Genomic DNA, 56,203 nt, shown 5'->3' on the forward strand with positions numbered 1-56,203 from the left:
GCCTCCGCCTGCTCCGCGTGCCCCAGGAAGCGGACAGTGTGCCCCTGGCGCATCAACTCGCGACCGATGAGGAGGGCCGGCGGAACGTTGCCACCGGCGTCGAGCGTGACGAAGAGGAAAGTCGACATGGTGTCCCCCGGGAACTCGTCGGACCAGGCTGGGGGAAGAGACTACTGCTCCCTCCGCCGTGGAACAATGACCCGAAGCCCCTTCTCCCCTGCCCACCTCCGAAAGCAGCCCCGTCATGCCCCCGATCCGCCGCTCCACCCTCGCGCGGGCACGGACCGGGTCACTGCTGCCGGGGTTGGCCGTGGTCGCCGCAGGGGTGGCCGTCGCCGTCTGGGCCGGATCGGTACAGTCCGTCCTCGGCGCCCTGGTGATCGCCCTGGTGCTCGGTGTCCTGCTCGCCAACTCCTCCCTGTATGCCCCTTCTCTCCGGCCCGGCGTGACGGCGGGCACCAAGAAACTGCTGCGGGCCGGCGTCGTCCTGCTGGGTCTCCAGCTCGCATTGCCCGACATCGTGGCGCTTGGCCTCCCGGTCCTCGGCCTGATCGTCGCATGCGTGGCACTGAGCTATGTCCTCACGCTCCAGCTAGGCGTTCGCCTCGGGCTCACCCGCGCCGGTGCCACGCTGATGGCCGCCGGCTTCTCGATCTGCGGGGCCTCCGCCATCGCGGGTCTCCAGGGCGTCGTGAAGGCCGACGACGACGAGACCGCCGGCGCCGTCGCGATGGTCACCCTCTACGGCTCGCTCATGATCGTCGTCCTCCCCGTGCTGGGCGGCCTGCTCGGGCTGAGCGAGGACCGGTTCGGGATGTGGGCCGGCCTGGCCGTCCACGAGGTGGCGCAGGTCGTGGCCGTCTCGGGTACCGCAGGAGTCACGGCGCTCGCCGTCGCGACGGTGGTCAAGCTCGGCCGGGTGCTGATGCTGGCACCCGTCGCCGCGGTGGCATCTCTCGGGGAACGACGGCGCAGCGTGGCCCTGGGCGCGGCTGCCGGACCGGAAACCGCACCCCGGAGCTCGTCCCGCCCGCCCGTGGTGCCGCTCTTCGTGGTGGGCTTCCTGGTCATGGTGGCGGTGCGGTCAGTGGGCGTCCTGCCGGATCAGGTGCTGGAGGCAGGCCGCACGGTCACCACGATCCTGCTGGCGGCCGGCATGTTCGGGCTCGGTGCGGGCATCGACGTCCGCCGCTTGCTGCGGACCGGAGGACGTTTCGCCGCCGTCGGTGCCATCTCGACGGTCCTGCTCGCGGGAGGCTCACTCCTCGGGGTGCTCCTGCTAACCTGACCGCCGCGTCAGCGCGCCGTTCCGCCCGCCGGCCCTGCTCACCGGCCCTCCTGACCGGAGACTCAGCGCAGGCCGGTACCCCGCTCGAGCGCCAGCCCGATCAGCTCGTCGATCAGCTCGGTGTACCCGAGACCGGACTTCGCCCACATCTGCGGGTACATGCTGATGGGCGTGAAGCCGGGCATCGTGTTGATCTCGTTGATCACCAGGCGCCCGTCCGCCGTGTAGAAGAAGTCGACGCGGGAGAGCCCCTCCCCGCCGATCGCGTCGAACGCGTCGGCCGCCAGGAGCCGGACGCGGTCGATGACGTCCGCCGGGAGGTCCGCCGGGCAGGTCAGCTCGGCGGCGGCGCCGTCCACGTACTTCGCCTCGAAGTCGTACCAGGCGTGGTCGCCCGGCTGCATGGCAATCTCACCGGGCAGCGAGGTGCGCGGGGCGTCGAGCCCGCGCCCCTGCAGGACCGCCACCTCGATCTCGCGCCCGTGGATCCCGGCTTCGACGATCACCTTCGGGTCGAACACGCGGGCGGCCTCGATCGCCGCCCGGATGCCGTCGACGTCGTCCACCCGCGTGATCCCCATGGACGAGCCGGCGCGGGCCGGCTTCACGAACAGCGGGAACCCGAGCGCCGCGACGCGACGCACGGCGGCCTCGGCGTCGGTGCGCCACTGGCGGTCGGTGACGACGTCGTACGGGCCGACGTCGAGCCCGGCGGCCTCGAACACGACCTTCATGTAGTGCTTGTCCATGCCGACGGCGGAGGCCAGTACACCCGCGCCCACGTAGCGCATGTCGGCCATCTCCAGCATGCCCTGCAGGGTGCCGTCCTCGCCGAACGGGCCGTGCAGGAGCGGCAGGACGACGTCGACACCGCCGAGGCTCTCGGGCACGGACCCGGGAGCGGCGATGAGCAGTTCCTGGCCCGTTCCGCCGTCGACCGCCGAGCCCATGACCACGGCGTGCTCGGTCGCCATGACCTCGGGCAGGACATCGGAGCGCAGGGACCACGAGGCCGGATCCGCGGACACCAGGGACCACTGCCCGGAGCGCGTGATACCCACGGGCACGACGTCGTAGCGGGTGCGGTCGATCGCCTCGAGGACGCCGGCGGCGGTCACGCAGCTGACGGCGTGCTCACTCGAGCGGCCCCCGAAGAGGACGAGGACGCGGGGCTTGCCGGAGCTCGCCGGGGTCTCGGCGGGCGCGGTGCTCACGGTGGTCACGGGGTGTGATCGCCTTCCGGCTTGAGGTTGCGGGCCAGCAGGCGCGGCCCGAGGTCGTTGACGGACAGCCGTCCCTGGAGGACGGCCACCACGCTCTCGGTGATGGGCATGTCGACGCCGCGCTGGTTGGCGGCGTCCAGGACGGCCTGCGCGGACTTGATGCCCTCGGCGGTCTGGTTCATCCTCGCCGTCACCTCGTCGAGGCTCAGCCCCTGTCCCAGCAGGTGCCCGGCGGTGTGGTTCCGCGACAGCGCCGACGAACAGGTGGCGATGAGGTCTCCCATCCCGGCCAGGCCTGCCATCGTCTCCCGGCGTCCCCCGAGGGACACGGCCAGGCGGGTCGTCTCGGCGAGCCCGCGGGTGATGACGGAGGCCTTGGTGTTGTCGCCCATGCGCCGGCCTTCGCAGATGCCGACGGCGAGGGCGATCACGTTCTTCACGATGCCGCCGATCTCCACGCCGATCACATCCGTGGACGTGTAGGGGCGGAAGTAGGAGGCCGTGCAGGCCGCGGCGATCCAGGCGGCCGTGTCGTGGTCGACACAGGCGACGACGGACGCCGTCGGCTCCTCCCGGGCGATCTCCATGGCGAGGTTCGGACCGGACAGCACCGCGATCCGCCGCTCGGGCAGCGCGAGTTCCTCCGCGATCACCTCGCTCATGCGGGCGTCGGTGCCGACCTCGAGGCCCTTCATGAGGGAGACGACGACGGCATCGGGAGCGATGAGGGGACGCCACGCGGGCAGCTGCGCGCGCAGGGACTGGGCCGGCACGGCGAGGACCACGAGGCTGCTGCCGGCCAGGACGGCCCCGACGTCGGCGGACGCCGTGATGTTCGCCGGGAGCCGGGTCTCCCCGAGGTAACGCGAGTTGCGGTGCTCGGTGGTGATCTCGGCGGCCACCTCGGGCCGGCGGGACCAGAGCATCACCGGGGTGTCCGGGGAGGCATCGGCGAGGACCTTCGCGAACGTGGTCCCCCAGCTGCCGGACCCGAGGACGGCGATCTTCGCGGGCCGCCTCGCGTGCGCGTCGGCCGTCATCGTTCCCCTCCCGGCACCGGTCCGGCGTCGTCGTCTCCGTCGACGCGGCCCTCGCCGTCCGCACGGCCCTCGAAGTCGCGGCCGGTCATCTTCTGGTGCTTCAGCGCCGGATCCCAGCGCTCGGCGGGTGGTTCTTCGCCCCTCAGCTCGGCGAGCAGGGCCGTGATGGCCACGAGGATGCGGTCGGTGGCCGCGTCGAGCGTGGTCCTCGTCAGCGGGGCGTCCCGAAACTCGGAGAGGTCCACGGGATCACCGACGAGCACCCGGACACGCTTGCGGGGGAACAGGTGGAAGCGCTTCGCGTAGCGGGGGAAGACCTCCTGGGCGCCCCAGTGGGCGATGGGCACCACTGGCGCGCCGGTCTGGAGGGCCAGGCGGGCGGCTCCGGTGCGGCCCTTCATGGGCCACATGTCCGGGTCCCTCGTGAGTGTGCCCTCGGGATAGATGATGATCCCGCCACCGTCGGCGAGCGCCGCCCGGGCGGCCTCCAGCGAGCGGTTCGCCCCCGCGGAGGTGCGCTCGACCGGCACCTGCTTGATGGTGCGCAGGATGAACCCGACCACGGGCACCTCGAACAGGCTCGCCTTCGCGAGGAAGCGCGGCATGACGTCCTGGTTGTAGAGGAAGTGCGAGATGACCACCGGGTCGATCTCGGTGACGTGGTTCGGGCACACGATCATGCCCGTGCCGCGCGGCAGTTTCTCCTGCCCCCGCCATTCCTTGGCCATCAGCCCGTTCATGACCGGCCTCACCCAGAGGGAAAGGAACGTGTACATGGCGCGTGAGCCCCGTGACTCCCCCATACCGCCGGGCCTCCTACGCGAGTGCCACGGCGACAGCCGGGGCGTCCTCCGTGACATCGAAGTCCGCGCCGAGGCCCTCGAGCTTGTCCTGGAAGCGCTCGTAGCCGCGGTTGATGAGCTCGATCCCGGTGACGCGGGAGACGCCGTCGGCGGCGAGGGCCGCGATGAGGTGGCTGAACCCTCCCCGCAGGTCGGGGATGTCGATATCGGTGCCGTGCAGCTGCGTGGGTCCGGAGATCACCGCAGAGTGCAGGAAGTTGCGCTGCCCGAACCGGCACGGGATGCTGCCGAGGCACTCGCGGTGCACCTGGATGCTGGCGCCCATGCGGAGCAGCGCCTCGGTGAACCCGAACCGGTTCTCGTACACCGTCTCGTGGACGATCGAGACGCCGGTGGCCTGCGTGAGGGCGACGACGAGCGGCTGCTGCCAGTCCGTCATGAAGCCGGGGTGCACGTCCGTCTCGAGCACGAGCGGCTTCAGGGGGCCGCCCGGGTGGTAGAAGCGGATGCCGTCGTCGTCGACGTCGAAGGCGCCGCCGACCTTGCGGTACGTGTTGAGGAACGCCGTGAGGTCGAGCTGGCGCGCGCCCTCGACGTAGATGTCACCCTTGGTGACGAGAGCGGCGGACGCCCATGACGCCGTCTCGTTGCGGTCGGAGATGGCCTTGTGGTTGTAGCCGGTCAGTTCCTTGACGCCCTCGATGCGGATGACGCGATCCGTCTGCACCGTGATGATCGCGCCCATCTTCTGCAGGACGGCGATGAGGTCCATGATCTCGGGCTCGACGGCGGCTCCGGAGAGTTCGGTGATGCCGTCGGCGCGGACCGCCGTGAGGAGCACCTGCTCGGTCGCCCCGACGCTGGGGTACGGCAGCGTGAGCTTGGCGCCGTGGAGGCCCCTGGGCGCGGAGATGGAGATGCCGCCCGGGCGCTTGTCGACGACGGCGCCGAAGTTGCGCAGGACCTCCATGTGGTAGTCGATCGGCCGGTCACCGATCTTGCAGCCACCGAGATCCGGGATGAAGGCTTCGCCGATGCTGTGCATCAGGGGCCCGCAGAAGAGGATGGGGATGCGCGAGTCGCCGGCGTGCGCGTCGATGTCCTTGGACATCGCCATCTTGGCGTCGCTCGGGTCCATCGTGAGGTCGCCGGTGATGGGGTCCTTCGTCACCGTGACGCCGTGCAGCTGCAGCAGGCTGGTGACGACGTCGACGTCCTTGATCTCCGGGACGTTGCGGAGGACGGACGGTGAGTTGCCCAGCAGCGATGCGACCATCGCCTTCGGCACCAGATTCTTCGCCCCGCGGACGAGGACCTTGCCCGTCAGCGGAATGCCGCCTCGAATGGTCAGAACGCTACCCATGAATACCTGTTTCCCTCATACGTTGAACCCCCGCGGACCCGAAAATGCCCCCTCCCAGCATAGGAGCACCGTCCGGCAGACAAAAAACAAGGGTACTGGGTGCACTCCCAGCTCCCCTACAGGAACCTCGGGGGATGCGTCGGCATTCCTTCCCGGTCCCGGACAGGGCCTGTGAGCTGCGTGACAGCCGCGGGCATCTCGCGACGGCCGGGGCCGCCCGGCGAGCGGTCAGGTGCGCACGGGAAGGGTGGTCGGCTTGTGGGACGGACGGCGGGCCTCGAACGCCGTGATGTGCTCCTCCTGCCGGAGCGTGAGGCCGATGTCGTCGAGGCCCTCCAGCAGGCGCCACCGCGTGTAGTCGTCGAGCTGGAAGGGTGCGGTCACGGACCCGCACTGCACCATGCGCGCCTCGAGATCCACCGTGACGGTCGCACCCGGCTCGTTCTCCAGGACCTTCCAGATGAGCTCGATGTCGTCCTGGGCGACCTGCGCGGCGACGAGCCCCTGCTTGCCCGAGTTGCCGCGGAAGATGTCCGCGAAGCGCGATGACAGGACGGCTTTGAACCCATAGTCCTTCAGCGCCCACACGGCGTGCTCCCGCGAGGACCCGGTGCCGAAATCCGGCCCGGCGACCAGGACGGACCCCCGGGCGTAGGGCTCACGGTTGAGGATGAAGTCCTCGTCCTTGCGCCAGCCGGCGAAGAGCGCATCCTCGAAGCCCGTCCGGGTGATGCGCTTGAGGTAGACGGCCGGGATGATCTGGTCGGTGTCGATGTTGCTCTGGCGCAGCGGCACGCCGATGCCGGTGTGCGTGGTGATCTTCTCCATGGCGGGCTCCTAGGCTGCGGTGACGGTGGACGGGGCGGCGTGGGCGCCCGTGCCGTGGGCTTCGGTGCCGCCGGGACGCGGGGGCAGGTCCGACGGCGAACTGAGCGTGCCGCGCACCGCCGTCGCGGCGGCGACGACCGGCGAGACCAGATGCGTCCTTCCGCCCTTGCCCTGGCGACCCTCGAAGTTCCGGTTCGACGTCGACGCGCAGCGCTCGCCCGGGGCCAGCTGGTCGGGGTTCATGCCGAGGCACATGGAGCAGCCGGCGAACCGCCATTCCGCCCCGAAGTCCTTGAAGACACGGTCCAGGCCTTCGGCCTCGGCCTGCAGCCGCACGCGGGCCGACCCCGGGACGACCATCATCCGCACGGCCGGGTCCTTCTCGCGCCCCCTGATGATGTCGGCGGCGATGCGGAGGTCCTCGATGCGGCTGTTCGTGCAGGAGCCGAGGAACACCGTGTCCACCCGGATGTCCTTCATGGGGGTGCCGGGCTGCAGTGCCATGTAGTCCAGCGCGCGGCTGCACGCGGCCTTGTCGTTCTCGTCGTCGAAATCCTCCGGCGACGGCACGGCCTGCGAGAGGGAGACGCCCTGCCCCGGGTTGGTCCCCCAGGTGACGAAGGGCTCCAGCTCGTTCGCGTCGAGGAAAACCTCCGCGTCGAAGACCGCGTCGTCATCGGTGCGCAGCTCGCGCCACTCGGCGACCGCGGCATCCCAGTCCGCACCCTCCGGCGCATGCGGACGGCCTTTCAGGTAGGCGAACGTCGTCTCGTCGGGGGCGACCATCCCGGCGCGCGCTCCCGCTTCGATCGACATGTTGCAGATGGTCATGCGCGCTTCCATGGACAGCGACCGGATGGCCGACCCGCGGTACTCGAGCACGTAGCCCTGCCCGCCGCCGGTCCCGATCTTGGCGATGACGGCGAGGATGATGTCCTTGGAGGTGACGCCCGGCTTCAGCGTCCCCTCGACCGTGATGCCCATGGTCCGGAACGGCTTCAGCGACAGCGTCTGGGTGGCCATCACGTGCTCCACCTCGGAGGTGCCGATGCCCATGGCGAGCGCGCCGAAGGCGCCGTGCGTGGAGGTGTGCGAATCCCCGCAGACGACGGTCAGTCCCGGCTGGGTGAGGCCGAGCTGGGGGCCGACGACGTGCACGATGCCCTGTTCGGCGTCGCCGAGCGAGTGGAGCCGTACGCCGAACTCCCGGCAGTTCGCCCGCAGGGTCTCGATCTGGGTCCGGCTGGTGAGGTCGGCGATCGGCTTGTCGATGTCCAGGGTGGGCGTGTTGTGGTCCTCGGTGGCGATCGTCAGGTCCGGGCGGCGCAGGGGCCGCCCCGCGAGGCGGAGACCCTCGAAGGCCTGCGGCGAGGTGACCTCGTGGACCAGGTGCAGGTCGATGTAGAGGAGGTCCGGCTGCGCTTCGGCGCCGACGACGTCCCCCTTGCGCACCACGTGTGCGTCCCAGACCTTCTCTGCCAGTGTCTTGCCCATGACGCTCGTCCTTTTCCGCTCCGGCCCCGGACCCCGGTAGGGGCAGCGGCCTGAACTCCTCGTGTCATCAACTCAACCAGCGCCCGTCGACGAGTGCCAGCCCGAGAGCTTGCGTCTCAGATTATGAGACGGCAATATCATCCTATGGACAATTCTAGCGGCGTCGGAGTCATCGACAAGGCCGCCCTCGTGCTCGACGCCCTCGAGGCCGGGCCCACCACCCTCGCCCAGCTCGTCGCCTCGACCGGCCTGGCGCGCCCCACCGTGCACCGGCTCGCCCTCGCCCTGGCCCATCACCGGCTGGTGGGCCGGGACATGCAGGGCCGCTTCGTCCTCGGCAGCAGGCTCGTGGAACTGGCCTCGGCCGCCGGCGAGGACCGCCTGATCGCCTCGGCGGGACCGGTGCTCCTCGGCCTGCGGGACGCCACGGGCGAGAGCGCCCAGCTGTTCAGGCGGCAGGGCGAATGGCGCGTCTGCGTGGCATCCGCCGAGCGCCCCGTGGGACTGCGGGACACGATCCCGGTCGGGACCCAGCTGTCCATGAAGGCCGGGTCGGCCGCGCAGTGCCTCCTGGCGTGGGAGGACCACGACCGCCTGCTCAAGGGGCTGCAGGACGCCCGGTTCACGCCGACCGTGCTGGCCGGCGTGCGGCGCCGCGGATGGGCGCAGAGCCTCGGTGAACGGGAGAACGGCGTCGCCTCCGTCTCCGCCCCGGTCCGCGGTCCGTCCGGCCGCGTGATCGCCGCCGTGTCGATCTCCGGACCGATGGAACGCCTCACCCGCCAGCCCGGCCGCATCCACGCCGAGGTGGTCTCGGACGCCGCGCGCCAGCTGACGCTCGCCGTGGCGAAGGCATCCGACTGACATGGGCGAGCACGCCCCCGGAACCGGGCGTCGGTATGCCATCTTCCTGCGGGGTGTGAACGTCGGCGGGGTCACCATCCGCATGGCCGACCTCCGCGAACTGCTCGCCGGCCTGCCGGTGGGCGACGTCGCCACGGTCCTCGCCAGCGGCAACGCCACCTGCTCCTCCGCGCTCAGGGCCGAGCAGCTCACCGGCCGTGTGGAGGAGGCACTGCGTGCACGCTTCGGCTATCCGGCGCGCGTGATCGTCGTCGAGCGGGCCGAGCTCGCCGGCATCGCGGCGTCGGTGCCCGAGCAGGGGAACGCCGACACGCACACGTACGTCACGCTGTTCACGGGGCCGGACGAACAGTCGGCGTTCGTCGACGAGGCCCGCGGTCTCGGCGAGGAACCGGTGGCCCTCACCGGCGGCACGGCGATCGCCTGGTTCCCGCCGAAAGGCAGGTCGACCGACGTCCCCCTGGCGAAGCTGCTCGCCAGGACGCGACACGCGGCGAACTCGACGACCCGCAACCTCAACACCGTGGACAAGGTGCTGCGCCTCCTGGCGTGACGGCACGGAGGGCCGTCGCCTTGGTAGGGTTCGACCACGCCGCGCCGATGCCGCCGACCCAGCCGAAGGACACACCATGCGACTCATCGACCAGGACTGCCACGAACTCGAGCAGCAGAAGGGTTCCCACGGCTTCGTGGTGGTCGGCGCCGGCCGGGCCGCCGTGATCGACCCCGGCCTGGCGTCGGGGTTCGACGGCGTCATCGCCGAGCTGCGGGCCGACGAGGCGACGACCGGCCCGATCACCGACATCGTCCTCACCCACTACGACGCCGACCATGCCCAGGCGGCGCGGCGACTCCGGGAAGCCCTCGGCGCGAGCGTCTGGATCGGTTCCGCTGATGCCGACGTGCTGCGCCGCCGGATCACACCGAAGACCCGTCTTCGGAGGGTGCTGCGGCGGATCTTCCCTGTCCGCCTTCCGGACGACGTACGGGAACTCACCGGCTCCGGCGAGATCTTCCCCGGGCTCGAGTACTTCCCGACCCCCGGTCACACCCCCGGCCACTACGCCTTCCAGTGGCGCGGGGTCCTCTTCACGGGGGATGCCGCCAGGGTGTCGGCGGACGGGGGCGTCCGGGACTTCTACGCGCCCCTCATCGATGACCGGCCCGTCGCTGCGCGCACCGTCCGGCTCCTGGCCGAGCGCATCCGTTCGGGCTCGGTGGACTGGGTCTGCTCCGGCCACAGCCCGATCGCCCGGACTGCCGCGCCTACTCCCTGAAGTCCGCGCTCCCGGAACGGCCGGACCCGCACATGGCTGATCCCGTCCTCCGGGACCTGCCCGGGGAACGGGATCAGCGGGTGCACTCAGACCGAGGCCAGGGCGCGATCCTTCAGCTTCACGAATTCCGGCTCCGTGATGGTGCCGGCTTCGAGCAGTTCCTTCGCCTTCGCGATCTCCTCGGCCGACGTCGGTACGGCGACGCTCCGCACGTAGTTGTCCATCGACTCCTGAGCGGCCTGCCTGCTGGCCAGTTCGCGATCGGCCATGCCACGCCCACGCGCCAGGAGGTAGACCACGGCGGTGATCATCGGGATGAAGATGAGGCCCACCATCCAGACCGCCTTCAACCAGCCCGAGAGCTCACGATCGCGGAAGAGATCGATGATGATCTGAAACAACACGATCAGATAGGCGAAGAACACCATAATCGAGAAGGACAACCAAATGATGTTCCAAATGTTCTCCCAGAATTCCATCTGTCCACTCCTGTCAGAATTTTAAAAGCGCCGCGAGGACAGACGGACCGGCGCGGCTTGGATATCACAAGTGTGGTGATCCGACGATGGGCGGCAAAGGGCCGAAGGTCCCGACCGCGCAACCCTCCCGCTGATCGGCGCCGGCCCCATGTGGCACCGGGAGGGGCGGCGGTACCATGAAGCATGGGTGCGAAAAGCATCGGGCAAAGCAGCCCAGCGTTCTTCCGTGAACTCGACAAGGCCGGCCGTCGGCGCGCCGTCGCGAATTCGATCATACGGCTTACCATTTTCTTCACAATTCTTCTCGGCGCCTATGTCCTTTTCCCCGTCGGAGGGTTCAACGAGGAGAATCCCATCGCTGCCTGGATCCGGCTGATCGCCGTCGTCGTCGTCTTCCTCGCGGCCATGGCCCTCGAACTGCATACCATCATGGCGGCGCAGGTCCCCCAGATCCGCGCCGCCGAGGCCGTCGTCGAACTGATCCTGATCCTGCTGTGCCTCTTCGCGCTGCTCTACGTGTCCATGTCCGAGACCGACCCCGCGTCCTTCAGCGAACCCCTCGACCGGATCGATGCCCTGTACTTCACGACGTCGACCTTCGCCACCGTGGGATTCGGGGACATCACGCCGAAGAGTGAACTGGCCCGGTCCCTGCTGATCGTCCAGATGCTGGCAGACCTCGGCGCCCTGGTGCTGATCGGGAAGGTCGCCTTCCTGGCAGCCTCCCGGCGGCTGACCCGCTAGCCCAGGGCCCCGCGCTACCCTCAGCTGCGCTGCGAGGCCGCACGCACGGCGGCGCTGAAGGCGTTGCAGCGGTCCACCTCGTCCAGGACGGGCTGCAGGACGACGTCGGCCGCCACGCGGGAGCAGGCGGCCAGCAGCTTCCTGCGCACCCTTGACGCGCGCCTCCCGGCCCCCCAGCGCGCGAGGAGGGCAGCAACGACCGCGAGCAGGACGCCGGCCACCAGGCCGCCGAGGATCAGCAGGGTGGGCAGGGGGAAGCCCTCCACCCGGGGCACCTCGAGGGCGGGCAGCTGCAGGAACGCGAGACCCGCCAGGAGACCGAGCCATGCGAGTCCCGCGACCAGGGCCGCGAAGGCGATCCACTGCAGGACACCGAAGACACCCCACCACCTGCTCCGACCGGTCTCCAGGTCGGTGCCGGTGACGGCCGCGTCGAGGGCGTCCGTGAGCTCCGGGGACGTGCTCAGGGCAGCATCCCGGACGGACGTACGCCACGGATCACGGAGGCCGCCGGCCGCCGCGTCCCCGAACACCCGCAGGGCCTGCCCCACCCGCGCCTGCTGCGCCGGGTCCCCGACGGGGAGCGAGGACCGGCGCAGCTCGGGGATGACGTCCTGCCGCCGCAGGTTCAACCGGCGCAGCGGATCGGGGCGGAGCCCCGCCAGCCAGCGGGTCACCGGCCAGCCCGTGGTGGCGTGCACGTCCCTTCGATAGGCGCTGCGGACGGCGTCCACCACCACCGGCACGCCTGCGGCCATGCCGAGCTCCGCGGACAGGGCCGCCCGCGCGGCGTCGGACGGCGCCGCGACGTGCTCCGCCACGAACGGGAGCAGATCACCTGCCGCACGCTCGGCATCCGCCGCCACCCTGCGCATCGCCGCAGCGCGGCTCTCGGCGAGCTCCCTGATCCCTCCGGCGAGCTCACCGACCCCCTGGCCCGTCCGCGCGGACACCGGGACGACGTCGACCCCCGGCAGCCCCTCGCCGGCGAGGATGCCCGCGAGGGAGGACAGCACGGCCTCGAGATCCTCCGGGTCCAGGCGGTCCGCCTGGTTGAGTGCCACCAGGATCACCGCCTCATGGGTCGCCAGGTCCCGCAGGAAGCCGTGGTGAAGCGCCGCATCTGCGTACTTCTGGGGGTCGACCACCCAGAGCAGCACGTCGACCATCCCCGCCAGGCGCTCGACGGTCTCCCGGTGCGCAACCGCCGTGGAATCGAAATCGGGCAGGTCCAGGAGGATCAGCCCGGCGGTGTCCGGCAGCGCGGGCAGCAACTGCTGCGCGGGCTCCTGACCGGCCGACGGCGTCGATCCCCTGCGGCGCCGGCGGAAGAATCCGCGGCGCGATCCACGGGCTCCCGGGTCCGGAGCGGGCGTTGCCACCGCCCCGGCGTCGTGCCCGTCCTCGGGGCCGGGGCCGTCCGGCCGGTCGGTTCCGCCGACCGGGGCATCGTGCGCGACCCGACCGTCAGGGCCCTCGGCCCCGGGGTGCGTCTCCCGTCCGCCGAGGTCGGTGCGCGCGTCGAGCGCGGCGTCGGTCCGCCCTCCGCCGGGTGCCACGACCTCGAGCACGCGCGGCTCCCGGGCCGGTCCTCCCCCGACGAGCGGCGCGCCCTCGGGCAGGGCGACACGCTGCCGGACCTCCAGCCAGTCGAGCAGTTCGTCGCTCCCGCTACTGCCCCAGACGAGGGCGAGCGGCTCCGACGTCGTGGGCCGCCGGACCGCGACCCGGGCTGCGCCGGTGCCGCTCAGCGCATTCACGAGCGAGGACTTGCCGCTGCCGGTCGGCCCGAAGATGCCCACCACCGTGTGGTCCGCCGACAGCGACCGCCGCCGGCCCGCGCGCTCCAGCGTCCGGCGGAGCCGTTCCAGTTCCTCCGGCGGGAGCCGTTCCGCACCGAGCTCGGAGGCCTCGTGCAGGTGCGCGAGCACCTCGGCCAGCGAGCCGGCGGTCTCCGTCGTGTCCTGCCCGGTACGGCTCACGCGCCGTCTCCCGCAGCGGAAGGCTCCGCCGGCAGCGCCGTGCGGAGCCGGCTCGCCAGGACGGTGAGCGCCTCGGCCGAGGTCTGGAGCGCCAGGGGTTGCAGGCACCGGCCGAAGGGCTCGCGCTCGCGGCGGAACAGCGCGTCGACGCGCTGGTAGAGGTTCCTGCGGGCCGTGGCGGCCAGTCGCCGGACGGCGTCGTCGCCGAAGACCGCCTCCAGGAGCTTCTGGCCCGCGACCGCGGATGCCCCGGCGATGCCGATCTCCCCGCCCGTGAGTCCTCCCGTGGACGCGAAGACCACCACCATCAGGGCCACGGCGACGCCGTTGACACCGAAGGAGAGCATGCGGGCCGTGAAGCGCTTGTCCGCGCCCTCGGCCTGGACCAGCAGCAGGATGTCCTGCTGCCACTCCCGGATCTCGCGGGCCACCTCGGCCGACACGGCGGCGGCGTCCCACGCCGGCACGTCCCCGAGCAGCACCCGGCCCGCGTGGTCCCCACGCCACCGCCTGCGCGTGGTCTCGTCCGCGCGGGCCGCCTGCTCGACGATCACCGTCTGCAACCCGCTGCCGATGGCTTCGGCGACGGTCGCCGCCGGGGCCGGCCGTCCCGTGAAGAACGCACTCATCCGGTCCCGCGCGCGTCCGATCCTCGTCTCGAGGCCGCGCATGAACTCACCGGTGCCGACGAAGTCCTGCCATCGGGCGAGGACCTCCCCGCGCAGCAGCTTGCCGTCCTCCGTAGCCGCGAGGACGTCCGCCAGGGCGTCCGCATAGGCGCCCTCCACGGCTGCGCGCAGGGCATCTGCGACGGACTGCTCCTGGCCTGCGGCTTCGGCAATGCCGTCGATGCGACCGGCGAGGGCGCGCATCGCACCGCTCACCGTCCGTCGCGCGATGTCCCGCCGCCCGTCGGCGTCGGCTGCCAGGGCCTGCAGCCATCGCGTGATCGGCTCGACGGCGTCTGCCGGCAGCATGCGCGACGGACCGAGCATCATCTCCGGGACCACGAAGATGGGTGCGTGCCCGAGGTTCTCGGCCGACAGCAGCGTCAGGAGATCGCTCCTGATCTCCTCCTCCACTCCGGCCGGCACACGGTCCAGCACGACGGCGACGAGGACGTCCCGGCGGCCGGCCTCCGCGAGCAGCCTCCAGGGGACGGCGTCCGCGTAGCGGTTGGCCGTGGTCACGAAGATCCAGAGGTCCGCCGCCGCGAGCAGCTGGCCGGCGAGCCGGCGGTTCTCGTCCGCGATGGAGTCGACGTCAGGGGCATCGAGGAGTGCAAGGCCGGGCGGGAGCGTCGACGTCGGGCGCAGGAGCAGGGTGTCAGGCCCTGAGGCCTGATGGAGCGCTGCGGGCGCGCCCGCCGTCGGCGGGTCGCCGGCACCGCCGTCGTCGGTCGCGAGGCGGACCCGGCTGAGCGTGGGCAGGATCCGCGCGTCGTCGAACCACGCGCCGTCATCCGGGTGGTGGAGCAGGAGCGGCTGGCGGGTGGTGGGGCGCACGGCGCCCGTGACCGAGACGGGACGCCCCACGAGGGCGTTGACGAGGGTGGATTTCCCGGCGCCCGTGGACCCGCCCACGACGGCGACGAGCGGGGCATCCAGGCTGGCCAGTCGCGGAAGGATGTAGTCGGTCAGCTGAGCGCGTGCGGCTGCCGCCGATTCCCGCGCAACGTCCGAGCCGGGAAGCTCCAGCGGGAACGCGAGACTGTCCAGTGCGGCACGCACTTCGCGCAGCAGCGGGGCGAGCCCGCGGGCTTCGCCGACCATGGAAGGTGCACTCATGAAACCATCATGCCAGTCCCCCGCCTCCGCGCCCCGAAGTCCTCGTCCTCTCCGCAAACGGAAAAGTCCCGGACATCGTGGTGATGTCCGGGACTTCCCGGCGTCCTGACGGACTGTGCCCTTGCGGGCGAATGTGACCCCAGCGGGATTCGAACCCGCGTTACCGCCGTGAGAGGGCAGCGTACTAGGCCGCTATACGATGGGGCCAGTACTTTCCATCTTACTATGTGTTGCCGTGTGCTCTTGCCATTCCGCCCGGGGGCGGAAGTGCGCTGGGGTACCAGGACTCGAACCTAGAATGTTGGTACCAGAAACCAGTGTGTTGCCAATTACACCATACCCCAATGGCACTTTTCGGAGTCCCGATCGTGCTGGACTCCGGTCGCGTAACCGCTCCGCGCCGAGAAACAACTTTACCGGACAGAAGGCAGGAACTGCAAAACGGGCTCCAGACCCCTGATGCGAGGCACCTCCGGGGCGTGCCCGGCATCGGCCGCCGAGCCGCCGTCGGTGCCCGCTGCCCGGCCGGCTCCCGCGCGGTCCAGCCATACGCCGACCAGCCCGGCCGACCGCGCTCCGACGGCGTCGAGCAGCCGATTGTCGCCCACGTAGAGCGTCCGCGCGGGCGCGGTCCCGAGCAGCCGTGCACCCTCGTGGTAGATGGCCGGGTCGGGCTTGGCCACGCCGACGGTGTCGATGCCGACCAGCGTCGCGATGCGCTGCAGGCCGGCGTGGTCCAGCTTGGCCCGCTGGTAGGCGTGCACGTTGTTGCTGACCGCGCCGTACGGGATGCCACGGGCGTCCAGTTCGTCCAGGAGGGGCGCGACGTCGTCGTACGCCCGGAAGTGCAGCGGCAGGGTCTGCTCGTAGGCGCGCACCCAGGCCTCGGCCATGTGCCCCACGAACGGCTCCGGAGTGAACGCGGCACGCGCGTGCCGGACCCGGTGCACCCTCTGCTCCTCGAAGGTGACATCCCCCGCCAGGAACCGGTCGTAGTGCCGCTGGGGGTCCGTTGTGTACAGGGCCTTGTAGCGTGCCCAGTCGTCGTCGCTCAGGTGGTTCAGGGACGGGTCCGGGATGGCCTGCAGCGTGTGCCCCATGGCCCCTTCGAGGTCCACGAGCGTGTCGTCGATGTCGAACAGCACGCCGTCGACGACGCCGTGGCCCTCCGCGTCGGGCACGCCCTGCCCGGCCGCTGCCGGCCCTGCCGGGCCCCGACCGGTCGCCATCACGCAGCCGTCGCGCGCAGCGCCCGGACGCGGGCGATCGAGGACTCGCGCCCGAGGATCACCATCGACTCGAACAAGGGCGGGGAGATCTTGCGCCCGGAGATCGCGGTCCGGACCGGGCCGAAGGCGAGCCGCGGCTTGAGGCCGAGCGTGTCGACCAGGGCGGCCCGCAGCGCGGCCTGCAGCGATTCGGCGTCCCACGTCGGGCAGCCCTCGAGGGCGGCCAGGGTGGCGTCGAGCACCTCGCCGAGATTCTCGGGCAGTCCCTTGCGGGCGTCGTCGGCGATGTCCACGGCGTCGTCGGCCTTGAACAGGAACCCCAGCATCTCGGGGGCCTCGCCGAGCAGGGTGATGCGTTCCTGGACGAGCGGGGCGGCCTCGGCGACGATGCGCAGCTCCTCCTCGGTGGGATCGGCACCGAGGAGGCCTGCCGCCGCGAGATAGGGCAGCAGGCGGGAACGGAACTCGCCCGGATCCAGCAGCCGCACGTGGGTGCCGTTGATCGCCTCGGCCTTCTTCAGGTCGAACCGCGCCGGGTTGGCCAGCACGTCGCGCACGTCGAACTTCTCGACGAGCTGCTCCACCGAGAAGATGTCCTGGTCCGCCGACATGCTCCAGCCCAGCAGGGACAGGTAGTTGAGGAGGCCTTCGCGGATGAAGCCGCGCTCACGGTGCAGGAACAGGTTGGATTCGGGATCGCGCTTGGACAGCTTCTTGTTGCCCTGGCCCATGACGTAGGGCAGGTGGCCGAACAGCGGCATGTGCCGGGCCACTCCGATGTCGATCAGCGCCCGGTAGAGCGTCACCTGGCGGGGCGTGGAGGACAGCAGGTCCTCGCCGCGCAGGACGTGCGTGATGCCCATCAGGGCGTCGTCGACCGGATTGACGAGCGTGTAGAGGGGCGCACCGTTGGCCCGGACGACGGCGAAGTCCGGGACACTGCCGGCGCGGAACGTGATCTCCCCGCGCACGAGGTCGGTGAAGGTGATGTCCTCGTCGGGCATCCGCAGGCGCAGGACCGCGGGACGTCCGGCCGACCGGAACGCGTCCTTCTGCTCCTCGGTCAGCGTGCGGTCGTGGTTGTCGTAGCCGAGCTTCACGTCCCGCCCGGCGGCACGGTGGCGCTCCTCCACCTCCTCGGGCGTCGAGAAGGACTCGTAGAGGTGGCCCGCCCCGACGAGGCGGTCGATGACGTCCCGGTAGAGCTCACCGCGCTGCGACTGGCGGTAGGGCGCGTGCGGTCCGCCCACCTCGACGCCCTCGTCCCAGTCGATGCCCAGCCAGGTCATGGCCTCCAGCAGCTGCTGGTAGCTCTCCTCGCTGTCGCGGGCGGCGTCGGTGTCCTCGATGCGGAAGATCAGCTTGCCGCCGGTGTGGCGGGCGTACGCCCAGTTGAAGAGCGCAGTCCTGACGAGGCCCACGTGGGGGGTTCCCGTCGGCGACGGGCAGAATCGGACCCGGACGGGCGTGGCATCGGAGACGGTGGGGAACTCTGCGGCAGTAGTCATGGTGGTCCCATTCTAGGTGGGACCATCAGCGGCGGCCGCGCGCCGTCGGACCCGGACTGCGGGCCCGACGGCGGAGACGCGTCAGCGGCGCGCCGGGTTGGACAGGCGTCCGATGCCCTCGATGTCGACGTCGTACCGCTGTCCGTCGGTGATCATCCCGACCCCGGCCGGTGTGCCCGTGAGGATGATGTCTCCCGGCAGCAGGGTGAAGGCCTGCGAGACGTAGGCCACGAGTTCGCGCACACCCCAGATCATGTCGCTCGTGGAGCCGTCCTGGCGGAGTTCGCCGTCCAGGCTCCCCCGGACCGTGAGGTTCTCCGGGTCGAGGTCCGTCTCGATCCAGGGGCCGATGGGGCAGGACGTGTCGAAGCCCTTGGCTCGCGCCCACTGGTCGTCGGTCTCTTGGACATCGCGTGCGGTCAGGTCGTTCGCGCAGGTATAGCCGAAGACGACGTCGTCGACCCGCTCGAGCGGGACGTCCTTGCAGATCCGGCCGATCACGACGGCGAGTTCGGCCTCGTACGAGATCTGGTCCGAGAAGGACGGCAGCATGATCGGGTCCCCGGGGCCGATCACCGAGGTGTTGGGCTTGAGGAACATGAGCGGCGCGGCCGGCGTCTCGCTCCCCATCTCCCGGATGTGGTCCGCGTAGTTCCGTCCCACGCCGACCACCTTGCTGCGGGGGATGACGGGCGCCAGGAGGCGGACGTCCTCGAGGGCGTGGCGTACTCCGGTCAGCTGGATGCCGGCGTAGAAGGGGTCACCCTGGATGACGGCGACTTCCTCGCTGCCCTCGCTCCCTTCCACGACGCCGAACATTGGGTCATCATCTACGACAAAGCGTGCAATTCGCATGCCGCCAAGCCTAGCGCGGGCCTTCGAGTCCCGATGTCGGGGTATGCGGTTTCGTCGCGCGGGGCAAAAGGAGATACCGCGGGCACTCCCTTCCCAGAGAGAGGGTGCCCGCGGTATCAGTTCCGGCATACAGATGGTTCCGCGGACCTAACGGAACGCCACCATCTGCCGATTGGTGACTAGCCGGGCCAGTTGTTGACGCGGTCCAGTGAAGAGACGGGAGCGACGACGCCGGTCTTCGCGGGAGCAGCGTTGGCCGCTGCTGCACTTCCGGTCACGAGGAGTGTTGCGAGAAGGAAAGCGGAGGTGATGCGCTTCATGATGTGGATCCTTTGGCAGGTGGTCGAGTGATGACAGGGTCCAGCTCTCATACCACGAGCGGCCCAAGAATCATGGTAAGCCACACCAGTCACTTTGGTAACACATTTCCAGAATTTCTTTCTACAATTTTCGAATCTCTCGTCGCATTGCGTTGCAGCACCAATAATGGGGAGCAGTAGCTGGACCGATCCGGAAAGCCGAAGGTGAGTATGACCTATCAGGAAGCAGCGGGACAGCGTCTGCTGATCGAACTCCGGGCACGCGATGCGTGGAGCCAGCGTGACTACGTCACCGCCCAGCATCTCGCACAGGAGATGGCAGCCTCCGCCCTCGACGACAGCGACGATCTGGGCTGGTGGAACGCCACCTTCTTCGTGTCCGAGACTTTGCGGAAGCAGGGTCTGATGCAGGAGTCGAGAGAAGTGGCCGAGACACTGGCCGGCCACACGCTGACCACCCAGTCCAAAGCCCTGAGTGCGCGGGTCTCCACCATCCTCTCCCTCGCCCTCCAGGGCTGCGGAGACCTCACCGCCGCTGTCATCGCCGCTCGACAGGCCGTCGATGACGCTTCGGGCGAGGTCGACGACGTCAACGTCCTGGTCGGCGCGAGGAATGCGCTCATCGCAGCACTGGCGGACAGTGACCAGCTCGACTCCGCCTGGGAGGAATGCCGGGCTCTCGACGAGATCCTGCGTTCCGAACCCCTCAGCCAGACCACCGGGGTCGGCTACTGGGCCATCGGCAATGTGGCATTTCTCCTCAAACACATCCCGGAGGGCGTGGAGTATCACGGGCGTGCGGCCAAGGCTCTCTCCCCTACCAACGACCTCGATCTGTGGGCCCGCTTCAATCGCGCGTCGGCGTCGCTCCGCCTGACCGCCGGCGTTATCGAGCCCGAGACCCTCGAGTGCATCGAACGAGCAGAGCTCGCGAGCTCGATCGTTGGCGGGTCGGAGCGGGACCGTCTCGAACTGAGCCTCACCCGGGCACAGTGGCTCGTGTTGACCGGTCAGGTCGAGGCGGCCGTGACACTACTCACGTCCATCGTCCAGAAGAAGCACCTCCTGGCCACGCACATGGCGGCGCAAGCCCATTTCCTGCTCGGTCAGGCTCTTTCGGAACGCGGTGGTGACTCCGGTGCCATCGGCAACTTCGAGGCGAGTGAGGACCTCTTCCTGCAATCGGGCGCGGAGGACCGGGCTTCCTCCGCCCGGGCCCTGATCGATTCCATCCGGGGCTGAACCGGCCAGCAGCTCGCCGGCCTGCCGTCAAGCGGAATTTACTCCCGGTACATGGGCCTGCTTCCCGTCCGGTTGGCGTACGCTGGTCAGCAGACCCCGGCCGGGTCGGGCGTTTTCCCCCATTACTCCCACCCCGGTCGGGGTTCCTTCGTCCCGGGACCATGGCACGGCTGTCAGGGCCGTGACAGCCACGACCCGCGCACCCCCCGCCCGGGTACCCACAACGCGCCGCGCCGTCGGCCACCTCGCCGGATGTGCCGCTCGGCGGAATGTACTCTGGACCCGATGAGCGCTGACCAGAAGGACCCCCGCCTCGCGATGCTCGTCGAGAGCATCGTCCGGCTGTCGCGCGGTGAACTGAGCAGCCGCATCGAACCTTCCAGTGCGCGGGACGAGGTCGACGCCGTGATCACCGGCGTGAACCTGCTGGCCGAGGAACTGGAGCAGGTCTACGAGCAGTTCGAGAAGCGGGTCGAGAGCCGCACGGCGATGCTGCGCCAGGCGCACCTCGACATGATGAAGATGGCGATGTCCGACGCCCTGACCGGCCTCGCGAACCGCGTCGCCCTCATGGACGGCATCGAGGAGGCACTCGCCCAGGCGGCCGCCACCGACGCCGAGCCGCCGGCACTCCTGCTCCTCGACCTCGACAGCTTCAAGAACGTCAACGACCGCTTCGGGCACGACGCGGGCGACCGCGTCCTCCGGGAAGTCGCCAACCGCCTCCTCGGGGTGGTCCGCGAGAGCGACCTCGTGGCACGACTCGGCGGCGACGAGTTCGCCATCCTGCTCCCGGGCGCCACCATGGAGATCGCCATGCAGGTCGCCCGCCGGGCACTCGACGCCCTCGGGGAGCAGATCCGCCTCGACTCCCTGTACGTCCACTCCCGTGCGAGCATCGGGGTGCGGATCGGCGCCGCCGGCCAGACGGCGGACGAACTCCTCCTTGACGCGGACACCGCCATGTACGCCGCCAAGCGGGAGGGCCGCAGCATCATCAAGGTCTTCGAACCCGTGATGCTGTACTCCCGGCAACTCCGCAGCCAGATGGCCACGGAACTCCGGGACGCCATCAGCTCCGACCAGCTCGTCCTGCACTACCAGCCCGTCGTCGAACTCGCCACCAACCGGATCCTCGGCGTCGAGGTGCTCGTGCGGTGGCAGCATCCCCTCCGCGGGCTGATCCCCCCGGACACGTTCATCCCGCTCGCCGAGGAGATCGGCGTCATCCACGACCTGGACCGCTGGGTGATGTCCGCATCCCTGCAGCAGCTCGCGGCCTGGCGGAAGGACCTCCCGCTCGACGACGACTTCCAGCTGCGGGTCAACCTCTCCGCCGTCGAACTCAAGCAGCTCGACCTCGTCGACCACATCAGGGGACTGCTCCGGAAGCTCGAGGTCCCGGCCCACAGCCTCGTGGTGGAGATCACGGAGACGGCGATCGTGACGCGCGGAGAGGTGGAGATGTACTCCCTGCTGAGCCTGCAGCAGCTCGGCGTCGGGATCGAGATCGACGACTTCGGGACGGGCTACTCCTCCATCAGCTACCTCCGGGAACTGCCGGTCAGCATGGTCAAGGTGGACCGGTCGCTCCTCGTCGAGCTCAACACGAGGACAGGTCAGCTCGACTTCGTCGCAGCCATCCTGCAGCTCATCCGGGCAGCCGGTCTCGAAGCCGTCTTCGAAGGCATCGAGACCCGCGAGCAGGCCGACCAGCTCAGGGCACTGGGATGCGCCAGCGGGCAGGGCTACTACTTCAGCCGCCCGATGCCCGCGGACGAGGCGTCGACCCTGCTCGCCACCACGCGGCACCTGCGGGTGGGCGAGGGTGTCGACGACGCGGAGACGGCGTCGTCGGTCTGACTCCCCCGCGGTCCGACGGGATCCATGCACCCGTGAACGACCACGGCGTCCCTCCCGCACCCCTGACGGGGCGGGACGGACGCCGTCGTGTTCTCCCGAGGTTCAGACCAGGCGCGTGAGCCAGCCGTGCGTGTCCTCGACGACGCCGGTCTGGATGCCGAGCAGCTCGCTGCGGATGGACATGGTCACCTCGCCGGCGGGGGCGCCCTCGGCGCCGATGAACTCGTCGCCGTCACGGAGCCGGCCGATGGGCGTGATGACCGCGGCCGTGCCGCAGGCGAACACCTCGGTGATCTCGCCGCTCGCGACGCCGTCGCGCCACTCGTCCAGCGTGATCTTGCGCTCGCTGACCTCCAGTCCCCGGTCCCGGCCGAGCTGGATGATGGAGGACCGTGTGACGCCCTCGAGGATGGTGCCGGAGAGGGCCGGGGTGACGATCGACCCGTCACGGAACACGAAGAATACGTTCATGCCGCCGAGCTCCTCGACGGCGTTGTCGTTGAACTGGTCGAGGAAGAGCACCTGCTTGCAGCCGTGGGCCTCCGCCTCGAGCTGGGCCGCGAGCGAGGAGGCGTAGTTGCCGCCGGCCTTCGCCGCCCCGGTGCCTCCGCGTCCTGCCCGCGCATAGTTGCGGGACACCCAGATGTCCACCGGCCTCACCTCGCCGCCGAAGTAGTTCCCGGCGGGCGAGGCGATCACGCGGTAGGACACCTCGCGGGCGGGACGGACGCCGAGGAACGCCTCCGTGGCGATCATGAACGGCCGGAGGTACAGGCTCTCGCCGTCGCCGGAGGGGATCCACTCCTGGTCGACCGCGACGAGCCGGCGCAGGGACTCGAGGAAGAGTTCCTCGGGCAGCTGGGGCAGCGCGAGGCGGATCGCCGAGCGGTTCAAGCGCGCCGCATTGGCGTCCGCGCGGAAGGTCCACACCGAGCCGTCCGCGTGGCGGTAGGCCTTCATGCCCTCGAAGATCTCCTGGCCGTAGTGCAGGACGGCGGCCGCGGGGTCCAGGGCGATCGGCCCGTAGGGCTCCACGCGCGCATCGTGCCAGCCGCCGACGCCCGACTCGTCGACGCTGAAGTCGACGATCGCCGTGTGGTCGGTGAAGAAGTTGCCGAAGCCGGGGTTCGCCAGCACCGCCTCCCGCTCCTCGGCCGACGCCCGCTGCGTCGAGAGGTGCTGGGCGAAATGGGTATCCGTGGCTGTCATGGTTCCTCCGCGCTGGTACGGACTGTACGCGCGGCTCGGCCGCCGTCGTCCGTCGGTGGTCAGTGCTCCGGCACTGGGTTAATGATGTGTAACCACCTTAGGACACGGCCGCGGCAATAGCATCGCCGATCGCCGAGGTGCTCCGCGCACCCGAGCGGGCAGCGATGTCCTCCTCGACCGCGCGTTCGATCCGTGCCGCGCGGTCCGGGAGGCCGAGATGGTGCAGGAGGAGTGCCGCGGAGAGGATCGCGGCGGTCGGGTCGGCCACCTGCCGGCCCGCGATGTCCGGCGCCGAGCCGTGCACGGGTTCGAACATGGACGGAGCCGTGCGGTCCATGTTCAGGTTCGCCGACGCCGCGAGGCCGATGCCGCCCGTCACGGCTGCCGCGAGGTCCGTCACGATGTCCCCGAAGAGGTTGTCGGTGACGATCACGTCGAAGCGCGACGGATCGGTCACGAGGAAGATCATCGCGGCATCCACGTGCAGGTAGTCGTGGGTCACGTCCGGGAAGTCGGCGGCGACGGCCTCCACGGTGCGCTTCCACAGGTGCCCCGCGTACACGAGGACGTTGTGCTTGTGCACCAGGGTGAGCTTCTTCCTCCGTGCGGCGGCCCGCCGGAACGCATCGCGCACCACCCGCTCGACGCCGTGCGCGGTGTTGAGGGACACCTCCGTGGCCACCTCGTGCGGCGTGCCACCGCGCAGCGTCCCGCCGTTGCCGGTGTAGGGGCCCTCGGTCCCCTCCCGGACGACGACGAAATCGATCACCCCGGGATCCGCCAGGGGACTGGGCACGCCGGGGAACAGCCGTGAAGGGCGCAGGTTCACGAAGTGGTCCAGCGAGAAGCGGAGCTTCAGCAGGAGCTCGCGCTCGATCAGCCCCGACGGGATGCGGGTGTCGCCGGGGGCGGCGCCCACCGCTCCGAAGAGGATGGCATCATGCACCCTGAGCCGGTCGAGGGTGGCATCCGGCAGCGTCTCCCCCGTGGCCAGCCAGTGCTCGGCGCCGAGCGGGTACTCGGTGAGGGAGAGCTCGGCGGCGTCACCCACCGCCGCGAGCAGCACCTTGACCGCCTCGGCGGTCACTTCGGGCCCGATCCCGTCTCCCGGGATGACGGCGAGGTCGAGACGGCGGGATGCATCAGTCATGGTCCCAGCGTAGGAAAGCGTTCCGGGTGGCAACAATCCGTCCGCAGGGTGAGACGGCTCCACCCTGGGTCTGATGTGCGCGGCCGAGCGCCCCGCCTAGAGTGGGACTCCATGGACATCCACTTGCGGCTGGCGCGCTGGGTCCGCACGCATCCGCGAACCGTCGATGCCTGCCTGGTACTGGCGATCCTCCTCCTGTTCGTCCTGCCCTTCGCGGCGGACGGCATCGAGGGGTACACGCTGATCGTCGTCGTATCGGCGGCGCTGACCGTCCCGCTGGTATGGCGCCGCTCGCGCATCGTCCTCTCGGCCGGGCTCGTCGCCGGCGTCTCCGTGATGCAGCTGGTCACCGGGATCGAGCCGGTGGCGGCCCAGTTCGTCATCCTCATCACGCTCTTCACCCTCGCCGCCCACGGTCCCCGGTGGGCGAGCCTCGGGGGGCTGGGACTGGCCGTCGCCGGCACATCGATCGGCCTGGTGCGGTACGGCACCCTGATCGGACTCGGCCCCGGCCAACCGGCCCTCACCACCGTGCCGCTGTTCCTGATCCTGCTGTTCCTCGTGGAATCGCTCGTGCTGCTCGCCTGGACGCTGGGCGATCTGTCGCGTTCACGCCGCCTGACCTACCAGGCCCTCGAGGACAGGACGCGCCGGCTCGAGGTCGAGCGGCAGCAGGAACGGGACCTCGCCGCGGCGGACGAACGCAGCCATATCGCCCGCGAGATGCACGACATCGTGGCCCACTCCCTGTCCGTGATCATCACCCAGGCCGACGGCGCCCGGTACGCCAGTGCGCACTCCCCGGAGGTCGCCGTCCGGACCCTCGGGACCATCGCCGACACCGGGCGGGGCTCCCTCCGCGAGATGCGGCGGCTGCTCGGGGTGCTGCGCGGGGACGAGAGTGCATCCACCCGCCCTCTGCCGACGCTCGACGACGTCGACTCCCTCGTCCGGTCGGTGCGCCGGTCCGGGATCCGCGTCGCGTGCCGCCGCACGGGGACGCCGCGCGGCGACCTGCCACCCGGCGCGGAGCTGACCGCCTACCGCGTGGTCCAGGAAGCGCTCACCAACGTGCTCCGCCATGCAGGGGCGGCCACCACCGCCGACGTGGTGCTCGACCACGGTCCCCGGGGGCTCAGCATCACGGTCGACGACGACGGCCGGGGCGCCGCGGCGGATCCCGCCACCGCGGGTGCGGGCCAGGGGATCCTGGGGATGACGGAGCGCGTGCGGCTCTACGACGGTTCCGTAGCGGCTGCGCCCCGGATCGGCGGCGGCTACCGGGTGGAGGCCTTCATCCCCTACACCCGGACCTGAGGCACTCCGGGCCGGAGACCGGCACCACCCCAGCACGGCGATCAGAGGAGACGACACAGAGCATGGACAGCATCACCGAGACCCCCGCCGGCGACCGCCTCGCGGCAGGGACGGCCGACGCCGCCGCACCGATCCGCGTCGCGATCGTCGACGACCAGCACCTCGTCCGCAGCGGCTTCGCCATGCTCATCAACTCCCAGCCCGACCTGCGGGTGGTGAGCGAGGCAGCGAACGGCGAGGCAGCGGTGAGGGCGCTCGCGAGCACGCGCGCCGACGTCGTCATGATGGACGTCCGGATGCCGGGCATGGACGGCCTCGAGGCCACCCGGCGGATCCTCGCCGACCGCACCCCGTCGGCGGGTGCCGCGGCCGGCCCCCGCATCGTGGTGCTGACGACCTTCGACCTCGACGAGTACGCCCTCGCGGCGATCCACGCCGGGGCCAGCGGGTTCCTGCTGAAGGATGCACCGCCGGAGGAACTGCTCGAGGCGATCCGGACGGTGCACCGCGGGGACGCCGTGATAGCACCCTCGACGACGCGCCGGCTGCTCGACCACGTGGCACCGCTGCTGCGGCAGCCCTCCCCCGAGCAGCACGCCCACGCGGAGGCCGTGGCGCGGCTCACCGTCCGCGAGCGCGAGGTGTTCGGGCTCATCGCCCAGGGCCTGTCGAATCCGGAGATCGCCGCGAAGCTCTACCTCTCGGAGGCGACGGTGAAGACGCATGTGGGACACATCCTGGCCAAGCTCGAGGCGCGGGACCGCGTGCAGGCCGTCGTCATGGCGTACGAGACAGGCATCGTCCGGCCGTGACCGGCACGTCCGCACCCCGCCTCGGCGCGAGTGCGGACCGGGGGTGGAGACCGTGCGCGTCCGGCTCATCCCACGGGAGGAGACTCCGCCCCTCGATCCACGACCTGGCGGCGATCCGCCCGACGGCCGGCGTCCCTAGCGTGGAAGCATGACCTTATCGACGAATCTCCCCGGGGCGATCCCGGGCTCCTCGGCGCCGCCCTCCGGCGCCGTCGCCGCGCGCGCCGTGTCCAAGAGCTACGGCCGGGGCGAGACCGCTGTCCACGCCCTCCGCGACGTCACCCTCGACTTCGAGCCGGAACGCTTCACCGCCATCATGGGACCGTCCGGGTCCGGCAAGTCCACCCTCATGCACTGCCTGGCCGGACTGGACAGCATCGACACCGGCCGGCTCTGGATCGGGGGCACCGAGATCACCGGGCTCCCCGACGCCGCCCTGACGCGGCTCCGGCGCGAGCGCGTCGGCTTCGTCTTCCAGGCCTTCAACCTCGTTCCGACCCTCACCGCCGAGCAGAACATCACGCTGCCCGTCGCGCTGGCCGGCGGCACGGTGGACACGGCCTGGCTGCAGCAGATCTCGTCGTCGCTGGGCCTCGGTGACCGACTCACCCACCGTCCGCACGAGCTCTCCGGTGGCCAGCAGCAGCGGGTCGCCGTCGCCCGCGCCCTGCTGACCCGCCCCGATGTCATCTTCGGTGACGAACCCACCGGCAACCTCGACTCGGCCACGGGCGCCGAGGTGCTGTCCCTGCTCCGGCGGAGCTGCACCGAGATGGGCCAGAGCATCATCATGGTCACGCACGACCCCGTCGCGGCGTCCTACGCCGACCGCGTGGTCCTCATGAAGGACGGCGCACTGGTGGGCGAACTCCAGCAGTCCACCCCCGACGCCATCCTCGGCGCGCTCGCGGCGCTGGGGGGCTGACGTGCTGCAGGTAGCCCTCGCCCAGGTCCGGGTCCATGCCCGGCGCTTCCTCGCCGTCGGCCTCGCCGTGATGCTCGGCGTCGCGTTCCTCTCCGCGACCCTCATGGTGGGCGCGACGACGAAAGCCAGCCTCCAGGAGAGCATCGGTGCCTCCTACGCCGGGGCCGACCTCGTGGTGACCGCGCAGGACGGCGGCTCCGTCCCCACCGGGGTGGCAGCCGACCTCGCCGCCCTCCCCGGTGTGGACGCCGTCCACGGCCTCGAACGCGCCTACGGTCAGCTCGGCACGGGCTCCGACGACTCGCTCGCCGTCCTGACCACGACGGCCCCCTCGCGGCTCGAGACCGCCGTCATGACCGCGGGGTCCTACCCGTCGGAACCCGGCCACGTGGCACTGGACGAGGACTCGGCGGCCCGCCTCGACGTCGTCCCCGGCGACACCGTGGCGCTCGACGCCGGCGCTCCCGCCACCTCGCCGGGCAACGCACTGACCGTCACCGGTCTCACGGTGCCGAGTACGGACCCCGCCCTCGCCGGCGCGGTGCAGGTCCTCGCCTCCCCGACCGTGGTGCGTGAACTGAACGACGGCGAGACCCTGTACCGCAACGTGCAGCTCGCCCTGACGCCCGGGGCCGATCCGGCCGGGGTACGCGCCGCTGCCTCCTCGGCCGTCGCCGCCGCACCCGCGGACGAACGTGGCCCGCTGGTGGTCCGGACGGCGGCGGAGCAGACCGTCGCGGAGGTCGCCGAGTTCTCGAACGGCAGCGACGTGCTCACCGGGGTCCTGCTCGCCTTCGCGGCCGTAGCCGTCCTCGTCGCCGGGCTCGTCATCTCGAACACCTTCTCGGTCCTGGTGGCCCAGCGCACCCGCGAACTCGCCCTCCTGCGCTGCCTCGGCGCCGAGCGGCGTCAGGTCCGCGCCTCGGTCCTCGCCGAGGCCGCGATCGTGGGCGCCGTGTCCTCGGTGCTCGGCGTGCTGCTGGCCGCGGGGGTCATGGGCGCGCTCGTGGCCCTGGCCCGGCAGACCGAGTACGGCTCCTTCGCGGTCCTCGCCGTGCCGGTGTCCGCCGTCGTCACCGGTATCACCGTGGGCGTGCTGATGACCCTCCTGGCCGCGCTCGTCCCGGCGCGCGCCGCCACACGCGTGGCCCCCCTCGCCGCACTCCGGCCGGTGGAACCGCCGGTCCTCGGGAGCGGCAGCGGCCGGGTCCGCCTGGTCGCGGGCCTCGTGGCGGTCCTCGTGGGCGGGGGCCTGCTGCTGCTGGGCGCGGTGTCCGTCGCCCTCGTCCCGGCCGTCGCGGGCGGCGCCGCCTCCTTCCTCGGCGTCATGCTCCTCGCACCCTTCTTCGTGCCCCGCTGTGTCGCCGCCGTCGGCAGGATCGCCCGACCGCTGGGCGTGCCCGGCACCCTCGCGTCGCTGAACGCGGTGCGCAACCCCGCCCGCACGACGGCGTCCTCGGCGGCCCTGATGATCGGCGTCACCCTCGTCACCATGATGATGGCCGGCGCCCACAGCTCCCGGACGGCCCTGGAACGGGAACTGGCCGAGAACTACGCCGTCGACCTCGCGGTCTCGGTCCCCGGCACCGCAGCGGCGACCGACGCACCGGGAGGCGAGCCACCCCGCGTCGACGGTCCGACGCTGCTGGAGGTGGACGGCGTGCGGACCGCCGTCGAGCTCACGCCCGTGATGCTCACGAGCACGCAGGACGGCGGGCAGGTGGTCTACGCCGTGGACCCCGCGGAGCTCGCCGGCGTCCTGCGCGCGGAGGGTGCCGCCCTGACCGACGGGGTGGTCCTCGCCCCCCAGACGTGGACGCAGACCGACGTGACGCTCGAGGGGGGCGACGGCCCCACGACGCTCCCCGTCGCGTCCGTCGACGCCGCCTACTTCCAGCCCCTGATCACCACCGACACGGCGGAACGCCTCGGCGGCACCCCGGACGGAGCCCTCTCCGCCTACCTGGACATGACCGGGGACCCCGCGGCGGACCGGGTGCCGGGGGCGACCCTCGAGGACCATCTGGGGACGACGTACTGGCTGAAACTCGACGACGCCGCCGATGCGGAGTCGGTGACGGACATCCAGGCGCGGATCGTGGATGCCACGGGCGTGTCCGAGTACCAGGTCACGGGGGCGGCGCTGGAACGGGTGGCGTACAACCAGGTCATCGACGTCCTGCTCCTGATCGTGACGGCACTGCTGGCCGTCGCGGTGCTCATCGCGCTGATCGGCGTCGCCAACACGCTCTCCCTGTCCGTGCTGGAGAGACGCCGGGAGAATTCGCTGCTGCGGGCGCTCGGCCTCACCCGGGGCCAGCTGCGTGGGATGCTCGCCGTCGAGGCCGTGCTCATGGCCGGTGTCGCGGCGCTGCTCGGGGCCGGTCTGGGCATCCTCTACGGCTGGCTCGGCGCGCAGTCCGCCCTGGGCGGGCTGGCCCCCGTCAGCCTCGCCGTTCCGGTCGGGCAGATCGCGGCGGTCCTCGCGGTGGCGGTCGGGGCGGGCCTGCTGGCCTCCGTGCTCCCGGCGCGCCGGGCGGCCCGCCTGTCACCGGTCGCCGGGCTGGCAACCGACTGACGCCCGTCGCGCCGTCCTCTCCGACTGCTCCCGTGCCACCTATATTGGGAGCAACGCAGTCGTGATCGGAGAGGACACCGTGGGGCAGGACGAAGCAGCAGGGAACGGCGGCGGGGCGCTCGCCGTCGTCGCCTCCGCGTCCGCCGAGGACGGCGCGGCCGTGCACCGGGTGCTCGCCGAGGGCGGGTGTCGGGTGAGGACCGTCGTCCCCGGGGCGTCCGTGCTCGACGAGGTCCTCGAGGCCGCCCCGGACCTCCTGCTGGTCGACCTGCCCACGGCCCTCGCCCATGCGGACGCGCTGCCGGACGTCCTCACCCGGCACCCGGCGCTCGCGAGCCTGCCCGTGATCCTCCTCCTCCCCGAGGGCTGGACCGGGGAGATACCGGGAGCCGTCGGCAGATATGCCTCCGACGTCGTCTTCCCTCCCGTGCACCCCGCCGAGCTGCTGCACCGCGCCCACGCGGCGATCGCACGACGACGGCGGCGCCGGGCGCAGCGGGCGTCCGCCGCCCGGCTGCGGGAGGCCATGCGGGCCATCTCCGCCCGCATCCGCGCCACGAACGACCCGGCGGCCATGATCGATCACTTCCTTCCCGGCGTGGGACGCGCGCTCGGCGCACACCACGTGGCACTGCAGGTCTTCGACGACGAGCGCGTCGCCGCCCACGGCAGCAGCTGGACCGACCCCGCGGAGGGCACGCGGACGCCTCTGGCCGCACCCCGGCGCGAGCACGAGCAGGACGCACTCCCCCTTGCGCTGGCCCTCTGGGAGGACAGCGCGACCGGCACCTTCAGCACCGGTCCCGGGGCCGTGCCCGACGCCGGAGAGGTCCCGGTCCCAGGGTGGCTGCGGGAGGGCGACGCCGGGCGACGCACCGTGCACGGCGTCGTGGCGGCACTGGGCGAGGGAGACACACCGTTCGGCCTCCTGTGGATCATGCGCGAGGAGCAGCCGCAGGCCTTCTCCGGGGTGGAAGGTGCCCTGACCCAGCACGTGCTCGGGAATCTCGCGCACGGACTGATCCAGGCCCAGCTCATCTCGCGTCAGCAGCAGGCGGTCCGGAAGCTGCAGGCGCTCAACCAGGCCAAGAGCGACTTCGTCGGGACCGTGAACCACGAACTCCGCACCCCGCTCGCCTCGATCGCAGGGTACCTCGAGATGATCCTCGACGGCGTCGGCGGGGAACTGCCGCCTGAGGCGAGCACCATGCTGCAGGCCGTCGAGCGCAACACCGCCAAGCTCAGCGACCTGATCGAGAACATCTCCGCGCTCTCCTCCCGGGAATCCGAGGCGCCCGAGCACGGACCCGTGGACCTCGTGCACCTCCTCTCGGAGCTCGCCGCGCGTGCCGTCCTGCAGGCCTCCGCCGGCCGCGTCGTGCTCGAGTGCACGCTGCCGGATCATCCGGTGACGGTGTCCGGGGACCGCGGACAGCTCTCGGCGGCCCTGGCGATCGTGCTGTCCAACGCCGTCAAGTTCACGCGGGAGGGAGGCACCGTCTCGATCGGGCTGGCCCACGAACCGGACCACGGACGCGTGGTCGTCGTCGTGCGGGACACCGGTATCGGCATCCCTGCGGACGACGTGCCGCGCCTCTTCGACTCGTTCCACCGGGCTGCCAACGCGGACCGGGCGCTGCCCGGGGCCGGCGTCGGGCTCTCCGTCGCCAAGAAGACGTTCGAGGCGCACCGCGGGAGCATCACGGTCGAGTCCACCCTGGATGTCGGGACCGCCGTCGCCATCACGCTACCGCTGCTGGAACACGCTGCCGTAGGGTGAGGTGCTGATCATCCGATGGAAGGAACACCCATGACGAGCGCCACGAACGGCACCCCGGGAAGCCGGCTGGACCCCGAAACGCTCCTGCCCTACCTGGACCTCCACCTCGCCGGCGCCACGAACGGCGTCCGGCTGTTCAACGCGGCCCGGATCTCCTGGGCGAACACACCGCACGAGGCGGAGTTCACCCGGTTGCGCAAGGAGATCAGCGAGGAGCGCACCTATTTGAAGAAGCTCATCAAGGGCCTGGGACACCGTCCCAGCCGCCTCAAGATGGGCCTCGCGCACGTCGCGTCCGTGGTCGCCGAGTTCGATCCCCTGAACCCCCTGCGCCGCAAGGCGACCGCCGGGGCGCAGCTGGAACTCGAGGCCCTCCAGTCCCTGCTCAGGGGCAAGGAGGCGCTGTGGTCCACACTCCTCGCACTGCCGCCGGACGCGACCGCCGGCCCCGGGCACCAGGGCTTCGACCGCACAGAACTCGAGCGCCTGCTGGTCGCGTCGAAGCAGCAGCAGGACACCGTGGGCCGCGTCATGACGGAGACCGCCCCGGCCCGCTTCCTGCTCCAGTAGACCCCTCGGGGCCGGCGGTCACGCCGTGACGGGCTCCTCGTACTTGGGGAACACCGGCGTCGGCGCGGGGAGGGGCGTGCCCGGTTCGATCCGCTCGTCCAGGGCGGTGAAGAGCCGGCGGGCGTCGTCGCTCGCGTCCCCCTGGCCGAGGGCCGTGAGGATCCGCGCGGCGCTGGTCGGCATGACCGGCTGGGCGAGGACGGCGACCACGCGGAGCACCTCCAGCGTCACGTAGAGCACGGTCGCCATGCGCTCCGGATCCGTCTTCCGCAGCACCCACGGCTGCTGGTCGGCGAAGTACGCGTTCGTCTCGCCGAGGACGGTCCACACGGCCTCGAGGGCGCGGGAGAACTCCTGCTTCCCGTACGCGGCACGGCTCGTGTCGAGCAGTGCGTGTGCCCTGTCGAGGATCGCCGTGTCGGCGGGGGCGAACTCCCCCGGCTGCGGCACGGCGCCCCCGCAGTTCTTCGCGACCATCGACAGCGACCGCTGCGCGAGGTTCCCGAAGTTGTTGGCGAGGTCGGAGTTCATGCGCCCCACCACGGCCTCGTGGCTGTAGGATCCGTCCGCACCGAACGGCACCTCGCGGAGGAGGAAGAAGCGCACCTGGTCCAGGCCGTACTGGTCCACCCAGTCGGCCGGCGCCACGGTGTTGCCGAGCGACTTCGACATCTTCACGCCCTTGTTGTGCAGGAACCCGTGGATCATGACGCGCTTGGGGACCTCGAGCCCGGCGGACAGCAGGAAGGCCGGCCAGTAGATGGCGTGGAAGCGGGAGATGTCCTTGCCGATCACGTGGACGTCCGCGGGCCAGAACTTCCGGAAGCGCTCGGACGCGGTATCGGGGAAGCCGATGCCGGTCAGGTAGTTGGTGAGCGCGTCCACCCAGACGTACATGACGTGCCGGGGGTTGCCGGGCACCGGGACGCCCCAGTCGAAGGTGGTGCGGCTGATGGACAGGTCCTCGAGGCCGCGGCGCACGAAGGAGATGACCTCGTTGAAGCGGGACTGGGGCGCACCGAACTCGGGCTGCGCCTCGTAGAGGTCCAGCAGCTTCTGCTGGTAGGCCGAGAGCCGGAAGAAGTAGCTCTCCTCCTCGGTCCAGGTGACCTCGGTGTCGGTCTCCGTCGCATACCGCACGCCGTCCTCGCGGACCTCCGTCTCGTCCTCGCCCCAGAACGATTCGTCGCGCACCGAGTACCAGCCGGCGTACTTGTCGAGGTAGATGTCGCCGTTGGCCTCCATCCGCTTCCAGATCTCGGTGGCGGCGGCGTAGTGGTCCTCGTCCGTGGTGCGGATGAAGCGGTCGTAGGAGGTGCCGACGACGTCGTTCATGTCCCGGAACGCCTGCGCATTACGGGTGGCGAGCTCCCGGACCGGGACGCCCTCCTTGTCCGCGGACTGCTGCATCTTCAGCCCGTGCTCGTCGGTGCCCGTCAGGTACATGACGTCGTAGCCGTCGAGGCGCTTGAAACGGGCCATGGCGTCCACGGCGATCGTCTCGTAGGCGTGGCCGATGTGCGGCACGCCGTTGGGGTAGGAGATGGCCGTGGTGATGTAGAACGAGGGCTTCTCGTCGGCTGCGGGAGTCACCCTATGAAATTACCCCGCGCGGACCGCATTTGCCCAAGCGTGCAGCGCAGGCCAGGACCTCAGGCGGTCCCCACGGCGTCGAGCCCCAGCACCGCGTGGACCCCCCACGTCTGGTTCGCGATCTGCGTGACCCGGAGGTCGACGACGGCACTGGCCAGGGCCAGCGCGGCTTTCCGTTCCAGCCCGTGCAGGTGCTGCAGCCAGGTGAGCATGGCACCGAGCGCCTCCGCCGTCGCCCGGTTGAGGTCCGCGTCGAAGCCGAAGGTGATCCGTGCGGTCGGCGTCACCGCATGGATGCCGGGGACGGGGGCGTCGCGGAGGACGTCGACGGTGACCGTCGTCGTCATGCCGCACTCGATGGCGGTGCCGCCCACCTCGCCGTCGCCCTGGGCGGCGTGCCCGTCGCCGAGGTGGAGGAGGGCGCCGGGCACCGTCACCGGGAGGAAGAGCGTGGATCCTGCCGTGAGTTCCCGGCAGTCGATGTTCCCGCCGCCCTCCGCGCGCGGCGGGGTGGTCGAGTGCTCGCCCGGCTCCGCCGGCGGCAGCCCCACCACGCCGAGGAAGGGCGCCAGCCGGACGACGTGCCCGTACTGGTTGGTGCCGGTCCCGGCCACCCGGTCGAGGTCCCAGAGCAGCCACGCGGGCTCCGCCCCGTCGAGGCCGAGGCTCCGCGCGAAGGCGTCGTCCCGCCGACCGGCCACCGTGAAGCCCCAGTCCGCGGGCTCCAGCGCGTCGAAGCGCACCGCGAGGACGTCGCCGGGTACGGTCCCGGCGACGTCGATCGGCCCGGTGAGGGCGTGGCCGCGCCGGTCCGGGAAGCGGTAGGGCGTCACCGCCCCCGGCGTGGCCTGCCGCTCGAGGTGGCCGGACGCGTCGAGGGACTCGACGACCACGCGGTCGCCGGGTTCGATCCTCAGCACGGGCGGGGTGTCCCGCGACAGGACCTGGGTGGCGGTCGCCTGCGTCGCCGGGAGGTGGTGGGTGGGCATGCTCGTCCTCTCGGGGGTTCCGGCGGTCAGTCCTGCAGGTCCACTTCCCGCGCCACGGTGGCACCGATCTCGGTCCGGATGGCGTCCAGGACGTCCTGCGGCACCGCGCTGTCCACGGTGAGGAGGGACAGCGCCTGGCCGCCCTCCTTGTTCCGGGCCACCTGCATGCCGGCGATGTTGATGTCCCGCTCGCCGAGGAGCCGGCCGAGCGCGCCGATCACGCCGGGGCGGTCGGTGTAGAGGAGCACGAGGAGGTGCTCGCTGATGGGGATCTCGAGGTCGTAGCCGTTGACGCCCACGAGCTTCTCCACCTGCTTCGGTCCCGTGAGCGTCCCGGCCACCGAGATCTGGCTGCCGTCGGACAGCGCCCCGCGGAGGCGGAGCACGTTGCGGTACTCCTCGGACTCGGGCGTGGTGATCAGGCGCGAGGTGATGCCGCGCTGCTCGGCCAGGATGGGCGCGTTGACGTAGGACACCTGCTCGGAGACGACGTCGGTGAAGACGCCCTTGAGGGCGGCGAGTTCCAGGGCCTTGACGTCGAGGGACGCGATCTCGCCCGCCACCTCGATGTCGATCTGCGTCAGGGAGGCGTGCGTGAGGGCCGTGAAGATCCGGCCGAGCTTCTCCATGAGCGGGATGCCGGGCCGCACGGCCGGATCGATCACGCCGCCGGCCACGTTGACGGCGTCGGGCACGAGCTCCCCGGCGAGGGCGAGCCGCACCGATTTCGCCACGGAGATCCCGGCCTTCTCCTGCGCCTCCTCGGTGGACGCCCCGAGGTGGGGGGTCACCACGACGCTGTCGTGCGCGAAGAAGGGGAGGTCGGTGCTGGGCTCCCGGACGAAGACGTCGACGCCGGCGCCGGCGATCCGCCCCTGCTCCAGCGCGGTGTGGAGGGCCTCCTCGTCGACCAGCCCGCCCCGGGCCACGTTGACGACGTAGGCGGTGTCCTTCATGAGCGCGAAGGCGTCGGCGCCGAGCATCCCGACGGTCTCGGGGGTCTTGGGCATGTGGATGGTGACGAAGTCGGACTCGCGGAGCAGTTCCTCGAGGGACACGAGGCGCACCCCGAGCTGGGCGGCCCGGGCCGAGGTCACGTAGGGGTCGTAGGCGAGGATCTGCGTGCCAAAGCCCTGCAGGCGGGCCGCGACGAGGGCCCCGATCCGGCCGAGGCCGATGATGCCGATGTTCTTCTCGTACAGTTCCGTGCCCGAGTACTTCGAGCGCTTCCACTCCCCCGCCTTGAGCGCCGCGCTGGCCTGCGGGATGTTCCGCGCGAGGCTGAGGATGTGGCCGACGGTCAGTTCGGCGGCGGAGATGATGTTCGACGTCGGGGCGTTCACGACCATGACGCCGGCCTGCGTGGCGGCCTTGATGTCCACGTTGTCCAGGCCCACCCCCGCGCGGGCGATGACCTTCAGCTTCGGCGCGGCCCGGATGGCTTCCTCGTCCATGCGGGTGGCCGAGCGGACGAGGACGGCGTCGACGTCGGCCAGCGCGCCGAGCAGCTGGGAGCGGTCGGCGCCGTCGGTGCTGCGGATCTCGAAGTCGGGGCCCAGCGCGTCGACGGTGGCGGGCGAGAGTTCTTCGGCGAGGAGGACGACGGGCTTGGTCACTGGGGGTTCCTTCGGGGTGGGCGGGAGTGCGGACGGGGCGGGACGGACCGTGCCCGGAGGCGGACACAGGTCCGGCAGGACACCTGCTCGTCGCTGAGCATCGAACACGTGTCCTGCCGGGACGGGGGCGGGCGGCGCTAGCGCGCTACGGAGCCCTCGGTGTAGTCGTCGTTCGTCTTGATCCACGAGAAGAGCTTGCGGAGCTCCCGGCCCGTGCTCTCGATCGGGTGGTCCTCGCCCTTCTTGCGGAGTGCGGTGAACTCGGGCGCACCGGCGTCCTGGTCGTCGATGAACCGCTTGGCGAAGGCACCGTTCTGGATGTCCGCGAGGACGGCCTTCATGTTCTCCTTCACCTCGGGCGTGATGACGCGGGGCCCGGAGACGTAGTCGCCGTACTCGGCGGTGTCGGAGACGCTCCAGCGCTGCTTGGCGATGCCGCCCTCGACCATGAGGTCGACGATGAGCTTGAGCTCGTGCAGCACCTCGAAGTACGCGACCTCCGGCTTGTAGCCGGCCTCGGTCAGCGTCTCGAACCCGTACTGGATGAGCTGCGAAGCGCCACCGCAGAGCACGGCCTGCTCGCCGAAGAGGTCCGTCTCCGTCTCCTCGGTGAACGTGGTCTCGATGACGCCCGCGCGGGTGCCGCCGATCGCCTTCGCGTAGGACAGCGCCAGGTCGCGGGCCTTGCCCGAGGCATCCTGCTCGACCGCGATGAGGTCGGGGACGCCGCGGCCGGCCTCGAACTCGCGGCGGACGATGTGCCCGGGGCCCTTGGGTGCCACGAGGGCGACGTCGACGTCTGCCGGCGGCTGGATGTAGCCGTAGCGGATGTTGAAGCCGTGCCCGAAGAACAGGGCGTCGCCGGCCTGCAGGTTCGGCGCGATCTCGTCCTTGTACACGTGCCGCTGCACCTGGTCAGGGGTGAGGACCATGATGAGGTCCGCCTCCGCGGTCGCCTCGGCCACGGAGAGCACCCGCAGGCCCTCGGCCTCGGCCTTCGCACGCGACGCCGAGCCCTCCTTCAGTCCGACGCGCACATCGACGCCGGAGTCCCGCAGGCTCAACGCGTGGGCGTGGCCCTGGCTGCCGTAGCCGATGACGGCCACGGTGCGGCCCTGGATGATCGAAAGATCTGCATCGTCGTCATAGAACATCTCGGTCACGGGTGTTTTCTCCTTGGGGTGGGTGCTGCTGGAAAGGTCTGGTGGGTCGGGGGTCAGGCGCTGCGCAGCGCGCGGTCGCTCATCGACTTGGCGCCCCGGCCGATCGCGAGCGTGCCCGACTGCACGATCTCGCGGATGCCGAACGGCTCGAGGACGGACAGGAGCGCCGCGAGCTTCTCGGCCGTGCCCGTCGCCTCGATGATCAGCGAGTCGATCGCCACGTCGACGACGGACGCGCGGAACAGGTCCGCGGCCTGGGTCACCTGGAGGCGCGTGGCGGCGTCGGCCCTGACCTTGATCAGGACGTGGTCGCGCTGCACGGACTGCTCGGTGGTCAGCTCGACGATCTTGATGACGTTGATGAGCTTGTTCAGCTGCTTCGTGACCTGCTCGAGGAGATCGCCCTCGGCTTCCACCACAACGGTGATGCGGGACATGCCCGCGACCTCGGTCGGTCCGACGGCGAGGGAGTTGATGTTGAAGGCGCGCCGCGCGAACAGGCTGGCGACGCGGGTCAGGACGCCGGGGACGTCCTCGACGAGCACGGACAGGGTATGGCGTGCCATGGTCAGTCCTCCTGTTCCCAGGTCGGGGTCATGTTGCGGGCGATCTGGATGAGGTCGTTGCTGACGCCCGAGGGCACCATCGGCCACACCATGGAGTCGCGGCTGACCACGAAGTCGATGACGACGGGGCGGTCGTTGATCGCCAGCGCCTGCTCGATGGTGGCGTCGATGTCCTCGTCCCGCTCGCACCGCAGGCCCACGCAGCCGTACGCGTCGGCGAGCTTCACGAAGTCCGGCACGCGGACGGTGTCATGGCCCGTGTTGAGGTCGGTGTTGGAGTAGCGGCCCTCGTAGAAGAGGGTCTGCCACTGCCGGACCATGCCGAGCGAGGAGTTGTTGATGACCGCGACCTTGATGGGGATGTTGTTGATGACGCAGGTGGCCAGCTCCTGGTTGGTCATCTGGAAGCAGCCGTCGCCGTCGATGGCCCAGACCACGCGGTCCGGATTGCCCACCTTGGCGCCCATGGCGGCCGGGACGGAGTAGCCCATGGTGCCGAGGCCGCCGGAGTTGAGCCAGGCGTGCGGGCGCTCGTACTGGATGAACTGTGCGGCCCACATCTGGTGCTGGCCGACGCCGGAGACGAAGACGCCCTCGGGTCCGGTGAGCTCGCCGATGCGCTTGATGACCTGCTGCGGGGCCGACAGGCCGTCGTCGGGCCGGGTGAAGCCCACCGGGTAGGTCTCGCGGAGGTGGTCGATGGTCCTCCACCAGGCGGAGATGTCCGGGCGCTCCTGCGCCGCGAAGGACTCGCGGACGGCGGCGGTCAGTTCGGGGATGATCTCCTTCACCGAGCCGACGATCGGCACGTCGGCCGCGCGGTTCTTGGAGATCTCGGCCGGGTCGATGTCGGCGTGGATCACCTTCGCGTGCGGCGCGAAGCTCGCGAGCACGCCGGTCACGCGGTCGTCGAACCGCGCACCGAGCGTGATCAGCAGGTCCGCCTGCTGGAGCGCGGTGACGGCCGAGACCGAGCCGTGCATGCCCGGCATGCCGACGTGCTGCTGATGGGAGTCGGGGAAGACGCCGCGGGCCATGAGGGTGGTGACCACGGGCGCGCCGACGAGTTCGGCGAGCTCCCGCAGTTCCTGAGAGGCGTGCCCCTTGACCACGCCACCGCCCACGTAGAAGACGGGACGCTGCGATCCGCTGATCAGCCGTGCGGCCTCACGGACCTGCTTGGCGTGTCCGCGCAGCACGGGCCGGTAGCCGGGGATGTCGATCCGGGGCGGCCAGGAGAAGGTCATCGACGACTGCTGGGCGTCCTTGGCGATGTCCACGAGCACCGGGCCCGGGCGGCCGGTGGTGGCGATGTGGAACGCCTCGGCGAGCACGCGGGGGATGTCCTGGGCGTTGGTGACGAGGTAGGAGTGCTTGGTGATCGGCATGGTGATGCCGACGATGTCCGCCTCCTGGAAGGCGTCGGAGCCGATGAACGCGCTCGAGACCTGGCCGGTGATGGCCACCATGGGGACGGAGTCCATGTGCGCGTCCGCGATGGCGGTCACGAGATTGGTGGCACCCGGTCCCGAGGTCGCGATGCACACGCCGGGACGGCCGGTGACCATGGCGTAGCCCTGGGCCGCGTGGCCGGCTCCCTGCTCGTGCCGGACGAGGATGTGCCGGAGCTTCGTGGACGCCAGGAGGGGATCGTAGGTGGGGAGGATGGCTCCGCCGGGAAGGCCGAAGACGTCGTCGACGCCGAGTTCCTCGAGGGAGCGGACGATCGCCGCCGATCCGAGCATCTCGGTGGGGGCCACGACCCGGTTGGGGCCGCGGACGGAGCTCGCCGGAGCGACGGGCGCCGACTCGCGCGCGGGTGCTGCGGGAGGTGCTGGCCTTGCTGCCAACAGCGCTGGGCTGATGGGCGATCCCTTGGACATCTCAGACTTCCTTTGGAACGTTCGCTGCACTGCTGCAGCTGTGACTGCGGGCTTCCGCGCACTCTTCTGTATTGACGGGTTGTGTCAACAAAAAAACCCCTCAGCCTGGTGGGGCTCTACGAGGGGTTGCGCGTGACTGCAGTCGTCTACAAGACGGGCTTCAGGCCACGCGCTGCATAAGAATGACGACTACGGGTTCGGGCTGCATACCTGTAGTTTCCACGCCCCCGGGAAAGGGTGTCAACCGGACCCCTTCCCGTCTCACATGATGGACAAGCAGTCCAGTTAGTGGACATTAACCCCTGGGCCGGGGCCCGCCGGGAGGTCGCGACTTCCCGGCGGGTGGGGCCTCAGCCGCAGTAGGCCCCTTCGGAGGCCGAGTGGACGAGCTTGGCGTACTTCGCCAGGACGCCCTTGGTGTAGCGGGCGGGAAGGGGCTCCCAGCCGATCCTGCGCTCCTCGAGCTCGGCGTCGTCGACCAGGAGGTCGAAGCTCTTCGCGGCTATGTCCACGCGGATGCGGTCGCCGTCGCGCACGAAGGCGATGGGTCCGCCGTCCACGGCCTCCGGCGCCACGTGCCCGATGCAGAGGCCCGTGGTGCCGCCGGAGAAGCGGCCGTCGGTCAGCAGCAGCACGTCCTTGCCCAGGCCGGCGCCCTTGATCGCGCCGGTGATGGCGAGCATCTCCCGCATGCCGGGGCCGCCCTTCGGGCCTTCGTAGCGGATGACGACGACGTCCCCTGCGTGGATCTGCCCGGCGTCGAGCGCGTCCAGGGCGCCCTGCTCGCGCTCGAACACGCGTGCCGTTCCCTCGAAGATGTCGGCGTCGAACCCGGCGCTCTTCACCACGGCGCCCTCAGGGGCCATGGACCCGTGCAGGATGGTGATACCGCCGGTCTTGTGCAGCGGGTTGTCGAGGGCCCGGAGGATCTTGCCGTCGAGATCCGGCGGATCGATGTCCGCGAGATTCTCCGCGAGCGTCTTGCCGGTAACGGTGAGGCAGTCGCCGTGCAGCAGTCCGGCGTCGAGCAGTGCCTTCATGATCACGGGGACGCCGCCCACCTTGTCGACGTCGAACATGACGTAGCGGCCGAACGGCTTGAGGTCGCCGAGGTGCGGGATCGTGTCGCCGATCCGGCTGAAGTCGTCGAGGCTCAGGTCCACCTCGGCCTCGCGGGCGATCGCCAGGAGGTGCAGGACGGCGTTCGTGGAGCCGCCGAAGGCCATGGTGACGGCGATGGCGTTCTCGAAGGCCTTCTTGGTCATGATGTCGCGCGCCGTGATGCCGAGGCGCAGGAGGTTGACGACAGCCTCGCCGGACTTCTGAGCGAATGCGTCGCGTCGGCGATCGACGGAGGGAGGGGCAGCGGACCCGGGCAGTGACATTCCGAGGGCCTCGCCGATGCAGGCCATGGTGTTGGCGGTGTACATACCGCCGCACGCGCCTTCCCCGGGACAGACAGCGCGTTCGATGCTGTCGAGGTCCTTCAGGCTCATCGTGCCTGCTGCACAGGCTCCCACGGCCTCGAAGGCGTCGATCAGGGTGACTTCCTTCTCGGTGCCGTCCTCGAGCTTGGCGAAGCCCGGCATGATGGTGCCCGCGTAGAGGAACACGGAGGCGAGGTCGAGGCGGGCGGCCGCCATGAGCATGCCCGGCAGGGACTTGTCGCAGCCGGCAAGGAGCACGGACCCGTCGATGCGCTCGGCCTGCATGACGGTCTCGACCGAGTCCGCGATGACCTCCCGGGAGACGAGGGAGAAGTGCATGCCCTCGTGTCCCATGGAGATGCCGTCGGAGACGGAGATGGTGCCGAACTGCATGGGGAACCCGCCCGCGGAGTGGACGCCTTCCTTGGCACCCTGGGCCAGACGGTTCAGGGAGAGATTGCAGGGGGTGATCTCGTTCCAGGAACTCGCGACGCCGACCTGCGGTTTCGCGAAGTCGTCGTCGCCCATGCCCACCGCTCGAAGCATCCCGCGTGAGGGGGCCGCGTGGATGCCGTCGGTGACGATGCGGCTTCTTGGCTTGATGTCTGGGGTTGTGTCCGCGCTCATAGGGGAGAGTCTAGGCCCGCGTCGCGGGCAGGTTTCGCCATGTGACCGGCCTGTTACAGCCGTCCGCGGGCCCGGTAGCGGCGGGCCCGCACGTGCGCGCCGTGCCTCGTCCGGCAGGCGTCCGCTCCGGTACAGTGTGGACTTCGCGGGCGAATCGACAGCCCGCCGGGCGCACCGCGAGCAGTCCCGTGAGGGGCCGAGTCCGACAGCCTCCTACCGCAATGGCCGTGATATGACCCCCGATGAGCCCTCCTCCAGCCGACCGCTCGACGGCGGGCAGGGCCTGAAGAACGCCCTGCGCCGGGTCTTCGACTCGCAGATCCCCAACTACGGCGATTACAACCTCGTGTTCGCGGTGCAGGCCGCCGCGCCCGGCGCCCGGACGGCCTACGTCGTGGGGTACCGGTGGAAGCCGGCCGAACTGATGATCGCCCCGGTGGACCTCGCCGGCATCACGGGCGCCGGCGTACCCGTCGAGGTCAACATGACCAACCTGGCGCACGCGCTGCAGTGGGACGAGGACGGCAGCTTCGAGGTGGGGACCAGCACCGGTCGGATCTTCCGGTTCGGCGTGACGGCGGCTCCCGTGCTCGACGTCGGCCCCGGCACGGCCCTGCTCCTCGCCCAGCACGACGACGTGACGGACTTCACATCCTTCATGGCGGCCTTCATCAGCATGGCCTGAGCGCCTGCCGGCACGCCGCAGGGCGGCAGGCCCGTCCTGTCCGTCAGGGGCGTCAGCTCCAGGGCCCGCGCCGCACGAGGTTGGCCGGTTCCGCACCCCGGCCGAGCAGCTCGACCTGCCGGCGGAGCAGCGCGAGGATCCGGGGCGGGAAGGCCCCGGTGTTGCCGCCGACGTGCGGGGTGATGATCACCCCCGGCGCGCTCCACAGCGGGTGCCCCGCGGGCAGCGGTTCCGGGTCGACGACGTCGAGCGCCGCCCGTAGCCGGCCCGCCAGCACCTCACGGGTCAGCGCCGCGGTGTCGACGACGGCGCCGCGGGCGACGTTGACGACGAGTGCGCCGTCGGGCAGGGCCGCGAGCACCTCCGCCCCGATCAGCCCGCGTGTGGCGTCCGTGAGCGGCGTGATCACGATGACGACGTCGTGCTCCGGTGCGAGCCGGACGAGTTCGTCGCTGCCGTGGACGTGGCCCAGGGCGTCGTCGCGCGCCGAACTGCCGACGCGCGTGACGATCGCCTCGAACGTCTCGAGCCTCCGGCGGATCTCCTCGCCGATCCCGCCGACGCCCACCAGCAGGACCCGCCGGTCCGCGAGGCCCGGGTAGCGTGCGCTGTGCCAGCGACCCTCGGCCTGCTGCCGCACGGCGTCGTCGATCCCGCGCAACGACGCGAGGGCGAGGCCGACGGCGAGTTCGGCCGTGGCCGCCGCATGGACGCCGGCAGCCGTGGCGATGGCGACGCCGGGGCCGACGAGGTCCGCCACGCCGTCGTAGCCCGTGGACTGTGTCTGCACGATCTTGAGGTTCGGGGCGGCGTCGAGCGCCCCGTCGAGGTGCGCGCGGCCCGTGTACGGGAGGACGACGGCGTCGAGGTCGGCCGGGTCGCAGCCCTCGGGCGGCGTGTGGAAGTCCCAGAGCACGACGTCGACGCCCGGCGAGACGCCGGACAGGGCGTCCCGCAGATCGGCGGACGGGACGCTGAGGATGCGGACGGTAGGGGGCGCCGTGGCGGCGGGGGTCGTCATGGCGCCAGCCTAGCGCCGCCCCGGCGCCGGGATCCGCCGGACCCTCCGGTGCGGCATCGATCCCCCGGTTTCAGGTTTCGGGCAAAGTGCTGGTAGAGTTTCATGCTGTTGCGGATGACCCGGACGGCATGAGGAAGCCGGGAAAACGCCACGCACCTCTAGCTCAATTGGCAGAGCAATTGACTCTTAATCAATGGGTTTCGGGTTCAAGTCCCGAGGGGTGCACATCGAAGCCCCGCCCTTCAGGTCTCGCCGCCTGGAGGGCGGGGTTTCGTTTCTTTAAGCGGCTCCCTCGTCCTCGTGGGGCAGCAACGGCCGGGCCTACGATGGACGCGTGAACGATATCCTCTCCTTCGCCGGGAGCTACTGGTGGCTGGTGTTCCCGCTCTCGGGTGTCTTCGCCATCTGGGGCAAGTCCTTCTCCGAGGCGACGGAGCGGCGGCACCAGCGCAAGATGGAGCTGTACCGGTTGAAGCATCCCGCCGGCCTTCCGGCGCCGCTCGAGGCCCCGACGCCCGCGGCGAGGAAGGCCGTCCCGACGAAGACCCAGGGCGACCACGTACGGCGCATGCACGACGAGGTCGACCGCAAGTGGCTGGCCTACGAACTCGATGCCGCGAAGCTCATCGACTACCCGATGATGACCGATGTCCGCGAGCCGCTCACCGTGGCGTTCCTCCGGGCCAAGCGGGAGGCGGACTCGCTGCGGCCGGAGGACCCCGCCTCGATGACGCCCGAGGACCTCGCGGCGTACCGTTCCGCCGTCACCTCCTACGACGTCGCCTTCCAGATCGCCGAGACCGAGGCCCGGCGGGTCCGTGCCAGTGGATTCACCGCCGAGGAGCGGCAGCGGCTGGAGACGGCGCGCCGGCTCGTGACCGTGGCCATCGACGACGCCGCCACGGCGGCGGAGCGTCAGACCGCCTACCGCCGCGCCCGCCGTGAGCTCGACGGCCTGATCGTGCTGCCGGACGCCACGGTCAGCTCACTGGAGGAGAAGGTCGCCGGGGCGATCGGCCAGCGGCCGGAGCCCCCACCGCCCTGAGGTCCGTGGGGCCCTTCCCGGTTCCGCTCCCGGGGACGATAATCGGTCCGTCCAGCACAAGGGAGTGGCCGGCGAGCCACCCGACGAGAGGCGACCTCATGGCAGCGACGATCAACACGTATCTCAGCTTCAAGGACACGGCGAGGGAGGCCATGGCCTTCTACCAGTCCGTGTTCGGCGGCGAGCTCACCAGCAGCACCTTCGCGGACTACCAGGTGAGCGAGGATCCGGGAGAGCAGGACAAGATCATGCACTCCATGCTCACCACCCCGTCGGGGCAGGTCCTGATGGCGGCCGACACCCCCAACAGCATGGAATACACCGCTCCCGCCGGACACTCGCTGTCGATCAGCGGCGACGACGAGCAGGAGCTCCGCGGCTACTGGGACGCCCTCGCGGGCAGCGGCACCGAGGTGATGCCCCTCGCGCCGTCGCCCTGGGGCGACAGCTTCGGCATGTGCGTGGACCGCTTCGGGATCAGCTGGATGGTGAACATCGCCGGGGCGTCCGGGAACGACGGCGCGCAGGCGGCGGGCCAGGGATCGGCACGGGAGACGGTACAGGGCTAGCCCCGTGAATCGGCCCGCATAGGCACGCCCGGCGGCGGTGCCCCCGCAGGGACACCGCCGTCGGATCCGGCCTACCTGGACGCTTCCTTGTTCACGTCCGTCGGCGAGTCGTACTCGCGGTCGGGCAGGTTCCCGAGGGTGTCGAGGACCGTGTCATCGGTCCCCTTGTCTTTCGCGTGCTTCACGAGGTCGTCCTTGGACGCCGGGTAGTCCATGCCGCCCAGGGCCTTCTGGATGTCGATCGGGCTCGGATCTGCCATGTGGTGCTCCTTCGGTTCGGGTGTATCCGGTCGGGTTTCTGGTGGTGCCTGCCGGTGCCGAAGCACCGTCACTGGTCCAGGATCTCCTGGGCAGCGTCTGTGTCACGGTGGACCACCGTGGTGGGGGCCTCCAGGTGCACGGCCCCGGAGGGGATGATGCCGGCGCCGCCGTAGCGCTCCATGACGCGCCACTGGGCGGCCACGTCCTCCCCTGCGTGCTCGGACGGCAATCGGTCCCAGAAGTCGAATCCGCCGCAGTCCAGGAGGGCCCGGCGGTCGAAGAGCACGCAGCCGCCCACCCACGCGACACGGTAGAGCCGCCACTGGCCGGGCGGGATGGCGAGCTCGGCGGCGGCGTGGGCCAGGTTGGCCGCGTTGTGCAGCGGCCAGCGGTCGAAGCCGTCGGTCCCCGGGCGGACGCGTTCGGGCTGCACCTCGTTGTCCGGCCAGAGGACGAGCTCGCCCCGCTCGTGCGGCCGGGGGTCGTCGAGGTAGGACAGGCCCTGCACCGCGGAGCCCACGAACCCGCACCCGGCGGCCCGCAGCGCCCGGTTCATGCGGTCCAGCGCTCCGGGCTCGAGCCAGATGTCGTTGTCCAGGAAGAGGACGGACGGGGCCTCGGCCAGTCCCAGCAGGTAGCTCCGGTGCTCGGCGAGTCCCCGGCGCGGCAGATGGCGTTCCAGCCGGACCGGCCGGCCCTGCGCCTCGAGGACCCGCACCATCGCGCGGACGGCCGGCTGGTCGAGGGCGGCGGCCCCCTCGGTCTGGTCGCTGAGGATGACGCGGAACGCCGGCCCCGCCTGCGCGGCGAGGCCCGCGAGCGTCACCGCGAGTTCCGCGGGACGCCCGAACGAGGGGATCAGCACGTCCACCTCGGGCTCCTCCCCCGGAGGCTTCAGTGCCCACTCCCCCGACCACTGCGACGTCACGGCGCCTCACCCGCCGAGGGCGTGGCGCGGATCCGGCGGACCACCTCCGCGGTGGAGCGTTCGGGGACGTAGTCGAGGATGCTGACGCGTCCGCCGCAGGCCTCCACGGCGGGCGCTTCCTCCAGCATCTGCGCGGTGTAATCACCGCCCTTGGCGTAGACGTCGGGCTTCAGCAGTTCGATCAGCGGGACGAGGGTGTCCGTCGCGAAGACCGTGACGTAATCGACGCAGCTGAGGGAGGCGATGACGCCCGCGCGGTCGGCGATCGGGTTGATGGGCCGGTCCGGGCCCTTGAGCCGGCGCACGCCGTCGTCGTCGTTCAGGGCGACCACGAGGACGTCCCCGAGCTGCTTCGCCTGGTTGAGGTAGCGCGTGTGTCCGCGGTGGAGCACGTCGAAGCAGCCGTTCGTGAGGACGATCCGCTTGCCCGCGGCGCGGTCCGCCTCCACCTTCCGCAGCAGCTCGTCCGTCGCGAGGGCGGTGTCCGCGAACTGCTGCAGGTGGCCCGTCAGGTCCGCCGTCGTGCACACGGACGTGCCGGGACGGTGGACGACGACGTCCGCCGCGGCCTGCGCGAGGTCCAGGCTCGTCGTGAGGGGCAGTCCGGCGGCGCGGGCTGCCGTGAGGCTCGCCACGAACGTGTCCCCCGCACCGGAGGCCTGCCGCTCGGTGGCGGGCTTGGCATACGTGCGGTGCTCCTCGCCGTCCGGCCCGAGCAGGACCGTGCCGTCGCGGTCCAGCGTCACGACGACGTTCACCGCGTTGGTCGCCGAGAGCAGTTCGCTGCGGCGCGCTGCGACGGCGGCGGCGCGATCGGTCCGGGTATCCAGGCGCATGCCGAGGACCTGGGCGGTCTCCTGCGCGTTCGGGGTGACGATGTCCGGGTGCAGGGCGGACCACGCCGCGGTGTCGTGGGCGTCGACCACGACCACCGCACCGGGATCGAGGGTCGCGCGGCGCGCCAGGGCGGCACGGACCTCCCCGTCGAGCGCCCCGGAGCCGTAGTCGCAGACGATGATCGCGTCGGCGCCCGTCACGGCGTCGGGGATCCGCGCGGCCAGGGCGGCGATCGAGGCCGGAGGCAGCCCGTCAGAGGTGTCATCGAGCCGCAGCATCACCTGGTCCCCGGCGAGGATGCGGTACTTGGTGGTGGTGGAGACGCGCGGGTCCTGAACGAGGTCGGTGGTGTCCACGCCCGCGTCCGCCAGGATGTCGCGCAGGCGGTGGCCGGCGTCGTCGTCCCCGATCAGCCCGCACATCCGCACGCGGGCGCCGAGCGCCGCGAGGTTCACGGCCGTGTTCGCCGCACCCCCGGCGGCGTACTCGCGGCGCGCGATGTCGACCACCGGGGCGGGTGCCTCCCGGCAGAAGCGCTCGATGGTGCCGCTCCACCAGCCGTCCAGCATCGCGTCCCCGACCACGGTGACGGACGGTGCGCGATCGGCGATGGCAGCGGGCACCCAGGCCGCGAGCCCACGCACCTGCGCCAGATCCGCCGTGCCGTCCCGATCCGTGGGCGCGGCGTCGGCGGGGTGGCGCTGCAGGGCGTCGTCCATCAGCCCTCCTGCGGTGGAGCGCTGATGTGCACGACCTTCACGAGGGAGAACTCGTCCAGCAGTTCGGGGCCGTAGCCGAATCCCGCCCCGCTGATGCCGCGGGGCTGCGCGGAACCGCCCGGAGCGCCCCCGAACACCGCGTTGACCTTGACGGTGCCGACGGCGAGCCCGGCGATGGCCCGCTGGGCGTGGGCGATGCTCCCGGTCAGGACGGACGCGGCGAGCCCGTACGGGCCGGCGGCAGCGAGGCGCAGGGCGTCGTCGAAGCTGTCGACGACGGTCACCGGCGCCACCGGGCCGAAGGTCTCCTCCGTCATGACGGTCATGGTCCCGGTGCACTCCGAGAGCACCGTCGCCGGGTAGTGGGCACCCGGCCCGTCGGGTACGGCGCCGCCCTCGAGGCACACGGCGCCCTGCTCGAGGGCCTCGCCGACCTGCCCCTCGACGACGTCCCGCATGCGGCGGTCCACAAGCGGGGGGAAGGACCCGCTCGCATTCCGGCTGCGGGCCTCGGCGGCGAGGGCGGCCAGGAACGGCTCCGCGATCGGCCTGCACACGTAGATCCGTTCCACCGAGGTGCAGATCTGCCCGGCGTTGGCGAAGGCGCCGAGTGCCGCCTGGCCGGCCGCCCACACCGGGTCGACGTCGGCGTCGACGATCAGGGGGTCGTTGCCGCCGTTCTCACGGATGACGTGGGCGTCGGTGAGGACCGCTGCGCGGGCGATCCTGGCGCCGGTGTCACTGGAGCCCACGTGCGCCACCACGTCGACATCCGTCTCCGTGGTGAGCTGCTGCCCCACCGCGGCGCCACCCGTCAGGGTGACGAGGACGCCGTCCGGGAACGCCGGCTGGAGCAACCGGCCGAGGAGCTCGCCCACGTGCGGGCAGCGTTCGCTGGGCTTGTGGATCACCGTGTTGCCCGTGACGAGCGCCGCCCCGATCAGGCCGGCCGCCACCGCCACGGGGTCGTTCCAGGGTGTCAGGAGGACCGCGACGCCCCGCGGCTCGGCCACCGTGTAGTCGGTGGCCGTGACGGCCCCGCGCAGGCTGAGCCCGCGGTGGACGGGACCAAGTTCCGCGTACTGCTCGAGCGTGGAGATGGCCGCCTCGACGCCACCGAGCGCGTCCTCGGGCGGCTTGCCCGTCTCCCGGGTGTTGAGGTCGGCCAGTTCCCGGGCGCCGTCGCGCAGCGCCGCGGCCGCCCGCCGCAGGGCGGAGCCGCGCTCCGCCGGGCTCGTGGCCGCCCACTCCGGCTGCACGGACCGGGACAGGGCGACGGCGAGCGAGACCTGCTCCCGCACGGCGCAGGGCAGGGTGCCCACCGCGCTGCCGTCCCGGGGATCGACGATGGTGATGGACTCGTCGCCGAGCACGTCGGGCATCGTGGGTGGCTGGGAGTTGATGGGCATGGTGCTCCTCGAGGTCGAAGGCCGTAACGGCTGATCTACTCGTCCCGTACCCGGCTCCTGCGCGTTCACACAGGCGGAGGGCCGCTTTCTCTCCTCCGTCCCGCAGCCATCAGCACGCTTAGCATATGGTGGCAGGAGGAGTGGGACCGGCCTTTTCCTTCGACGGGAAACAGCTGGACAGCGGTGGGTCGCAGGACTCTGCAGACGGACGGAGAGGACATCCATGCGGGACGGCACGACGGCGGATTTCGGCGGGCGGCAGGACACGGCGCGGGCGGTGGGCCCCGTGCTCGAACCGTTCCGGGACATCCGGCGGATCGCCGTCCTGCGCGGGGGCGGGCTCGGGGACCTCATGTTCGCGATGCCGGCGATCTCCGCCCTGGGTGCCCGCTACCCCGACGCCGCGATCACCCTGCTCGGCATGCCCGGCCACGCAGCCCTGCTCCAGGGCAGGCCGGGACCGGTGTCCTCGGTCGTGGAGCTGCCCGTCGCCCCCGGTGTCCGCCCCGGGGACGAGGACCCGGGAGCGGTGGACGCCTTCTTCGACGGGGTTCGGGGGTCCTTCGACCTCGCCATCCAGCTGCACGGTGGCGGCCGCAACTCGAACCCGTTCCTCCTGCGGCTGGAGGCCCGCCACACGGTCGGCACCCGCACGCCGGACGCCGTGGCGCTGGAACGCACCATCCCCTACGTCTACTACCAGCACGAGGTGTTCCGTGCCCTCGAGGTCGTGGGGCTGGCCGGGGCCTCACCCCTCGGCCTGGAACCGCGGGTGACGGTCCTCCCGGAGGAGGTGGACCGGGCGGCGCAGCTGACCGGCGCGGGCGCCGTCGTCGCCCTGCATCCCGGCGCCACGGATCCGCGCCGCCGGTGGCCGCCGTCGTCGTTCGCGGAGGTCGCGGTGCGCGCGGCCGCAGACGGCTGCGAGGTGGTGGTGGTCGGGGACGCGACGGACGTGCCGGCGGCGGAGGAGATCGTCCGCCTGGCGCTCGCGCAGGATCCGGCGGCGGACGTCCGGTCGCTCGCGGGGCAGCTCTCGCTCGGTGAGCTGGCCGGCATGCTCCACCGCAGCGCCGTCCTGGTCGGCAACGACAGCGGGCCCCGGCACCTGGCACAGGCCGTCGGGACGCCCACGGTCGGCGTGTACTGGCTCGGCAACGTGATCAACGCGGGGGCCATCGGGCGGACCCTGCACCGCGTGCACTTCTCCTGGATGACCCATTGCCCGGTGTGCGGCGTGGACATCACCCAGGTGGGCTGGACGGCGGAACGCTGCGAGCACGATGACTCGATCGTCGCCACCGTCCAGCCCGGAGCCGTCTACGCGGACGTCGCCGAACTCAGGGCCACGAGCCTTCTTCTGCGTGGGCGATGACCATCTCGCGGATCTCGCAGCTCCTGGGCTGTGAGAGCGCGAAGAGGATCGCCTCGGCGACGCGCTCGGGATCGTTCAGGCGGGAGTCGTCCTGCGGCTTGTACTGCTCGTCGCGGTCGTCGAAGAAGCGCGTCTTCATGCCGCCGGGGATGATCGTCGTGACACCGATCTGCCCGGCGGTCTCCGCGGCGAGGGCCTGGGAGAAGCCCATGACCCCGAACTTCGAGGCGCAGTAGGCCGTCGCGTCGCCCACGGCCTTGATGCCGAGGGTCGAGGCGATGGTGACCACGCGGCCGTGGGTCTTCTTGAGGTACGGCAGGGCGGCGCGGGCGGTGGATGCCGTCCCCATCAGGTTCACGCCGATCACCTTCTCCCACTGGTCGGCGGGCACGGTGTCGAGCGCACCGCACCGGTCGATCCCGGCGGCGGTGACGACGGCGTCGAGCCCGTCCATCATCTCCGCGGCCTGACGGACCGCGGCCTCGACGGCCTCGCGGTCCGCGACGTCGACCTCGAAGGCCTTGACGCCGGTGACGCGGCTGATGTCGCGGTCCAGCACCACGGGGGTGCCGCCGGCGGCGAGGACGCCCTGGACGATGGCCGCGCCGAGGCCGGAGCCTCCGCCGGTCACCAGGACGCGCCCCGGGTTGAAGCCGTTGCCGGTCGTGGTGGTCATGGTGTTCCCGGTCATGGTGTTCTCGGTCATGTGCGTTCCTTTCGTAGCGTGCATGGGGCCGGCCGGACGGGCCGGAAGATCTGTGTGGGTCAGCCGACGCGGGCGAGTGCGGCTGCCAGGGTGGTGGTGGAGCGTGCGGGGATGTAGGGGACGGTGACGGTCCTGCCGCCCCAGCTGCTCACGAGTGCGGCCTCGGGGAGGTCCTCGGCGGCGTAGTCACCGCCCTTGACCCAGATGTCGGGCTGCAGGCGGGAGATGGCGTTCTCCGGCGTCGACTCGGAGAACACCAGGACGGCGTCCACGCACCCGAGGGCCGAGAGCAGCTCCGCCCTGTCCTCCTGCTTGATGATGGGACGGCTCTCCCCCTTGAGCCCGCGCACCGATTCGTCCGAGTTGAGGCAGACGATCAGGCAGTCGCCGAGCTGCCGTGCCGCGGCGAGGGTCCGCGCGTGCCCGGCATGCAGCAGGTCGAAGCATCCGCCGGTCGCGACGACGGTCCCCCCGGCCTCACGCGTCCGCCGTGCGACGGTCAGGGCGTCGAGCCCGTCGACCGGCAGATGCTGCGGCGCGTCCTCGCGCTGCCGGCCCAGCGCGCCGACACCCCCGGAGGCGAGGAAGTGCGCGGCGGCCTCGGTCGCCTGCTGGGCGGCCGCGTCGATCGGCGACCCCGCGGCGAGCCCGACGGCGAGCGCCGAGGCGAAGCGGTCACCGGCCCCGCAGGGATCGGGTGCGCTGACCCGGGGCGCGGGCACCACCTGCGGCAGGAGGCCCGCCGCGGCGACGAGGGCCCCGTGGTCGCCCATGGTGACGAGCACGGCCCTGCTCCCCCACGCGGCCAGCAGGACGTCGGCGGCTGCTGCCGCGGCCTGCGTTCCCGACCCCTGGACGTCGGCGAAGCGCAGGGCCTCCCCGAGGTTCGGCGTCACCGCGGCCACACCCGGGACCGGCAGGGCGCCGGCGGGATGGGGATCCCACACCACCGGGATCGTCCGGGCGAGCGTCCCGAGGCGCGCGCGCAGGTCCTCGTTGGCGAGCAGGCCGCGGCCGTAGTCCGCCGCGATGATCGCATCGGCCCCGTCGAGGGCGGCCAGCATCTCGTCCGTGGACCCCGGCACGGGAGGCGTCGCGCAGCCCTCGTCGAACCGGACGACCGCCTGGCCCGAGGCCCGGACCCTCGTCTTGACGGGGGTGGGCGCGCCGGAGGGGCCCGCGACGAGGGTCACGCCGTCGAGCTCGGCCCGCAGGAGTCCCGATGCCTCGTCGTCCGACAGGACGGTGACCAGGACGGCGTCGTGTCCGTCGGCGTGCAGCATGCGGGCCACGAGGCCCGCGCCGCCGGCGCGGCGCTGGACGTCGTCGACGTCGACGACGGGCACGGGCGCGTCCGGCGACAGCCGTCCGGCCCCGCCGGAGAGGTCCGTGTCGAGGAGGACGTCCCCGACCACCACGATCCTCATCGCTGCTCCTCCCGACGGCGGCGGTGCACCTCGGCGTCGAAGGCCCGGCAGATCGCGTGCAGCGCGATGAGGTGGCCCTCCTGGGCGTTGGCCGACTGCGCGTCCACCGCGACGAAGTCGTCGACGCACTCGGTGAGCGGGTTGGGTCCCGCCCCGGTGAGCGCCCAGGTGGTGATGCCCGCCGAACGGGCGGCCTCGACGGCGCGCAGCAGGTTGGGGCTCCTGCCGCTCGTGCTCAGGAGCACCAGGATGTCCCCCGCCCGGCCGTGGGCACTCACCTGACGGGCGTACAGGTGGTCGAACCCGTAGTCGTTGGCGATCGCCGTGACCGCGGAACTCTCCGCATGGAGGGAGATCGCCGAGAACGGCTCGCGCTCGCCGTCGAACCGGCCGACGAGTTCCGCCGTCAGGTGCTGGGCCTCTGCGGCGGAACCGCCGTTGCCGGCCGCGAGCAGCCGCCGGCCGGCCAGGAGCCGGTCCGCCATCTCCACGCCCCAGCCGGCCAGGGTGCCGGCGTTGAGCGCGAGGGATTCGAGGGCCGGTGTGACCGCCCGGAGGTGGTCCAGGACGAGTCGCCGCGAGTCCTCCTGCACGGTGCCCGGGACGAGGTTCGGACGGATGTCGGACTGGATGTCCGTGAGATGCGTGGTCACAGTGCCCTGCCTCCTGTGCTTTCGAGTCGACGCGCGGCACTACGCCGCGCGGTGGCCGGTTCTGCGGGTGCTGCGGCGGCGAGGGCCGCCTGGTAGGCCTTCTCCGTGTCGGCCGCGATGCGGCTCCACGAGTACCGTGCCTTGACGCGGCGGTAGCCGCTGGCGCCGAGCTCGCGGGCCCAGTCGGGCTGGCCCACGATGTCGGAGATCGCGGCGGCGATGGCCGCCGGATCCTGCGGCGGCACGTGCAGTCCGGTGGTGCCGTCCACCACGGTGTCGACGAGGCCGCCGACGGCCGCGGCGATCACCGGGACACCGCACGCCATCGCTTCGAGCGGGACGATCCCGAACGGCTCGTACCAGGGGGCGCAGACCACCGCGTCGGCGCTGCGCAGCACCGCGGGCATCTCCACCCGCGACACCTGCCCGCGCAGCACCACGCGGTCGGCGACGCCGAGATCGACGGCGAGCGCGCGGAGGCGCTGCGCCTCCGGGTCGTCGTCGAGTCCGGTCGAGCTGCCGGCGCCGCCCACGATGTGGAGTTCGACGTCGTCGCGGCCCAGGTCGGCGAGTTCGCGCATCGCCCGGATGACGAGGTCCATGCCCTTGCGCGGGACGAGCCGTCCCACGCTCACGATGCGGTGCGCGCGTCCGCGGCCCTCCACCGGCCCGTGCGGCGTGAACAGCTCGACGTCGACGCCGCACGGGGCGATCGACACGCGGCTCCCCGGGACCCCCATGGCCTTGAGCTCGAACACCTCGTCCGAGCAGGTCGCGACGATGCGGTCGGCGCTGCGTCCCACCATGGCCTCGAGCATGAGCCGCTCGGACGGGCTGGTGTCCTCGGCTCCCTGGTGGCGGCGCTTCACCGTACCGAGGGCGTGGAAGGTCTGGATGACCTGCACGGGCCGGCCGGCGGCGCGCGACCGTCCGGCGGCATCGAGGGCGGCGAGCCCGGACATCCAGAAGTGCCCGTGCACGATGTCCGGTGGTTCCGGCCCCCAGTCCTCCATGATGCCTTCGGCCAGCTCGCCCATGTAGGGCAGCAGCAGGTCCTTCGGGACGTTCCGCACGGGGCCCGCGGTGATGTGCACGACCTCCAGGTGCGGATCGGTGCGCACCCGGTCCGGCAGGGCCGGGTCGTCGCGGCGCGTGTAGACCGTCACGTCGTGTCCCCGGCGTGCCAGCGCGAGGGACAGCTCGGCGACGTGGACGTTCTGCCCCCCGGCGTCGACACCCCCCAGCGCGGCGAGCGGACTCGCGTGCTCCGACACCATAGAAATCCTCACTGGGCTTTCCTCTCTGTTACCGCCAGGACGCGGTGCCGCGTGGGTTCCTGCTCCAGGATGTCGTCCCAGTCGGCCAGGAACCGGGCCAGCCCGTACCGCGCCAGCACCGCCTCCCGTGCTGCCCGTCCCCGGGTCCGGGCCTCGTCGGGGTCGTCGATGAGCCGTGCCGCCATGCGGACGAGGTCGTCGACGCTCGTCGAGATCGCCCCCGCCTCGGGGGGCACCGCGCGTGCCGCCTCCGTGGTCGCCAGCGCGAGCACGGGGAGCCCCACGTGCATCGCTTCGAGGAGCGAGAGCCCGAGGGACGTCCAGCGCAGCGGGTGGACGTAGGCCCGGGACCGTCCCAGCCGTGCGTGCAGCTGCGCCATGGGCAGGTCGCCGCCGATGCGCAGCTCTCCGGGTGCGAGGTCGAGGGCATCGGCGAGCCCCTCGGTCCCCATCCCGAAGACCTCCAGGGGCGCGACACCCGCGAAGCGCGGCAGCAGGTCGGTGCCGGTGATCCGGCCGCGGCGCACCGGCTCGTTGATGACGGCGGCGAGCTGCTCCAGCTCGCCCGTGTAGAGGTAGCCCGGGTCCACGATGCCGTGTTCGATCACGGTGGTGTCTGCACGGCCGTTGTCCCAGAAGAGGGCGTTGAAGTGCGTGACGTGGACGATCGGGATGGTGGTCTGGCCCGCCAGCGGATGGACCGTGCCGACGATGTCCCGGCGCGGTGTGTTGTGCTCGAGGAAGACCGCGGGGAGGTCGCAGCCCGGGGTGCGCCGCAGGAGCCGCTCGCACTCGGCGATCTCCGCGACCCTCTGCAGGACGACGACGTCGATGTCCGCGTCGGCGAGGTCATGGGGTGCCACCTCGATGACGGAGGCCGGCCAGTCGCGGCCCGCA

At 71.1% G+C, this 56,203-nt stretch carries 50 protein-coding genes and 3 tRNA genes (2 of these 53 cut by a window edge); 18 read left to right on the forward strand and 35 right to left on the reverse strand.

What is annotated here, in order from left to right:
• Positions 1–128, reverse strand: the 5' end (the start) of a protein-coding gene (locus tag AC4D2F_RS03765; protein WP_490909535.1) for a glycosyltransferase. The gene continues 985 nt to the left of window position 1, outside the view; 128 of the gene's 1,113 nt are visible here — the first part of the coding sequence; it begins with the start codon at positions 126–128; the stop codon falls past the left edge of the window.
• 116 nt (positions 129–244) lie between these two features.
• Here AC4D2F_RS03765 and AC4D2F_RS03770 point away from each other — a divergent pair, with 116 nt between their 5' ends.
• Positions 245–1,288 carry a YeiH family protein gene (locus AC4D2F_RS03770; RefSeq protein WP_490909536.1) on the forward strand — a complete coding sequence of 348 codons (1,044 nt, stop codon included), beginning with the start codon at positions 245–247 and terminating at the stop codon, positions 1,286–1,288.
• Between the two features lie 62 nt (positions 1,289–1,350).
• Here AC4D2F_RS03770 and AC4D2F_RS03775 read toward each other — a convergent pair whose 3' ends face one another.
• The 6 genes from AC4D2F_RS03775 to leuC form a co-directional block, all read right to left on the reverse strand.
• Positions 1,351–2,502: a D-alanine--D-alanine ligase family protein gene (locus tag AC4D2F_RS03775; protein WP_490910517.1), complete on the reverse strand. Its 1,152-nt coding sequence runs from the start codon at positions 2,500–2,502 to the stop codon at positions 1,351–1,353.
• Positions 2,503–2,507: 5 nt separating this feature from the next.
• Positions 2,508–3,551, reverse strand: a complete 1,044-nt coding sequence (locus tag AC4D2F_RS03780) for an NAD(P)H-dependent glycerol-3-phosphate dehydrogenase (RefSeq protein ID WP_490909537.1) — start codon at positions 3,549–3,551, stop codon at positions 2,508–2,510.
• Complete coding sequence (locus AC4D2F_RS03785) at positions 3,548–4,354, reverse strand: lysophospholipid acyltransferase family protein (RefSeq protein WP_490909538.1); 807 nt, start codon at positions 4,352–4,354, stop codon at positions 3,548–3,550. Before AC4D2F_RS03785 ends, AC4D2F_RS03780 begins: the two co-directional genes overlap by 4 nt.
• Before the next feature lie 13 nt (positions 4,355–4,367).
• Positions 4,368–5,717, reverse strand: a complete 1,350-nt coding sequence (gene murA / locus AC4D2F_RS03790; RefSeq protein WP_104165486.1) for a UDP-N-acetylglucosamine 1-carboxyvinyltransferase — start codon at positions 5,715–5,717, stop codon at positions 4,368–4,370.
• A 228-nt stretch (positions 5,718–5,945) separates the two neighbouring features.
• Complete coding sequence (gene leuD, locus AC4D2F_RS03795) at positions 5,946–6,545, reverse strand: 3-isopropylmalate dehydratase small subunit (protein WP_104165487.1); 600 nt, start codon at positions 6,543–6,545, stop codon at positions 5,946–5,948.
• Positions 6,546–6,554: 9 nt separating this feature from the next.
• Positions 6,555–8,039: a 3-isopropylmalate dehydratase large subunit gene (gene leuC, locus AC4D2F_RS03800; RefSeq protein ID WP_490909539.1), complete on the reverse strand. Its 1,485-nt coding sequence runs from the start codon at positions 8,037–8,039 to the stop codon at positions 6,555–6,557.
• Positions 8,040–8,183: 144 nt separating this feature from the next.
• Between leuC and AC4D2F_RS03805 the strand changes: the two genes are divergently transcribed.
• The 3 genes from AC4D2F_RS03805 to AC4D2F_RS03815 all read left to right on the forward strand — a co-directional run bounded on the left by AC4D2F_RS03805 (position 8,184) and on the right by AC4D2F_RS03815 (position 10,180).
• A complete protein-coding gene (locus AC4D2F_RS03805; RefSeq protein ID WP_104119862.1) occupies positions 8,184–8,903 on the forward strand; it encodes an IclR family transcriptional regulator in 720 nt (239 codons plus the stop codon).
• Position 8,904: 1 nt separating this feature from the next.
• Positions 8,905–9,456 (forward strand): DUF1697 domain-containing protein, encoded by a 552-nt coding sequence (locus tag AC4D2F_RS03810; RefSeq protein ID WP_490909540.1) that lies wholly within the window; start codon positions 8,905–8,907, stop codon positions 9,454–9,456.
• Positions 9,457–9,532: 76 nt separating this feature from the next.
• Positions 9,533–10,180: an MBL fold metallo-hydrolase gene (locus tag AC4D2F_RS03815; protein WP_490909541.1), complete on the forward strand. Its 648-nt coding sequence runs from the start codon at positions 9,533–9,535 to the stop codon at positions 10,178–10,180.
• Positions 10,181–10,266: 86 nt separating this feature from the next.
• On the opposite strand, the gene AC4D2F_RS03820 is transcribed toward AC4D2F_RS03815, so the two are convergent.
• A complete protein-coding gene (locus AC4D2F_RS03820; protein ID WP_104165495.1) occupies positions 10,267–10,659 on the reverse strand; it encodes an SHOCT domain-containing protein in 393 nt (130 codons plus the stop codon).
• Between the two features lie 183 nt (positions 10,660–10,842).
• Between AC4D2F_RS03820 and AC4D2F_RS03825 the strand changes: the two genes are divergently transcribed.
• Positions 10,843–11,403: a potassium channel family protein gene (locus tag AC4D2F_RS03825; protein ID WP_490909542.1), complete on the forward strand. Its 561-nt coding sequence runs from the start codon at positions 10,843–10,845 to the stop codon at positions 11,401–11,403.
• Between the two features lie 20 nt (positions 11,404–11,423).
• Here AC4D2F_RS03825 and AC4D2F_RS03830 read toward each other — a convergent pair whose 3' ends face one another.
• From AC4D2F_RS03830 to AC4D2F_RS03865, 8 genes are all read right to left on the reverse strand, one after another.
• Positions 11,424–13,385, reverse strand: a complete 1,962-nt coding sequence (locus tag AC4D2F_RS03830) for a GTPase (RefSeq protein ID WP_490909543.1) — start codon at positions 13,383–13,385, stop codon at positions 11,424–11,426.
• Positions 13,382–15,172, reverse strand: a complete 1,791-nt coding sequence (locus tag AC4D2F_RS03835) for a dynamin family protein (RefSeq protein WP_490909544.1) — start codon at positions 15,170–15,172, stop codon at positions 13,382–13,384. The genes AC4D2F_RS03830 and AC4D2F_RS03835 overlap by 4 nt, the downstream gene beginning before the upstream one ends.
• A 134-nt stretch (positions 15,173–15,306) precedes the next feature.
• Positions 15,307–15,379, reverse strand: a tRNA-Glu gene (locus AC4D2F_RS03840).
• A gap of 65 nt (positions 15,380–15,444) precedes the next feature.
• Positions 15,445–15,516, reverse strand: a tRNA-Gln gene (locus AC4D2F_RS03845).
• Positions 15,517–15,585: 69 nt separating this feature from the next.
• A complete protein-coding gene (locus AC4D2F_RS03850; RefSeq protein ID WP_490909545.1) occupies positions 15,586–16,401 on the reverse strand; it encodes an HAD family hydrolase in 816 nt (271 codons plus the stop codon).
• Positions 16,401–17,909, reverse strand: coding sequence for a glutamate--tRNA ligase (gene gltX, locus AC4D2F_RS03855; RefSeq protein WP_490909546.1), 1,509 nt, complete (start codon positions 17,907–17,909; stop codon positions 16,401–16,403). The genes AC4D2F_RS03850 and gltX overlap by 1 nt, the downstream gene beginning before the upstream one ends.
• A gap of 81 nt (positions 17,910–17,990) precedes the next feature.
• Complete coding sequence (locus tag AC4D2F_RS03860; RefSeq protein WP_490909547.1) at positions 17,991–18,764, reverse strand: fumarylacetoacetate hydrolase family protein; 774 nt, start codon at positions 18,762–18,764, stop codon at positions 17,991–17,993.
• Positions 18,765–18,943: 179 nt separating this feature from the next.
• A complete protein-coding gene (locus tag AC4D2F_RS03865) occupies positions 18,944–19,084 on the reverse strand; it encodes a hypothetical protein (protein ID WP_156135178.1) in 141 nt (46 codons plus the stop codon).
• A 210-nt stretch (positions 19,085–19,294) separates the two neighbouring features.
• On the opposite strand from AC4D2F_RS03865, the gene AC4D2F_RS03870 reads away from it, so the two are divergent.
• Both AC4D2F_RS03870 and AC4D2F_RS03875 read left to right on the forward strand, forming a co-directional pair.
• Positions 19,295–20,326, forward strand: coding sequence for a hypothetical protein (locus tag AC4D2F_RS03870; protein WP_490909548.1), 1,032 nt, complete (start codon positions 19,295–19,297; stop codon positions 20,324–20,326).
• Between the two features lie 285 nt (positions 20,327–20,611).
• Complete coding sequence (locus AC4D2F_RS03875; RefSeq protein WP_104165506.1) at positions 20,612–22,189, forward strand: putative bifunctional diguanylate cyclase/phosphodiesterase; 1,578 nt, start codon at positions 20,612–20,614, stop codon at positions 22,187–22,189.
• Between the two features lie 102 nt (positions 22,190–22,291).
• Here the strand turns inward: AC4D2F_RS03875 and AC4D2F_RS03880 are convergent, their stop codons facing one another.
• Together AC4D2F_RS03880 and AC4D2F_RS03885 are read right to left on the reverse strand one after the other, a co-directional pair.
• The gene (locus tag AC4D2F_RS03880) at positions 22,292–23,398 is read right to left on the reverse strand and encodes a branched-chain amino acid aminotransferase (protein WP_490909549.1); all 1,107 of its coding nucleotides are present in this window, start codon (positions 23,396–23,398) and stop codon (positions 22,292–22,294) included.
• 97 nt (positions 23,399–23,495) lie between these two features.
• Positions 23,496–24,548: a 3-isopropylmalate dehydrogenase gene (locus AC4D2F_RS03885; protein ID WP_490909550.1), complete on the reverse strand. Its 1,053-nt coding sequence runs from the start codon at positions 24,546–24,548 to the stop codon at positions 23,496–23,498.
• A gap of 111 nt (positions 24,549–24,659) precedes the next feature.
• Between AC4D2F_RS03885 and AC4D2F_RS03890 the strand changes: the two genes are divergently transcribed.
• The 6 genes from AC4D2F_RS03890 (at position 24,660) to AC4D2F_RS03915 (ending at position 32,530) form a co-directional block, all read left to right on the forward strand.
• A complete protein-coding gene (locus tag AC4D2F_RS03890) occupies positions 24,660–25,865 on the forward strand; it encodes a sensor histidine kinase (RefSeq protein WP_490909551.1) in 1,206 nt (401 codons plus the stop codon).
• 62 nt (positions 25,866–25,927) lie between these two features.
• The gene (locus AC4D2F_RS03895) at positions 25,928–26,677 is read left to right on the forward strand and encodes a response regulator (RefSeq protein WP_490909552.1); all 750 of its coding nucleotides are present in this window, start codon (positions 25,928–25,930) and stop codon (positions 26,675–26,677) included.
• Positions 26,678–26,825: 148 nt separating this feature from the next.
• Entirely contained in the window at positions 26,826–27,602 is a 777-nt protein-coding gene (locus tag AC4D2F_RS03900) for an ABC transporter ATP-binding protein (protein WP_490909553.1), read from the forward strand.
• Position 27,603: 1 nt separating this feature from the next.
• A complete protein-coding gene (locus tag AC4D2F_RS03905; RefSeq protein ID WP_490909554.1) occupies positions 27,604–30,180 on the forward strand; it encodes an ABC transporter permease in 2,577 nt (858 codons plus the stop codon).
• Positions 30,181–30,241: 61 nt separating this feature from the next.
• Positions 30,242–31,960, forward strand: coding sequence for a sensor histidine kinase (locus AC4D2F_RS03910; RefSeq protein ID WP_104165518.1), 1,719 nt, complete (start codon positions 30,242–30,244; stop codon positions 31,958–31,960).
• A 30-nt stretch (positions 31,961–31,990) separates the two neighbouring features.
• On the forward strand, positions 31,991–32,530 hold the full coding sequence (locus AC4D2F_RS03915; RefSeq protein WP_490909555.1) for a hypothetical protein: 540 nt from the start codon (positions 31,991–31,993) through the stop codon (positions 32,528–32,530).
• 18 nt (positions 32,531–32,548) lie between these two features.
• Here AC4D2F_RS03915 and metG read toward each other — a convergent pair whose 3' ends face one another.
• The 7 genes from metG to ilvD all read right to left on the reverse strand — a co-directional run bounded on the left by metG (position 32,549) and on the right by ilvD (position 42,394).
• A complete protein-coding gene (metG, locus tag AC4D2F_RS03920; RefSeq protein WP_104165522.1) occupies positions 32,549–34,123 on the reverse strand; it encodes a methionine--tRNA ligase in 1,575 nt (524 codons plus the stop codon).
• Between the two features lie 59 nt (positions 34,124–34,182).
• Positions 34,183–35,112, reverse strand: a complete 930-nt coding sequence (locus AC4D2F_RS03925) for an acetamidase/formamidase family protein (protein WP_490909556.1) — start codon at positions 35,110–35,112, stop codon at positions 34,183–34,185.
• Positions 35,113–35,138: 26 nt separating this feature from the next.
• Positions 35,139–36,728: a phosphoglycerate dehydrogenase gene (gene serA, locus AC4D2F_RS03930; RefSeq protein WP_490909557.1), complete on the reverse strand. Its 1,590-nt coding sequence runs from the start codon at positions 36,726–36,728 to the stop codon at positions 35,139–35,141.
• 137 nt (positions 36,729–36,865) lie between these two features.
• Positions 36,866–37,891, reverse strand: a complete 1,026-nt coding sequence (gene ilvC, locus AC4D2F_RS03935) for a ketol-acid reductoisomerase (RefSeq protein WP_104165528.1) — start codon at positions 37,889–37,891, stop codon at positions 36,866–36,868.
• Between the two features lie 53 nt (positions 37,892–37,944).
• On the reverse strand, positions 37,945–38,457 hold the full coding sequence (gene ilvN / locus AC4D2F_RS03940) for an acetolactate synthase small subunit (protein ID WP_104165529.1): 513 nt from the start codon (positions 38,455–38,457) through the stop codon (positions 37,945–37,947).
• Positions 38,458–38,459: 2 nt separating this feature from the next.
• Positions 38,460–40,340 carry an acetolactate synthase large subunit gene (locus AC4D2F_RS03945; RefSeq protein ID WP_104165531.1) on the reverse strand — a complete coding sequence of 627 codons (1,881 nt, stop codon included), beginning with the start codon at positions 40,338–40,340 and terminating at the stop codon, positions 38,460–38,462.
• 350 nt (positions 40,341–40,690) lie between these two features.
• The gene (gene ilvD / locus AC4D2F_RS03950) at positions 40,691–42,394 is read right to left on the reverse strand and encodes a dihydroxy-acid dehydratase (RefSeq protein WP_490909558.1); all 1,704 of its coding nucleotides are present in this window, start codon (positions 42,392–42,394) and stop codon (positions 40,691–40,693) included.
• 232 nt (positions 42,395–42,626) lie between these two features.
• On the opposite strand from ilvD, the gene AC4D2F_RS03955 reads away from it, so the two are divergent.
• Complete coding sequence (locus AC4D2F_RS03955) at positions 42,627–43,079, forward strand: hypothetical protein (RefSeq protein WP_104165534.1); 453 nt, start codon at positions 42,627–42,629, stop codon at positions 43,077–43,079.
• Between the two features lie 52 nt (positions 43,080–43,131).
• Here the strand turns inward: AC4D2F_RS03955 and AC4D2F_RS03960 are convergent, their stop codons facing one another.
• Positions 43,132–44,100 (reverse strand): 2-hydroxyacid dehydrogenase, encoded by a 969-nt coding sequence (locus AC4D2F_RS03960; RefSeq protein WP_490909559.1) that lies wholly within the window; start codon positions 44,098–44,100, stop codon positions 43,132–43,134.
• A gap of 152 nt (positions 44,101–44,252) precedes the next feature.
• On the opposite strand from AC4D2F_RS03960, the gene AC4D2F_RS03965 reads away from it, so the two are divergent.
• The 3 genes from AC4D2F_RS03965 to AC4D2F_RS03975 all read left to right on the forward strand — a co-directional run bounded on the left by AC4D2F_RS03965 (position 44,253) and on the right by AC4D2F_RS03975 (position 45,714).
• A tRNA-Lys gene (locus AC4D2F_RS03965) sits at positions 44,253–44,325 on the forward strand.
• Positions 44,326–44,434: 109 nt separating this feature from the next.
• Positions 44,435–45,145, forward strand: a complete 711-nt coding sequence (locus AC4D2F_RS03970) for a hypothetical protein (RefSeq protein ID WP_490909560.1) — start codon at positions 44,435–44,437, stop codon at positions 45,143–45,145.
• A 98-nt stretch (positions 45,146–45,243) separates the two neighbouring features.
• On the forward strand, positions 45,244–45,714 hold the full coding sequence (locus AC4D2F_RS03975) for a VOC family protein (protein WP_104165539.1): 471 nt from the start codon (positions 45,244–45,246) through the stop codon (positions 45,712–45,714).
• Positions 45,715–45,785: 71 nt separating this feature from the next.
• On the opposite strand, the gene AC4D2F_RS03980 is transcribed toward AC4D2F_RS03975, so the two are convergent.
• The 4 genes from AC4D2F_RS03980 to AC4D2F_RS03995 form a co-directional block, all read right to left on the reverse strand.
• Positions 45,786–45,974 (reverse strand): DUF2795 domain-containing protein, encoded by a 189-nt coding sequence (locus tag AC4D2F_RS03980; RefSeq protein WP_490909561.1) that lies wholly within the window; start codon positions 45,972–45,974, stop codon positions 45,786–45,788.
• A 68-nt stretch (positions 45,975–46,042) separates the two neighbouring features.
• On the reverse strand, positions 46,043–46,903 hold the full coding sequence (locus AC4D2F_RS03985) for a glycosyltransferase family 2 protein (RefSeq protein ID WP_490909562.1): 861 nt from the start codon (positions 46,901–46,903) through the stop codon (positions 46,043–46,045).
• Positions 46,900–48,459: a PfkB family carbohydrate kinase gene (locus AC4D2F_RS03990; RefSeq protein WP_490909563.1), complete on the reverse strand. Its 1,560-nt coding sequence runs from the start codon at positions 48,457–48,459 to the stop codon at positions 46,900–46,902. The genes AC4D2F_RS03985 and AC4D2F_RS03990 overlap by 4 nt, the downstream gene beginning before the upstream one ends.
• The gene (locus AC4D2F_RS03995; RefSeq protein ID WP_490909564.1) at positions 48,459–49,868 is read right to left on the reverse strand and encodes an aldehyde dehydrogenase family protein; all 1,410 of its coding nucleotides are present in this window, start codon (positions 49,866–49,868) and stop codon (positions 48,459–48,461) included. Before AC4D2F_RS03995 ends, AC4D2F_RS03990 begins: the two co-directional genes overlap by 1 nt.
• Positions 49,869–50,091: 223 nt before the next feature.
• Here AC4D2F_RS03995 and AC4D2F_RS04000 point away from each other — a divergent pair, with 223 nt between their 5' ends.
• The gene (locus AC4D2F_RS04000; RefSeq protein WP_490909565.1) at positions 50,092–51,243 is read left to right on the forward strand and encodes a glycosyltransferase family 9 protein; all 1,152 of its coding nucleotides are present in this window, start codon (positions 50,092–50,094) and stop codon (positions 51,241–51,243) included.
• On the opposite strand, the gene AC4D2F_RS04005 is transcribed toward AC4D2F_RS04000, so the two are convergent.
• The 5 genes from AC4D2F_RS04005 to AC4D2F_RS04025 all read right to left on the reverse strand — a co-directional run.
• Positions 51,209–51,919, reverse strand: coding sequence for an SDR family oxidoreductase (locus AC4D2F_RS04005; protein ID WP_490910518.1), 711 nt, complete (start codon positions 51,917–51,919; stop codon positions 51,209–51,211). The two genes, AC4D2F_RS04000 and AC4D2F_RS04005, sit on opposite strands and share 35 nt — an antisense overlap.
• Positions 51,920–52,008: 89 nt before the next feature.
• Positions 52,009–53,376 carry a PfkB family carbohydrate kinase gene (locus AC4D2F_RS04010; RefSeq protein WP_490909566.1) on the reverse strand — a complete coding sequence of 456 codons (1,368 nt, stop codon included), beginning with the start codon at positions 53,374–53,376 and terminating at the stop codon, positions 52,009–52,011.
• Positions 53,373–53,996, reverse strand: coding sequence for a D-sedoheptulose-7-phosphate isomerase (locus AC4D2F_RS04015; RefSeq protein ID WP_490910519.1), 624 nt, complete (start codon positions 53,994–53,996; stop codon positions 53,373–53,375). The genes AC4D2F_RS04010 and AC4D2F_RS04015 overlap by 4 nt, the downstream gene beginning before the upstream one ends.
• A gap of 29 nt (positions 53,997–54,025) precedes the next feature.
• Positions 54,026–55,318, reverse strand: coding sequence for a glycosyltransferase (locus AC4D2F_RS04020; protein WP_490909567.1), 1,293 nt, complete (start codon positions 55,316–55,318; stop codon positions 54,026–54,028).
• Positions 55,315–56,203: the 3' portion of a glycosyltransferase gene (locus tag AC4D2F_RS04025; protein WP_490909568.1), read on the reverse strand. The gene runs 113 nt beyond the window's last position; the window shows 889 of its 1,002 coding nt (coding positions 114–1,002); the start codon falls outside the window, past its right edge — the gene reads right to left on this strand; the stop codon is at positions 55,315–55,317. The genes AC4D2F_RS04020 and AC4D2F_RS04025 overlap by 4 nt, the downstream gene beginning before the upstream one ends.

The sequence above is a fragment of the Arthrobacter sp. TJ-263 genome, assembly GCF_058269155.1.

What these genes read in the sequence shown, in the direction of transcription:
- AC4D2F_RS03770 (WP_490909536.1), top strand. Translation starts at nt 245, where the DNA reads ATGCCCCCGATCCGCCGCTCCACCCTCGCGCGGGCACGGACCGGGTCA.
- AC4D2F_RS03780 (WP_490909537.1), bottom strand. Translation starts at nt 3,551, where the DNA reads ATGACGGCCGACGCGCACGCGAGGCGGCCCGCGAAGATCGCCGTCCTC.
- AC4D2F_RS03785 (WP_490909538.1), bottom strand. Translation starts at nt 4,354, where the DNA reads ATGGGGGAGTCACGGGGCTCACGCGCCATGTACACGTTCCTTTCCCTC.
- murA (WP_104165486.1), bottom strand. Translation starts at nt 5,717, where the DNA reads ATGGGTAGCGTTCTGACCATTCGAGGCGGCATTCCGCTGACGGGCAAG.
- leuD (WP_104165487.1), bottom strand. Translation starts at nt 6,545, where the DNA reads ATGGAGAAGATCACCACGCACACCGGCATCGGCGTGCCGCTGCGCCAG.
- leuC (WP_490909539.1), bottom strand. Translation starts at nt 8,039, where the DNA reads ATGGGCAAGACACTGGCAGAGAAGGTCTGGGACGCACACGTGGTGCGC.
- AC4D2F_RS03805 (WP_104119862.1), top strand. Translation starts at nt 8,184, where the DNA reads ATGGACAATTCTAGCGGCGTCGGAGTCATCGACAAGGCCGCCCTCGTG.
- AC4D2F_RS03810 (WP_490909540.1), top strand. Translation starts at nt 8,905, where the DNA reads ATGGGCGAGCACGCCCCCGGAACCGGGCGTCGGTATGCCATCTTCCTG.
- AC4D2F_RS03815 (WP_490909541.1), top strand. Translation starts at nt 9,533, where the DNA reads ATGCGACTCATCGACCAGGACTGCCACGAACTCGAGCAGCAGAAGGGT.
- AC4D2F_RS03820 (WP_104165495.1), bottom strand. Translation starts at nt 10,659, where the DNA reads ATGGAATTCTGGGAGAACATTTGGAACATCATTTGGTTGTCCTTCTCG.
- AC4D2F_RS03825 (WP_490909542.1), top strand. Translation starts at nt 10,843, where the DNA reads ATGGGTGCGAAAAGCATCGGGCAAAGCAGCCCAGCGTTCTTCCGTGAA.
- AC4D2F_RS03835 (WP_490909544.1), bottom strand. Translation starts at nt 15,172, where the DNA reads ATGAGTGCACCTTCCATGGTCGGCGAAGCCCGCGGGCTCGCCCCGCTG.
- AC4D2F_RS03850 (WP_490909545.1), bottom strand. Translation starts at nt 16,401, where the DNA reads ATGGCGACCGGTCGGGGCCCGGCAGGGCCGGCAGCGGCCGGGCAGGGC.
- gltX (WP_490909546.1), bottom strand. Translation starts at nt 17,909, where the DNA reads ATGACTACTGCCGCAGAGTTCCCCACCGTCTCCGATGCCACGCCCGTC.
- AC4D2F_RS03860 (WP_490909547.1), bottom strand. Translation starts at nt 18,764, where the DNA reads ATGCGAATTGCACGCTTTGTCGTAGATGATGACCCAATGTTCGGCGTC.
- AC4D2F_RS03865 (WP_156135178.1), bottom strand. Translation starts at nt 19,084, where the DNA reads ATGAAGCGCATCACCTCCGCTTTCCTTCTCGCAACACTCCTCGTGACC.
- AC4D2F_RS03870 (WP_490909548.1), top strand. Translation starts at nt 19,295, where the DNA reads ATGACCTATCAGGAAGCAGCGGGACAGCGTCTGCTGATCGAACTCCGG.
- AC4D2F_RS03875 (WP_104165506.1), top strand. Translation starts at nt 20,612, where the DNA reads ATGAGCGCTGACCAGAAGGACCCCCGCCTCGCGATGCTCGTCGAGAGC.
- AC4D2F_RS03880 (WP_490909549.1), bottom strand. Translation starts at nt 23,398, where the DNA reads ATGACAGCCACGGATACCCATTTCGCCCAGCACCTCTCGACGCAGCGG.
- AC4D2F_RS03885 (WP_490909550.1), bottom strand. Translation starts at nt 24,548, where the DNA reads ATGACTGATGCATCCCGCCGTCTCGACCTCGCCGTCATCCCGGGAGAC.
- AC4D2F_RS03890 (WP_490909551.1), top strand. Translation starts at nt 24,660, where the DNA reads ATGGACATCCACTTGCGGCTGGCGCGCTGGGTCCGCACGCATCCGCGA.
- AC4D2F_RS03895 (WP_490909552.1), top strand. Translation starts at nt 25,928, where the DNA reads ATGGACAGCATCACCGAGACCCCCGCCGGCGACCGCCTCGCGGCAGGG.
- AC4D2F_RS03900 (WP_490909553.1), top strand. Translation starts at nt 26,826, where the DNA reads ATGACCTTATCGACGAATCTCCCCGGGGCGATCCCGGGCTCCTCGGCG.
- AC4D2F_RS03915 (WP_490909555.1), top strand. Translation starts at nt 31,991, where the DNA reads ATGACGAGCGCCACGAACGGCACCCCGGGAAGCCGGCTGGACCCCGAA.
- AC4D2F_RS03925 (WP_490909556.1), bottom strand. Translation starts at nt 35,112, where the DNA reads ATGCCCACCCACCACCTCCCGGCGACGCAGGCGACCGCCACCCAGGTC.
- ilvN (WP_104165529.1), bottom strand. Translation starts at nt 38,457, where the DNA reads ATGGCACGCCATACCCTGTCCGTGCTCGTCGAGGACGTCCCCGGCGTC.
- AC4D2F_RS03945 (WP_104165531.1), bottom strand. Translation starts at nt 40,340, where the DNA reads ATGTCCAAGGGATCGCCCATCAGCCCAGCGCTGTTGGCAGCAAGGCCA.
- ilvD (WP_490909558.1), bottom strand. Translation starts at nt 42,394, where the DNA reads ATGAGCGCGGACACAACCCCAGACATCAAGCCAAGAAGCCGCATCGTC.
- AC4D2F_RS03955 (WP_104165534.1), top strand. Translation starts at nt 42,627, where the DNA reads ATGACCCCCGATGAGCCCTCCTCCAGCCGACCGCTCGACGGCGGGCAG.
- AC4D2F_RS03960 (WP_490909559.1), bottom strand. Translation starts at nt 44,100, where the DNA reads ATGACGACCCCCGCCGCCACGGCGCCCCCTACCGTCCGCATCCTCAGC.
- AC4D2F_RS03975 (WP_104165539.1), top strand. Translation starts at nt 45,244, where the DNA reads ATGGCAGCGACGATCAACACGTATCTCAGCTTCAAGGACACGGCGAGG.
- AC4D2F_RS03980 (WP_490909561.1), bottom strand. Translation starts at nt 45,974, where the DNA reads ATGGCAGATCCGAGCCCGATCGACATCCAGAAGGCCCTGGGCGGCATG.
- AC4D2F_RS03990 (WP_490909563.1), bottom strand. Translation starts at nt 48,459, where the DNA reads ATGGACGACGCCCTGCAGCGCCACCCCGCCGACGCCGCGCCCACGGAT.
- AC4D2F_RS03995 (WP_490909564.1), bottom strand. Translation starts at nt 49,868, where the DNA reads ATGCCCATCAACTCCCAGCCACCCACGATGCCCGACGTGCTCGGCGAC.
- AC4D2F_RS04000 (WP_490909565.1), top strand. Translation starts at nt 50,092, where the DNA reads ATGCGGGACGGCACGACGGCGGATTTCGGCGGGCGGCAGGACACGGCG.
- AC4D2F_RS04005 (WP_490910518.1), bottom strand. Translation starts at nt 51,919, where the DNA reads ATGACCACCACGACCGGCAACGGCTTCAACCCGGGGCGCGTCCTGGTG.
- AC4D2F_RS04010 (WP_490909566.1), bottom strand. Translation starts at nt 53,376, where the DNA reads ATGAGGATCGTGGTGGTCGGGGACGTCCTCCTCGACACGGACCTCTCC.